This is a genomic window from Azospirillum sp. TSO22-1, assembly GCF_003116015.1.
Lineage (GTDB): Bacteria > Pseudomonadota > Alphaproteobacteria > Azospirillales > Azospirillaceae > Azospirillum.
Window position 1 is genome coordinate 54,593 of record NZ_LGQZ01000018.1, and the last position, 56,027, is coordinate 110,619.

The 56,027-nt window shown below is 71.7% G+C and carries 51 protein-coding genes (2 of these 51 running past the window's edge); 26 read left to right on the top strand and 25 right to left on the bottom strand.

All coding sequences use genetic code 11. The features are described 5' to 3' along the window. Both TSO221_RS06005 and ahcY read left to right on the top strand, forming a co-directional pair. Positions 1-254: the final stretch of a YbfB/YjiJ family MFS transporter gene (locus tag TSO221_RS06005; protein WP_109117573.1), read on the top strand. 946 nt of this gene lie to the left of the window's left edge; the window shows 254 of its 1,200 coding nt (coding positions 947-1,200); its start codon lies off the left edge, out of view; the stop codon is at positions 252-254. 115 nt (positions 255-369) lie between these two features. Next, positions 370-1,668 carry an adenosylhomocysteinase gene (gene ahcY / locus TSO221_RS06010; RefSeq protein ID WP_109117574.1) on the top strand — a complete coding sequence of 433 codons (1,299 nt, stop codon included), beginning with the start codon at positions 370-372 and terminating at the stop codon, positions 1,666-1,668. Positions 1,669-1,824: 156 nt separating this feature from the next. Here ahcY and TSO221_RS36300 read toward each other — a convergent pair whose 3' ends face one another. The 4 genes from TSO221_RS36300 to TSO221_RS06030 form a co-directional block, all read right to left on the bottom strand. Continuing rightward, entirely contained in the window at positions 1,825-3,639 is a 1,815-nt protein-coding gene (locus tag TSO221_RS36300) for a PAS domain-containing hybrid sensor histidine kinase/response regulator (protein WP_247877929.1), read from the bottom strand. Positions 3,640-3,751: 112 nt separating this feature from the next. Continuing rightward, a complete protein-coding gene (locus TSO221_RS06020; protein WP_109117575.1) occupies positions 3,752-5,362 on the bottom strand; it encodes an oligopeptide/dipeptide ABC transporter ATP-binding protein in 1,611 nt (536 codons plus the stop codon). Continuing rightward, a complete protein-coding gene (locus TSO221_RS06025) occupies positions 5,359-6,129 on the bottom strand; it encodes an ABC transporter permease subunit (protein WP_109117576.1) in 771 nt (256 codons plus the stop codon). Before TSO221_RS06025 ends, TSO221_RS06020 begins: the two co-directional genes overlap by 4 nt. Before the next feature lie 3 nt (positions 6,130-6,132). Beyond that, the gene (locus TSO221_RS06030; protein WP_109117577.1) at positions 6,133-6,828 is read right to left on the bottom strand and encodes an ABC transporter permease subunit; all 696 of its coding nucleotides are present in this window, start codon (positions 6,826-6,828) and stop codon (positions 6,133-6,135) included. Positions 6,829-7,013: 185 nt separating this feature from the next. Here TSO221_RS06030 and TSO221_RS06035 point away from each other — a divergent pair, with 185 nt between their 5' ends. Both TSO221_RS06035 and TSO221_RS06040 read left to right on the top strand, forming a co-directional pair. Continuing rightward, a complete protein-coding gene (locus tag TSO221_RS06035; protein ID WP_109117578.1) occupies positions 7,014-9,194 on the top strand; it encodes a VTT domain-containing protein in 2,181 nt (726 codons plus the stop codon). Further along, positions 9,191-10,003, top strand: coding sequence for an endonuclease/exonuclease/phosphatase family protein (locus tag TSO221_RS06040; protein WP_109117579.1), 813 nt, complete (start codon positions 9,191-9,193; stop codon positions 10,001-10,003). Before TSO221_RS06035 ends, TSO221_RS06040 begins: the two co-directional genes overlap by 4 nt. 172 nt (positions 10,004-10,175) lie before the next feature. On the opposite strand, the gene TSO221_RS06045 is transcribed toward TSO221_RS06040, so the two are convergent. Next, entirely contained in the window at positions 10,176-11,249 is a 1,074-nt protein-coding gene (locus tag TSO221_RS06045; RefSeq protein ID WP_247877930.1) for a COX15/CtaA family protein, read from the bottom strand. Between the two features lie 165 nt (positions 11,250-11,414). Between TSO221_RS06045 and TSO221_RS06050 the strand changes: the two genes are divergently transcribed. Both TSO221_RS06050 and TSO221_RS34865 read left to right on the top strand, forming a co-directional pair. Beyond that, positions 11,415-14,921: an FAD-dependent oxidoreductase gene (locus tag TSO221_RS06050; RefSeq protein WP_109117581.1), complete on the top strand. Its 3,507-nt coding sequence runs from the start codon at positions 11,415-11,417 to the stop codon at positions 14,919-14,921. A gap of 53 nt (positions 14,922-14,974) precedes the next feature. Further along, positions 14,975-15,343, top strand: a complete 369-nt coding sequence (locus tag TSO221_RS34865; protein WP_146208722.1) for a hypothetical protein — start codon at positions 14,975-14,977, stop codon at positions 15,341-15,343. 89 nt (positions 15,344-15,432) lie between these two features. Here the strand turns inward: TSO221_RS34865 and TSO221_RS06055 are convergent, their stop codons facing one another. The 3 genes from TSO221_RS06055 to TSO221_RS06060 all read right to left on the bottom strand — a co-directional run bounded on the left by TSO221_RS06055 (position 15,433) and on the right by TSO221_RS06060 (position 16,529). Continuing rightward, complete coding sequence (locus TSO221_RS06055) at positions 15,433-15,921, bottom strand: lysozyme (RefSeq protein WP_109117582.1); 489 nt, start codon at positions 15,919-15,921, stop codon at positions 15,433-15,435. A 93-nt stretch (positions 15,922-16,014) separates the two neighbouring features. Further along, positions 16,015-16,161, bottom strand: a complete 147-nt coding sequence (locus tag TSO221_RS35285) for a hypothetical protein (protein ID WP_158284005.1) — start codon at positions 16,159-16,161, stop codon at positions 16,015-16,017. 104 nt (positions 16,162-16,265) lie between these two features. Then, positions 16,266-16,529 (bottom strand): usg protein, encoded by a 264-nt coding sequence (locus TSO221_RS06060; protein ID WP_109117583.1) that lies wholly within the window; start codon positions 16,527-16,529, stop codon positions 16,266-16,268. 288 nt (positions 16,530-16,817) lie between these two features. On the opposite strand from TSO221_RS06060, the gene groES reads away from it, so the two are divergent. Next, positions 16,818-17,108 carry a co-chaperone GroES gene (gene groES, locus TSO221_RS06065; RefSeq protein WP_109117584.1) on the top strand — a complete coding sequence of 97 codons (291 nt, stop codon included), beginning with the start codon at positions 16,818-16,820 and terminating at the stop codon, positions 17,106-17,108. Positions 17,109-17,165: 57 nt separating this feature from the next. Then, positions 17,166-18,809 carry a chaperonin GroEL gene (gene groL / locus TSO221_RS06070; protein ID WP_109117585.1) on the top strand — a complete coding sequence of 548 codons (1,644 nt, stop codon included), beginning with the start codon at positions 17,166-17,168 and terminating at the stop codon, positions 18,807-18,809. Between the two features lie 364 nt (positions 18,810-19,173). On the opposite strand, the gene TSO221_RS06075 is transcribed toward groL, so the two are convergent. Next, positions 19,174-20,199 carry an NAD(P)/FAD-dependent oxidoreductase gene (locus TSO221_RS06075; RefSeq protein WP_109117586.1) on the bottom strand — a complete coding sequence of 342 codons (1,026 nt, stop codon included), beginning with the start codon at positions 20,197-20,199 and terminating at the stop codon, positions 19,174-19,176. Between the two features lie 243 nt (positions 20,200-20,442). Between TSO221_RS06075 and TSO221_RS06080 the strand changes: the two genes are divergently transcribed. Continuing rightward, the gene (locus TSO221_RS06080) at positions 20,443-20,841 is read left to right on the top strand and encodes a hypothetical protein (RefSeq protein WP_109117587.1); all 399 of its coding nucleotides are present in this window, start codon (positions 20,443-20,445) and stop codon (positions 20,839-20,841) included. 32 nt (positions 20,842-20,873) lie between these two features. Here the strand turns inward: TSO221_RS06080 and TSO221_RS06085 are convergent, their stop codons facing one another. After that, entirely contained in the window at positions 20,874-21,152 is a 279-nt protein-coding gene (locus tag TSO221_RS06085) for a hypothetical protein (protein WP_109117588.1), read from the bottom strand. Between the two features lie 231 nt (positions 21,153-21,383). On the opposite strand from TSO221_RS06085, the gene TSO221_RS06090 reads away from it, so the two are divergent. Beyond that, the gene (locus TSO221_RS06090; protein WP_109117589.1) at positions 21,384-21,773 is read left to right on the top strand and encodes a hypothetical protein; all 390 of its coding nucleotides are present in this window, start codon (positions 21,384-21,386) and stop codon (positions 21,771-21,773) included. 4 nt (positions 21,774-21,777) lie between these two features. Here TSO221_RS06090 and TSO221_RS06095 read toward each other — a convergent pair whose 3' ends face one another. Then, a complete protein-coding gene (locus tag TSO221_RS06095) occupies positions 21,778-22,617 on the bottom strand; it encodes a hypothetical protein (RefSeq protein WP_146208723.1) in 840 nt (279 codons plus the stop codon). 159 nt (positions 22,618-22,776) lie between these two features. Between TSO221_RS06095 and tsaE the strand changes: the two genes are divergently transcribed. The 9 genes from tsaE to TSO221_RS06140 all read left to right on the top strand — a co-directional run bounded on the left by tsaE (position 22,777) and on the right by TSO221_RS06140 (position 34,297). Next, complete coding sequence (gene tsaE / locus TSO221_RS06100) at positions 22,777-23,253, top strand: tRNA (adenosine(37)-N6)-threonylcarbamoyltransferase complex ATPase subunit type 1 TsaE (protein ID WP_109117591.1); 477 nt, start codon at positions 22,777-22,779, stop codon at positions 23,251-23,253. Next, the gene (locus TSO221_RS06105) at positions 23,250-24,251 is read left to right on the top strand and encodes a phosphotransferase (protein WP_109117592.1); all 1,002 of its coding nucleotides are present in this window, start codon (positions 23,250-23,252) and stop codon (positions 24,249-24,251) included. The genes tsaE and TSO221_RS06105 overlap by 4 nt, the downstream gene beginning before the upstream one ends. Next, positions 24,248-24,994 (top strand): nucleotidyltransferase family protein, encoded by a 747-nt coding sequence (locus tag TSO221_RS06110; protein WP_109117593.1) that lies wholly within the window; start codon positions 24,248-24,250, stop codon positions 24,992-24,994. The genes TSO221_RS06105 and TSO221_RS06110 overlap by 4 nt, the downstream gene beginning before the upstream one ends. Then, entirely contained in the window at positions 24,991-27,978 is a 2,988-nt protein-coding gene (gene addB, locus TSO221_RS06115) for a double-strand break repair protein AddB (protein ID WP_109117594.1), read from the top strand. Before TSO221_RS06110 ends, addB begins: the two co-directional genes overlap by 4 nt. After that, the gene (addA, locus tag TSO221_RS06120) at positions 27,975-31,460 is read left to right on the top strand and encodes a double-strand break repair helicase AddA (protein WP_247877931.1); all 3,486 of its coding nucleotides are present in this window, start codon (positions 27,975-27,977) and stop codon (positions 31,458-31,460) included. Before addB ends, addA begins: the two co-directional genes overlap by 4 nt. A 161-nt stretch (positions 31,461-31,621) precedes the next feature. Further along, positions 31,622-31,948, top strand: coding sequence for a thioredoxin TrxA (gene trxA, locus TSO221_RS06125; RefSeq protein WP_109117596.1), 327 nt, complete (start codon positions 31,622-31,624; stop codon positions 31,946-31,948). A gap of 103 nt (positions 31,949-32,051) precedes the next feature. Continuing rightward, a complete protein-coding gene (gcvA, locus tag TSO221_RS06130) occupies positions 32,052-32,939 on the top strand; it encodes a transcriptional regulator GcvA (RefSeq protein WP_109117597.1) in 888 nt (295 codons plus the stop codon). A 103-nt stretch (positions 32,940-33,042) separates the two neighbouring features. After that, complete coding sequence (locus TSO221_RS06135) at positions 33,043-33,231, top strand: DUF1127 domain-containing protein (protein WP_109117598.1); 189 nt, start codon at positions 33,043-33,045, stop codon at positions 33,229-33,231. Between the two features lie 253 nt (positions 33,232-33,484). Further along, positions 33,485-34,297, top strand: coding sequence for a Crp/Fnr family transcriptional regulator (locus TSO221_RS06140; protein ID WP_247877932.1), 813 nt, complete (start codon positions 33,485-33,487; stop codon positions 34,295-34,297). Here the strand turns inward: TSO221_RS06140 and TSO221_RS06145 are convergent. Together TSO221_RS06145 and TSO221_RS06150 are read right to left on the bottom strand one after the other, a co-directional pair. Then, the gene (locus tag TSO221_RS06145; protein ID WP_109117600.1) at positions 34,255-35,097 is read right to left on the bottom strand and encodes a fructosamine kinase family protein; all 843 of its coding nucleotides are present in this window, start codon (positions 35,095-35,097) and stop codon (positions 34,255-34,257) included. The two genes, TSO221_RS06140 and TSO221_RS06145, sit on opposite strands and share 43 nt — an antisense overlap. Next, entirely contained in the window at positions 35,094-35,567 is a 474-nt protein-coding gene (locus tag TSO221_RS06150) for a low molecular weight protein-tyrosine-phosphatase (RefSeq protein WP_109117601.1), read from the bottom strand. Before TSO221_RS06150 ends, TSO221_RS06145 begins: the two co-directional genes overlap by 4 nt. Positions 35,568-35,643: 76 nt before the next feature. On the opposite strand from TSO221_RS06150, the gene cobB reads away from it, so the two are divergent. Further along, positions 35,644-36,366, top strand: a complete 723-nt coding sequence (gene cobB / locus TSO221_RS06155; RefSeq protein ID WP_109117602.1) for a Sir2 family NAD+-dependent deacetylase — start codon at positions 35,644-35,646, stop codon at positions 36,364-36,366. Next, positions 36,363-36,950, top strand: coding sequence for a uracil-DNA glycosylase family protein (locus TSO221_RS06160; protein WP_109117603.1), 588 nt, complete (start codon positions 36,363-36,365; stop codon positions 36,948-36,950). The genes cobB and TSO221_RS06160 overlap by 4 nt, the downstream gene beginning before the upstream one ends. Before the next feature lie 122 nt (positions 36,951-37,072). On the opposite strand, the gene TSO221_RS06165 is transcribed toward TSO221_RS06160, so the two are convergent. Both TSO221_RS06165 and TSO221_RS06170 read right to left on the bottom strand, forming a co-directional pair. Continuing rightward, complete coding sequence (locus TSO221_RS06165) at positions 37,073-37,831, bottom strand: class I SAM-dependent methyltransferase (protein ID WP_109117604.1); 759 nt, start codon at positions 37,829-37,831, stop codon at positions 37,073-37,075. Next, positions 37,831-38,247, bottom strand: coding sequence for a metallopeptidase family protein (locus tag TSO221_RS06170; protein WP_247877933.1), 417 nt, complete (start codon positions 38,245-38,247; stop codon positions 37,831-37,833). The genes TSO221_RS06165 and TSO221_RS06170 overlap by 1 nt, the downstream gene beginning before the upstream one ends. 84 nt (positions 38,248-38,331) lie before the next feature. Between TSO221_RS06170 and TSO221_RS06175 the strand changes: the two genes are divergently transcribed. Continuing rightward, positions 38,332-38,634: a 4a-hydroxytetrahydrobiopterin dehydratase gene (locus TSO221_RS06175; protein WP_109117605.1), complete on the top strand. Its 303-nt coding sequence runs from the start codon at positions 38,332-38,334 to the stop codon at positions 38,632-38,634. Here TSO221_RS06175 and TSO221_RS06180 read toward each other — a convergent pair. From TSO221_RS06180 to TSO221_RS06210, 7 genes are all read right to left on the bottom strand, one after another. Continuing rightward, a complete protein-coding gene (locus TSO221_RS06180) occupies positions 38,631-39,908 on the bottom strand; it encodes a folylpolyglutamate synthase/dihydrofolate synthase family protein (RefSeq protein WP_109117606.1) in 1,278 nt (425 codons plus the stop codon). The two genes, TSO221_RS06175 and TSO221_RS06180, sit on opposite strands and share 4 nt — an antisense overlap. 191 nt (positions 39,909-40,099) lie before the next feature. Next, positions 40,100-41,077, bottom strand: a complete 978-nt coding sequence (accD, locus tag TSO221_RS06185; RefSeq protein ID WP_109117607.1) for an acetyl-CoA carboxylase, carboxyltransferase subunit beta — start codon at positions 41,075-41,077, stop codon at positions 40,100-40,102. Further along, positions 41,074-41,550, bottom strand: a complete 477-nt coding sequence (locus TSO221_RS06190; RefSeq protein WP_109117608.1) for a hypothetical protein — start codon at positions 41,548-41,550, stop codon at positions 41,074-41,076. Before TSO221_RS06190 ends, accD begins: the two co-directional genes overlap by 4 nt. Then, on the bottom strand, positions 41,547-42,005 hold the full coding sequence (locus TSO221_RS06195) for a hypothetical protein (RefSeq protein WP_109117609.1): 459 nt from the start codon (positions 42,003-42,005) through the stop codon (positions 41,547-41,549). The genes TSO221_RS06190 and TSO221_RS06195 overlap by 4 nt, the downstream gene beginning before the upstream one ends. Before the next feature lie 38 nt (positions 42,006-42,043). Continuing rightward, complete coding sequence (gene trpA / locus TSO221_RS06200) at positions 42,044-42,877, bottom strand: tryptophan synthase subunit alpha (RefSeq protein WP_109117610.1); 834 nt, start codon at positions 42,875-42,877, stop codon at positions 42,044-42,046. Continuing rightward, complete coding sequence (trpB, locus tag TSO221_RS06205; RefSeq protein WP_109117611.1) at positions 42,874-44,091, bottom strand: tryptophan synthase subunit beta; 1,218 nt, start codon at positions 44,089-44,091, stop codon at positions 42,874-42,876. Before trpB ends, trpA begins: the two co-directional genes overlap by 4 nt. Before the next feature lie 115 nt (positions 44,092-44,206). Then, positions 44,207-45,241 carry an amino acid ABC transporter substrate-binding protein gene (locus tag TSO221_RS06210; RefSeq protein WP_158284006.1) on the bottom strand — a complete coding sequence of 345 codons (1,035 nt, stop codon included), beginning with the start codon at positions 45,239-45,241 and terminating at the stop codon, positions 44,207-44,209. A 125-nt stretch (positions 45,242-45,366) separates the two neighbouring features. Between TSO221_RS06210 and TSO221_RS06215 the strand changes: the two genes are divergently transcribed. Next, positions 45,367-48,921 (top strand): response regulator, encoded by a 3,555-nt coding sequence (locus TSO221_RS06215; RefSeq protein WP_109117613.1) that lies wholly within the window; start codon positions 45,367-45,369, stop codon positions 48,919-48,921. A gap of 3 nt (positions 48,922-48,924) precedes the next feature. Here TSO221_RS06215 and TSO221_RS06220 read toward each other — a convergent pair whose 3' ends face one another. Further along, entirely contained in the window at positions 48,925-49,425 is a 501-nt protein-coding gene (locus tag TSO221_RS06220; protein WP_247877937.1) for a CinA family protein, read from the bottom strand. Between the two features lie 155 nt (positions 49,426-49,580). Here TSO221_RS06220 and TSO221_RS06225 point away from each other — a divergent pair, with 155 nt between their 5' ends. Next, positions 49,581-51,980 (top strand): PAS-domain containing protein, encoded by a 2,400-nt coding sequence (locus tag TSO221_RS06225; protein ID WP_109117615.1) that lies wholly within the window; start codon positions 49,581-49,583, stop codon positions 51,978-51,980. Between the two features lie 189 nt (positions 51,981-52,169). Here TSO221_RS06225 and TSO221_RS06230 read toward each other — a convergent pair whose 3' ends face one another. After that, entirely contained in the window at positions 52,170-52,685 is a 516-nt protein-coding gene (locus TSO221_RS06230; protein ID WP_158284008.1) for a Spy/CpxP family protein refolding chaperone, read from the bottom strand. A 188-nt stretch (positions 52,686-52,873) separates the two neighbouring features. Here TSO221_RS06230 and TSO221_RS06235 point away from each other — a divergent pair, with 188 nt between their 5' ends. Then, positions 52,874-53,590, top strand: coding sequence for a response regulator (locus TSO221_RS06235; protein WP_109117617.1), 717 nt, complete (start codon positions 52,874-52,876; stop codon positions 53,588-53,590). A gap of 7 nt (positions 53,591-53,597) precedes the next feature. Beyond that, positions 53,598-54,956 carry an ATP-binding protein gene (locus tag TSO221_RS06240; RefSeq protein ID WP_109117618.1) on the top strand — a complete coding sequence of 453 codons (1,359 nt, stop codon included), beginning with the start codon at positions 53,598-53,600 and terminating at the stop codon, positions 54,954-54,956. A 174-nt stretch (positions 54,957-55,130) separates the two neighbouring features. Here the strand turns inward: TSO221_RS06240 and TSO221_RS06245 are convergent, their stop codons facing one another. Continuing rightward, a protein-coding gene (locus TSO221_RS06245; RefSeq protein ID WP_109117619.1) for an AAA family ATPase crosses the window boundary here: on the bottom strand, positions 55,131-56,027 show its 3' portion. It continues 474 nt past the right edge of the window; only the last 897 of its 1,371 coding nucleotides appear in the window; the start codon falls outside the window, past its right edge; it ends in the stop codon at positions 55,131-55,133.

Below are 56,027 nucleotides of genomic sequence, written 5' to 3' on the forward strand. Positions count from 1 at the left end.
CCGGCGGCGCCTCGGCCAAGGTGGTGGGCGCGCTCACCGCCGCCTACGGCCTGGGCCAGATCCTCGGCCCCCTGCCCGCCGGCATCGCGGTGGAGCGCACCGGCAGCTTCGCCACCGCCCTGATCGGCGCGTCCGGCGTGGTGGCGCTGGGGGCGGCGTGCCTGCTGGCCGGCATGCTGCTGAACCGTCCGGCCCCCTCTCCGGGCGCGTCGCCCGCCCCCTCCGGACGGGCATCGGCCGAAAAGGCTGGCTGACAAACATAAAGATATCTTTATGCTTGCATGCGACGGGCGCGGCTGGTACACGAGCCGCCATGAGGGGAGGGTCCGTTCCGCCCCCGCCGAACGATTTTTGCAGGAGACAGCCGCGATGGCCGCCAGCTTCACGGACTACAAGGTCAAGGATATCGGCCTCGCCGAGTGGGGTCGCAAGGAGATCACGATCGCCGAGACCGAGATGCCCGGTCTGATGGCGCTGCGCGACGAGTACGGCGATTCCAAGCCGCTGAAGGGTGCCCGCATCGTCGGCTGCCTGCACATGACGATCCAGACCGCCGTGCTGATCGAGACGCTGACCGCGCTGGGCGCCACCGTGCGCTGGTCGTCGTGCAACATCTTCTCGACCCAGGACCACGCCGCGAGCGCCATCGCCGCCGCCGGCATCCCGGTCTTCGCCTGGAAGGGCGAGACGGAGGAGGAGTTCTGGTGGTGCATCGAGCAGACGCTGCGCGGTCCGGACGGCTGGACCCCGAACATGATCCTGGACGACGGCGGCGACGTCACGCAGATCATGCACGACAAGTATCCGGAGATGCTGAACGACGTGCGCGGCCTGTCGGAGGAGACCACCACCGGCGTGCACCGTCTGTATGAGATGATGAAGGCCGGCACGCTGCGCGTCCCCGCCATCAACGTCAACGACAGCGTCACCAAGTCGAAGTTCGACAACCTGTACGGCTGCCGCGAGTCGCTGGTGGACGGCATCAAGCGCGCCACCGACGTGATGGTGGCCGGCAAGGTCGCCGTGGTCGCCGGCTACGGCGACGTGGGCAAGGGCTCGGCCGCCTCGCTGCGCAGCCAGGGTGCCCGCGTGATGGTCACCGAGATCGACCCGATCAACGCCCTCCAGGCCGCCATGGAAGGCTATCAGGTCATCACCATGGACGAGGCGGCGCCGCTCGGCGACATCTTCGTCACGGCGACCGGCAACGTCGACGTCATCACGCTCGACCACATGCGCGCCATGAAGGACCGCGCCATCGTCTGCAACATCGGCCACTTCGACAGCGAGATCCAGATCGACTCGCTGAAGAACCTGGTGTGGGACGAGGTGAAGCCGCAGGTAGACGAGGTGGTGTTCCCCGACGGCAAGCGCCTGATCGTGCTGGCCAAGGGCCGCCTGGTGAACCTGGGCTGCGCCACCGGCCACCCGAGCTTCGTGATGAGCGCCTCCTTCACCAACCAGGTGCTGGCGCAGATCGAGCTGTGGAACAACGCCGCCAACTACGAGCGCAAGGTCTACGTGCTGCCGAAGCACCTGGACGAGAAGGTCGCCCGCCTGCACCTCGACAAGATCGGCGCCAAGCTGACCACGCTGACCGAGAAGCAGGCCAGCTACATCGGCGTCGCCGCCGAGGGCCCGTACAAGCCCGACCACTACCGCTACTGAGCGGTCGAACAGTCCCGCATGACTGGGCCCCTCCCGTTCTTCGGGAGGGGCTTTTTCTTTGGGTGCGTTTTGCCCCCACCCAACCCTCCCCCGCTGGGCGGGGGAGGGCTTTGACGGTTGACGGCGGAGTTCCCTCCCCCGCCCAGCGGGGGAGGGTCAGGGTGGGGGCAAAACTCTTCCCGCCGGAAACACCAGCCGCACCGTCGTCCCCACCCCCGGCGCGCTGTCGATCTCGAACCGCCCGCCGTGCAGCTCGATCAGCGCCCGCGTCAGCGGCAGCCCGAGCCCTGATCCCCGTTCCGCAGACACCGCACGCTCGTGCACCTGCCCGAAGGCGTCCAGCGCCCGCGGCAGTTGCCCGGCCGACATGCCGATGCCGGTGTCGGCGACGCTCAGCACCAGGACACCGTCCCGCAGCCGCTCCGCGCGCACCGCCACCCGGCCGCCCTTCTTCGAGAACTTCACGGCGTTGCCCACCAGGTTGGTCAGCATCTGGCGGACCATCGACAAATCGCCGCGCACCGGCGGCGTGTCCTCCGGCACCGCGCAGACCAGCGCCACGCCGCGCGCGCCGGCCGGCGCCTGCATCATGGCGAAGGTCATGTCGGTGATCAGGCCGAGGTCGCACGGCTCCTCGTGCAGTTCCATCCGCCCGGCCTCGATCTTGGCGAGATCGAGCAGGCGGGTGATCATGTCCAGCATGTACTCCCCCGCCGACGCGATCTGCCGGGCGTGGTCGCGGTAGCGCGGGTTGCCGAGCGGCCCCATCAGCTCGTCGCCGATCAGCTGCGCGAAGCCCATCACCGCGTTGAGCGGCGTGCGCAGCTCATGGCTCAGATGATGGACGTAGTCGGACTTGCGCCGGTTGGCGCGCTCCGCCTCGTCGCGGGCGGCGCACAGGTCGGCCTCCTGCTGCTTGAGATCGCTGACGTCGCTGCGCAGCCCCACCGTGCCGCCGTCGCGGGTGCGCCGCTCCTCGACGCGCAGCCAGCGGCCGTCGGCCATCCGCTGCTGGAACGGCGGGCCGGGCGCGCGGTGGCGGGCGATGCGCCCGGCCAGCCAGGCGTCCAGCTCGTCGGGCGGCACCGCGTACTGGCCGCGCCGCGCCCCTTCGACCAGGATGGTCTCGAAGCTGGTGCCGGGGCGGATCAGGTCCTCGCTCAACGCGTACAATTCGCGGTACTTGGCGTTGCACAGCACCAGCCGGTCGTCGGCGTCGTACAGCACGAAGCCGTCGGCGATGCTCTCGATGGCGTCCACCAGCAGCTCGTGCGCGCGCAGCGCCTGCCTTTCGGCCCGCGCCTTCCCGGTGACGTTGCGCACGCTGCACAGCACCCGCGCTCCGTCCATCAGCGCCACCAGCCGCGCCTCGAAGCAGCGCTCGCCGGCCAGGGATCCATCCGGCCCGGGCAGCGCGAAGTCCACCCCCGCCACCTCCTCGCCCTGGTTGAGGCGGTCGAGCGCGGCGGCGACCAGACCGCCGGCCGGCTCGGGCAGCACGTCCTGCACCCGGCTGTTGAGGAAGCGCTCGGCCGGCACGTTCAGCTCGGCCGGGCTGGCGGCGGCGAAGTCGAGGATGGCGCCGTCGCGCGTCAGCTCGAAGCGCATGTCGGGGTAGGCGTAGGACAGCGCCACCAGCTGCTCGGTCAGCCGCAGCACCTCCTGGCGCGCCGGCGTGTCGGGCAGCGCCTCGACCAGGACCAGCGGCGCCCCGCCCGCGGTGCCGGCGGGCGAGATCCGGGCGTCCACCTCCAGCGCGGCGGCGCCCCGGCGCAGCGTCACCCGCGCCTGCTCGGCCCCGGCCGGCAGCGCGACGCTCACCGGGTCGCCGCCGCCGATCAACTCCCGGGCCGCGCCGTTCAGCCAGACCGCCGCCCCGGCCGGGTCCACCAGGAGCAGGGGCGTCGCCAGCCCTTCGAGCAGACCGAGCCCTCCCGGGTCGGGGTCATCGAGCTGGAGACGATGGGTCATCGGCACGCGGTCTGGTTAAGGGGCATTTACCTGAATACCACACTACCGTACGCCGCCGAAACCTGGGTGCGCGCACGGCAGGCCCGCGGAGTGCGACCTATTGTCCGCCCGCTCAGCCGACCTCCGGCTCGTCCCAGCGGTGGCAGGCGACGCGGTGGCCGGGGCGGACAGTCTCCAGCACCGGGACGCTGTCGGCGCAGACGTCGGCGGCGCGCGGGCAGCGCAGCCGCAGCGGGCAGCCGCCGGGCAGCCGCAGCGCCGAGGGCGGGTCGCCGCGCAGCTCCGGCTTGCGCCCCTCGGCGACGGCGAGCAGCGCCTGCGTGTAAGGATGGCGGGCGTCGGCGCGGAGCGTGGCGGGGTCCGCCTCCTCGACCACGCGGCCGGCCAGCAGCACCAGCACGCGGTGCGCCGTGCGGAACGCCAGCGCCGCGTCCTCGGTGGCGAGCACCAGCGTGGTGCGCTGCTGGCCCTGCAGGTGCAGCAGGTGGCCGACCAGCGCCTCCCGGTCGGCGGCGTCGAGGCTCGCGGTGGGCTCGTCGCACACCAGCAGGCCGGGGTGCGTGACCAGCGCCCGCGCCAGCCCGACGCGCGCCGCCTCCCCCACGGTCAGCGCCGCCGGGTAGAGGTCGGCGGCGGCCAGCGGCAGGCCGGCGCGCGACAGCGCGTCGGTGACGCGCACCGGGCGCAGCGCAGCGTCCTCCTCCGGGACCAGCGCGGCGTGCGTCTCGGCGACGTGCTCGCCGACGCTGCGCAGCGGGTCGAGCGCGGCGCGCGGGTCGGGGAACAGCGCCTGCACGTCGCGCCGCTCGTGCCGCATCGCCGGCTCGTCGAGGGTGAGCAGGTCGCGCCCGTGCCACGCCACCCGTCCGCCCGCCGCCGGCATCAGCCGCAGAACGGCGCGCGCCACCATCGCCTTGCCGCTGCCGGTCTCACCGAGCAGCGCCGCCGTCTCGCCCTCCGCCAGCTCGAAGCCGACGCCCTCCACCACGTTCAGCCAGCGCGTGCCGCCCAGCCACGTCCGCCCGACCGGGAAGGCGACGCGCAGGTCGCGCACCGACAGCACCGGCGCCCCGCCGGCCGACGGCGCGGCCTCCGGAGATTCGCCCGGCTCCGGCGGCTGCCCCAGCCGTCCCAGGTCCAGATGCAGCACGCGGTCGGCCGGCGCCGCGGCGTCGCGCCCGGCGATCACCAGCCCAACCCGGCGCTCGCGCGCCCACGCCGCCAGCAGCCACAACAGCCGCGCCCGCACCGTCGGGTCCAGCCCGGCGCCCGGCGCGTCGGCCAGCAGCACCTGTGGGTCGGACGCCAGCGCCAGCGCCAGCGCGGCGCGCACCCGCAGTCCCTCCGGCAGCTCGTGCGGATAAAAGGACAGCCGGCGCGCCGCCATCGGCACCTCCAGCCGCTCCAGCGCCAGCACGGCGCGAGCCTGCGTGTCGCCGCCCAGCACCTCGGCAAACTGGGCGCCCAGCGTGCGATGCGGGGTCAGCCGCGCGCCCTGCGGCACCAACGCTAATCGTTCCGGATACGAAACGTGACCGTCAGCGACGGTGCCCGGCGGCAGCAGGCCGGCGGCGGCGCGCAGCAGCAGGCTCTTGCCGGCGCCGGCCGGCCCACTGATCGCCAGCACCGCGCCGGGCTCCACCGCGAAGTCGGCGTTCAGCACGATCACCGTGCCGCCGCAGCGCACGGTCAGCCCATCGGCCAACAGCAGCGGCGCACTCATGGACGCTCCACCGCGAAGGCGGCCTCGATGCCGTGGCCGATGGCGTGCAGCGCCGCCAGCGTCGCCGCCAGCAGCAGCGCCGGCGGCAGCAGCGCCGCCAAGGTCTTGGCCGCACCGATCTGCGCGCCCCAGGTGCCGGCCCCGCCCACGCCGAGGAAGGCGCCCAGGCTCAGCACCAGCACCGCACGCGGCAGCGCCGGCCACAGCGCCACCAGCAGCGGCCCCAAAACGTTCGGCAGCGTGTGCCGCCGCCAGACCTCGTACCGCCCCAGGCCGGCGGCCTGCGCCGCCGCCACGAAGCCGTGCCGCCCGGCCTCCACCGCAATGCCGTGCGTCGCCAGCGCCGCGCCGGGCACCAGCGCCAGGAGCACCGCCGCGTCGAATGGCAGCGGCCCGCCCCCGCCCAGCCCGGCTGCCACCACCGGCAGCAGCGCCAGCGGCAGCGCCGCCAGCCCGGCCGCCGCCCGCATCAGCGCCCGCCCGATCGGCCCGCCGAACAGAGCCGCCAGCCAACCCCACACCCCGCCGAGCAGCACCCCGCCCAGCGCCGCCGCGACGGCGAAGGCCAGTGTCGCGTGACCGGCCTGCAGGGCGTCGGCAACCGACTCGTCGCCGACGATGCCACGCAGCGGCGGCACCAGCGCGTCCCCCAGCACCACCGCCATCAGCAGCGCCAGCCCCTGCATGGCGCCGCGGTGATGCGCGAAGCGGTGGCGCGCGATCCGCCAGGGCGATTCCGTTGCCATGTCGAAACGGGTCCGCTCCATGGCTCACTCCAGCCGCGCGCGCGGGTCGAGACCGCCGCGCAGCACGGCACCCAGCGCGCGCAGCAGCAGGACCAGCCCGGCGAGCAGCGCCGCCGCCGCCGCGGTCCCGGCCGCATCCCCGGCGCGCGCCGCCTGCACCAGCATGGATCCGGTGCCCGGCAGCCCGAACAGCGCCTCGGCCGCCGCCCCGCTGGCCACCGTCGCGGCGGCGAGCGATCCCAGCGCGCCGGCCAGCGGCGCCAGCGCCGCCGGCAGCGTGTGGCGCAGGAACGCCTCCCGCACCGGCACGCCGCGCCCGCGCGCGGCCAGCGTGAAACCCTGCCGATCCACCGCCGCGACGCCCGCGCGCCCGATCCGCGCCGCCTCGCCCAGCACCGGCACCGCGAGCGCCAGGGCCGCCAGCGCCGGAACCCGGGTGCCCAGCGCCACGGCCACCAGCGCCGCCGCCAGGAACCCCGGCACCGCCGCCCCCACGGTGGCCGCTCCTTCGCCCAGCCACCCCGCCGCCAAACCAAGCGGCGCGCCGAGCGTCAATCCAAGCGCCAGCGCCCCGCCGACCAGCGCCAGCGTCACCGGCAGCCCGGCCGCGGCGCGGCCCAGCGCCGCCGTTCCCTCGGGCACGCCGAAGGCCGCCGCAGCCACGAGCAGCAGCACCGCCGTCAAGGCGGCGGCGAAACGGCGCAGCGCAAAGCTCAGCATGGACGCAGATCGGGGCGGGCAGTTGGCAACGGCATCGGGCGCGGTAACTCGTCCGGCGGACGGCAAGGTCCGACCGTAGCGGCGAAGCGCGGCGACGGGCAACGGGAATCGCGCCCCGGCCGGAGCGGAACGCTCCGGTCAGGTGTTCGTTGTCTACCGGCCCTCCTGCCACGAGCCACCCGCGCATGCCGCTTCCGTCGCCCCACGCCACCACCCTGCCCGTCCCCCTCGCGGCCGAACCCAGCCTGTTCGCACCGGGCCGCACCTGCTGGCGGGTCGAACAGGCCCGGCGTATCGGCATCGCCATCGACGCGGAGAACTACTTCACCGCCGCCAAGGAGGCGATGCGGCGCGCGCGGCGCTCGATCCTGCTGACCGCCTGGGACCTCGACCCGCGCGTGCGCCTGAGCCCGCATGAGCGCCCGCCGCGCCGTCCAGACCGGCTCGGCCACTTCCTCAACTGGCTGGCGACCAAGCGCCCGCACCTGGAGATCCGGGTGCTCAAATGGGACTACGCGGAATTGTTCGACATCGGGCGGGGCCAGCACCCGCTGTCGATCCGCCGGCTGTTCACCCACCCCCGGCTGGACTACCGCCTCGACAGCGACCATCCCACCGGCGCCTGCCACCATCAGAAGCTGCTCATCGTCGACGACGCGCTGGCCTTCTGCGGCGGCCTCGACCTCACCGCCAACCGCTGGGACACCCGCGCCCACCGCCGCGACGAGCCCAACCGCCGGCAGCCCGACGGGCAGTGCTACGAGCCGTTCCACGACGTCATGATGGCGGTGGACGGCGACGCCGCCCGCGCGCTCGGCGACCTGTTCCGCGAGCGCTGGCTGCGCGCCACCGGCCAGCCGCTGACGCCGACGCCGCCCGGCTACGACCCCTGGCCGGCGGCTCTGCTGCCGGTTCTGCTGCGCGAACATCCGGTGGCGGTGGCGCGCACCGACCCGCACTGGGGCGGCCGGCCCGAGGTGCGCGAGGTGGAGGCGCTCCATCTCGACGCCATTGCGGCTGCGAAACGAACCATCTACCTGGAGAGCCAGTACTTCGCCGCCCAGGCCGTCGCCGAGGCGCTGCGCAAGCGTCTGGCCGAGCCGGACGGGCCGGAGGTCGTGGTGGTCAACCCGGTGCGCGCCAACAGCTGGCTGGAGAACCAGGTGATGGTCTCCGCCCGCAACCGGCTGGCCCGCCAGTTGAAGGAATGCGACCCGCACGGCCGCTTCCGCCTGTACGCGCCGGTCACCGACCAGACGCACATCACCGTGCACGCCAAGGTGATGGTGATCGACGACCGGCTGCTGCGCATCGGCTCGGCCAACCTCAACAACCGCTCCATGGGCCTGGACACCGAGTGCGACCTCGCCATCGAGGCGCGGACCGGCGACGCGTCCGAGGCCGAGGTGCGCGCCGCCGTCACCGCAGTGCGCGACGATCTGCTGGGCGAGCACCTGGGCGTCGCGCCGGAGGCGCTGGGCCATGCGGTGCGGCGCAGCGGCTCGCTGATCGGCGCCATCGAATCGCTGCGCCGCCCCGGCGGCATGGGCCGCACGCTGGAGGTGCTGGAAACGCCCGATCCCGGCGTCATCGGCGCCACCATGGCCGACACCGGCGTCCTCGACCCCGAGCGGCCGGTTCCGGCGACCGAACTGGTCAACCGCGTGCTGCCCTCGCTGATCCCGCGCCAGCACACGGTGCTGGCAGGGCTGGCGATCCTGCTGGTGCTGGGCGGGCTGTACGCGCTGTGGAGCGTCACCGACCTCAAGGTGCTGGCGACACTGGACGCCGTGATGGCCGGGCTGGAATCGCTGCGCGGCACGCCGCTCGGCCCGGTGTGGCTGGTGGCGCTCTACGTGCTGGCCGGGCTGGTGGTGTTCCCCATCACCGTGCTGATCGCCGCCACCGCCATCGTGCTCGGCCCACTGGAAGGTTTCGTGATCGCAATGACTGGGGCGCTGGCGTCGTCGGTGGTGCTGTTCTGGATCGGGCGCACGCTGGGGCGGCGGCACATCGAGCGCTTCGGCGGGCCGGCGGTGGCGCGGGCCAGCGCGCGGCTGGCGCGCAGCGGAATTCTCGCGGTGGCGACGATCCGGGTTGTCCCGGTGGCCCCGTTCACCGTAATCAATCTGGTGGCCGGGGCGTCGCGCATCCGCTTCCGCGACTTCGTCGTCGGCACCCTGGCCGGCATCGCGCCGGGAGCACTGGCGTTCAGCCTGCTGGGCAACCAGTTGGAGAGGACGCTGCGCAACCCGACAGGGGCCGACGTGGCGCTGCTGGTCGGGCTCGCCGCCGTGGCGGTCGGGCTGGGCTGGGCGGCGAACCGGGTGTTGGACAGGACAGGCTGGGGAGGCAGGGACTCGTGATCCGGTTCACCGACGAGCGGGTTCGGCGCATCGCGTCGGCCCTGCGGGCCGCCCGCGCCCGCCGCCACCTGCGCCCGCCGGACAGCCGGTCGAGCCCGGTGCCGGAGGGCATGACGACGCTGCGCATCGCCACCTGGAACATCCACAGCTGCGTCGGCCTCGACGCCCGCTTCGCCCCCGACCGCATCGCCGAGGTGATCCGCGGCCTCGACGTCGACCTGATCGGGTTGCAGGAGGTCGGCTGGCACCACCGCGGCGAGGTCGGGCTGGACCAGTTCGACTACCTCGCCAAGGCCACCGGCCTGACGGCGCACGCGGCACCCACCAAGCACAACGCCCGCGCCCACTACGGCAACTGCGTCCTGACGCGGCTGCCGGTGCGCTCGGTGACGCCGATCGACCTGTGCGTCCGCCACCGCGAGCCGCGCGGCGGCGTCGACGTGGTGGTGGAGGTGGAGGGCCGCCCGGTGCGGGTGATCGCCGCCCACCTCGGCCTCGACCCGTGGGAGCGCGCCAGCCAGATCGCCCGGATCATCGGCCTGCTCGACCAGCAGCCGGAGCTGCCGTCGCTGTTCATGGGCGACCTCAACGAATGGACGCCGACCTCGCCGCGCCTGCGCCGCCTGGCCGAATCCTTCGAGGACTGGGCCAGCCCGCGCAGCTTCCACGCCAAGATGCCGACGCTGCGGCTGGACCGCCTGTACGTCCGCGGCGGCCTGAAGATCCCGGCCTTCGAGGTGATCCGCACGCCGGTGACCCGGCGGGCATCCGATCACCTGCCGGTACGGGCTGTGGTTGCGGTGCCGTAACCGTTGCCGGCCCCTCCCCCGCCTCCGGCGGGGGAGGGTTGGGTGGGGGCAGCGACGTATCCGAGAATCAACGCCTGCCACGGTGGCCGTCACCCCCACCTTCCCACGCCTGCGGCGCGGGCCCCTTCCTCCCCCAGCGGGGCTGGGGGAGGGGGTCACATGGCCCCCGGGGTCACCGCACCGGCTTCAACTCGTAGATCAGCCACACCAGCAGCCCGACCACGACCAGCGCCCCGCCCTGGTGCGCCGCCGCCAGCGGGATCGCCACCACGCTGAGCAGCGTCGCCACCCCCAGCGCGATCTGCACCACCACCATGGCGCCGAGCAGCAGCGCCACCCGCCCCGCACGCCCCGGCAGCCCCGCCGCCCACACCCACGCCGCCAGCACCAGCGCCACCGCGCCGGTGGTCAGCGCCAGCGCGCGGTGCAGGAACTGCACGGCCGCGGTGTTCTCGAAAGCGTTGAGCCACCAGGGCGACAGGTTCCACACCTCGGGCGGCACGACGTGCCCGGCCATCAGCGGGAAGGTGTTGTAGGCAAGGCCGGCGCGGAGGCCGGCGACGAACGCGCCCCAGACGATAGTCACCGCCGCCAGCCCCAGCGCCCAGCGGGCGAACCGGCGCAGCCCCGCCGCCTCCGGCCGCCAGCCGGCCAGTGGGGCCGGGTCGAGGATGCCCAGCGCCACCCGGATCAGCGCCGCGTAGATCAGGATCGCCGTGCCCAGGTGCAGCGCCAGCCGGTAGTGGCTGACGTGCGGCGCGTCGGCCAGCCCGCTCTTCACCATGAACCAGCCGATGACGCCCTGCAGCCCGCCCAGCAGGAACAGTCCGGCCAGCTGCGGCGCCAGCGCCCTCGGCACCCGCCCGCGCGCCAGGAACCACAGGAACGGCAGCAGGAAGACGAAGCCGATCAGCTGTCCCCACAGCCGGTGGAACCACTCCCAGAAGAAGATCTGCTTGAAGCCGGCGAGGTCCATCCAGGCGTTGTAGACGCGGAACTCCGGCGTCTGGCGGTAGAGGTCGAAGACACGGGTCCACTCCGCCTCCGACAGCGGCGGCAGGATGCCGATCAGCGGCTTCCACTCCACCATCGACAGGCCGGATTCGGTCAGCCGGGTGATCGCCCCGATCACCGCCATGGCGAACACCATGCCGGCGCAGGCCAACAGCCACACGGCGAGCGGCCGCGTCGCCGGTTTGGCACGGGGCGCGGCGCGGGAAACGCAGGTGTCGGTCAAGCTCGTCACGGGCGGGTCCATTGGGGGTAGCGGCCGGGAGAATGTGGGGGCGGGGTGGGGCTGCGTCAAATGGGCTGCGCCCGCCAGCCCGATTTGGCTGTACGCCGGTCCCCGGAATGTTACAAATTCGATAGGGAGACCAACCATTTGGGGCGGAAGCCCCGGCAGGCGGCGATGACGGACCTCACGCTGAGCTACGGCCTCGAGTTCGCGGATCTGTACGAACGGGAGGGGCTGCTGCGGATCGACCGCGCGTTCCTCGACCACCTCGCCGGCGCCGATGCCGGGCTGGCGGCCCGGCTGGAGGCGGCGCGCAGTGCGCCCGACGCGCTGGAGCGCAAGGCGGAGAGCGATCTTCTGATCGCCGTCGCCCCGCACCTGGAGGATTTCCTCGGCCAACTCTTCGGCATCCGCGCCGAATTGGACGAACTGCGCGCCCGCCACCACGAACTGGCGCCGCTCTACGCCGCCAAGCGCCTGTTCGTGCAGCGCCGCGCCGCCAAGGCGGTGGCGCCCGACGCGATCCCCAGCCTGGACGGCGCCGAACTGGCGGCGCGGCTGGAGGACTGGCTGGCCGGCCCGCTGACCGAGATCGCCTTCGCCCGCCAGGTGCTCGCCTGGATGGACGCCGAGGCCGAGCACGCCGGCAAGCTCGACACCGCCGCGCAGTACGCCGCCTGGGCGGTGTTCGCCGAGGCCGGCCGGGCGAAGCACGGCAAGGGCGTGCTGTTCCAGGTGCCGCACCGGACCGACCCGCTGCACCTCGTGCCGCTGGCCGTGGAGGAGCGGCACGGCGCCCCCATGGCCAAGGCGCCGGAGGAGCGCTGCCGCCCACGCCAGGGCTTCCACCTCACCGACCCGGGCACCGACCTGAAGGGCGCGCTCGACCAGGCCAACTACTGCATCTGGTGCCACAACCAGGGCAAGGACAGCTGCTCGCACGGGCTCCCGGATAAGAAGAATACGGACCGCAAGGCCGGCGGCTACGCCAGGAGCGCCTTCGGCGTGACGCTGCACGGCTGCCCGCTCGACGAGAAGATCTCGGAGATGCACGCCCTCAAGGCCGAGGGAGCGCCGGTCGGCGCGCTGGCCGCGGTCGTCATCGACAACCCGATGTGCGCGGCCACCGGCCACCGCATCTGCAACGACTGCATGAAGGCCTGCATCTACCAGAAGCAGGAGCCGGTCGACATCCCGCAGGCCGAGACCCGCACCCTGAAGGACGTGCTGGAGCTGCCCTGGGGCTTCGAGATCTACAGCCTGCTGACGCGCTGGAACCCGCTCGACCTGCGGCGCCCGGTGATGAAGGCGGCGAGCGGCTACAAGGTTCTGGTGGTCGGGCTGGGGCCGGCCGGCTTCACGCTGGCGCACCACCTGATGAACGACGGCCACACCGTGGTCGGCATCGACGGCCTGAAGATCGAGCCGCTGCCGGCCGACCTCTCCGGCGTCCTGCCCAGCGGCACGCGCGTCGGCTTCCGGCCGATCCGCGACGTGCACGACCTCTACGACCGGCTGGACGAGCGCGTCATGGCCGGCTTCGGCGGCGTGGCCGAGTACGGCATCACCGTGCGCTGGAACAAGAACTTCCTGAAGGTCGTCCGCCTGCTGTTGGAGCGGCGCAGCCGGATGAGCATCATCGGCGGCGTGCGCTTCGGCGGCACGCTGACCATCGACGACGCGCTCGAGTTGGGCTTCGACCACATCGCGCTGTGCATGGGCGCCGGCAAGCCGACCGTGGTGCCGATGAAGAACGGGCTGGCGCGCGGCGTGCGGCAGGCCTCGGACTTCCTGATGGCCCTGCAGCTGACCGGGGCGGCGAAGACCGAGTCCATCGCCAACCTGCAGGTCCGCCTGCCCATCGTGGTGATCGGCGGCGGCCTGACCGCCATCGACACCGCCACCGAGTCGCTGGCCTACTACCCCGTCCAGGTCGAGAAGTTCCTGTCCCGCTACGAGACCCTCGCCGCCGAGCGCGGCGAGGCCGCGGTGCGCGGGCGCTGGACGCCGGAGGAAACGGTGCTGGCCGACGAGTTCCTCGGCCACGCCCGCGCCATCCGCGCCGAGCGCGCCGCCGCCGCGGAGGAGGCCCGGTCGCCCCGCATCGCTGCGCTGCTGGACTCCTGGGGCGGCGCCACCATCGCCTACCGCCGCCGGCTGATCGACGCGCCGAGCTACACGCTGAACCACGAGGAGGTGATGCACGGCCTCGCCGAGGGCATCCGCTTCCTGGAATCCGTCACCCCGCGCGCCGTGGAGATGGACGAGCACGGCGCCGCCAGGGCGCTGCACCTTGCCCACAACCCGGTCGGGCCGGACGGCGTCGTCGCTCCGGCCGCGGTGGACGTCACCCTGCCCGCCCGCACCATCCTGGTCGCCGCCGGCACCCAGCCCAACACCGTGCTGGCCCGCGAGGAGCCGGAATGGGTGGAACTGGACGGCCGCACCTTCCGCGCCCTGGACGAGGACGGCAACCCGGTGAAGCCGGAACCGATGCCGAAGCCGGCCGAAACGCACGTGCTGATGGCGAAGGCGCCTGATGGACGCTTCCTGTCCTTCTTCGGCGACCTGCACCCGTCCTTCTCCGGCAACGTGGTGAAGGCGATGGGCGGGGCGAAGCGCGGTTACCCGGTGGTCAGCCGGGTGCTGGAGAGGCGCTCCCCCACCGCGGTGGCGCCGGAGCGGCTGGTGCAGACGCTGAACCACGACCTGCGCCCCAGCGTGCACGCGGTGCACCGGCTGACGCCGACCATCGTCGAGGTGGTGGTGAAGGCCCCCGCCGCCGCCCGCCGCTTCGAGCCCGGCCAGTTCTACCGCCTGCAGAACTTCGAGACGCTGGCCTACCGGGTGGGGCACACCACGCTGGCCATGGAGGGGCTGGCACTGACCGGCGCCTGGGTGGACAAGCAGCGCGGCCTTCTGTCGATGATCGTGCTGGAGATGGGCGGCTCGTCCGACCTGTGCGCGACGCTGAAGACCGGCGACCCGGTCATCGTCATGGGCCCGACCGGCGCGCCGACCGAGGTGCCGGAGGGCGAGACGATCGGACTGGTCGGCGGCGGCCTCGGCAACGCGGTGCTGTTCTCCATCGGACAGGCGGCGCGCGCGCGGGGCTGCCGCGTCGTCTACTTCGCCGGCTACAAGAAGCTGATCGACCGCTACAAGGTGGACCAGATCGAGGCCGCCGCCGACCGCGTCATCTGGTGCAGCGACGAGGCGCCGGGCTTCGAGCCCTCGCGCCCGGGCGACAAGACCTTCGTCGGCAACATCGTCGAGGCGATGCGCGCCTACGCCTCCGGCGAGCTGGGCCGGGCCGACATCCCGCTGTCGGACGTGGACCGCATCGTCGCCATCGGCTCCGACCGCATGATGGCGGCGGTGGGGGCGGCCCGGCACGGCGTGCTGAAGCCCTTCCTGAAGCCGGGGCACGTCGGCATCGGTTCGATCAACTCCCCCATGCAGTGCATGATGAAGGAGATCTGCGCCCAGTGCCTGCAGCGCCACCGCGACCCGGAGACGGGCGAGGAGAGCGTGGTGTTCTCCTGCTTCAACCAGGACCAGAACCTGGACCGCGTGGACTTCGCCAACCTCAACGACCGCCTGAAGCAGAACGCCGTGCAGGAGAAGCTGACCGCGCAGTGGATCGACCGGTGTTTGCGGGCGATGGGGGCGCGGAGGTAGTCGGAGACGAAGAAATTCGGCGAGACCTCCGCCCGCCATGAGGGAAACACAAGATGCTTAAGCCGAGTGCACGCTTCTCCGATGTGGTCATCAGAGCGCTCCGATATTGGCCTAATAAAGTGAGCACATCAGATCGCATAATAACTATAGTTGGCAACGAGGTTAGAATAAGATTTCCAACTCTATCGCAGGCAGAGGATCAGGCAGATCCACAACTCCTATCAGAAAATGACGAGTTTGGACATTTACTGAACTGGACCCTGTACACAATTCTTCATAAAATCGCACAAATGCAAGAAGCCGTCTTTCCGCAGATGGTTTACCACGGCTATCTGCGGCATGCGTTTGAAGAAAGCCTGAAAGACGACATGTATCAAACAATCGCCAAAGAATATTGGGAAAGCAACTCCAGGCACCCGTAAAACATCCCTGCCCAGTACAGGGAAGAGCTTCCAAAAGCGTGCATCTGGATAGGTCGGGCCGACCAGTGGGCGATCCGACGATCGAATCCCTACGCCGTCGCCGCCGGCGTCGGCTCTGCGTTCAGGAAGTCCGCCTCGCCCTGAAACAGCGCGGCCTCGGCGGCGCGCCGCTTGACGAGGCCCTGCAGGATCACCTTGCGGCCGTCCACCGTGCTGTACACCCACTTGCCGAACTCGCCGGCCGCGCCGGCGAAATCTTCGGCGTTGACCTTCTTCAGCAGGGTGGACTCTTCGAGATTCCCAATCCCCAAGTTGAAAGCGAAGGACGCCAACGCGCCGCGCTGCTGCGGATTGATCGTCACCTTCACCAGCCGGTCCACGCCGGCCGCCGCGCCGGTCAGGTCCTCGGCCAGATAGGCGTTCGCCTGATCCTCGGTGATCGTGTCGCCCAGTTTCACGCCCTCCGTGTGCCCGTAGCCGATGGTCGGCACGCCGGCCGGGCACAGGTAGGCCTTCAGGTACAGACCTTCGAAATGCTTCACTAGGTCGACGGCGTCCTGGCACACCGGCTCTGTCATCGCACACCCCTTCGCGAGAATGAGCGAAAACCATAACCGATCATGCATTGTAAGTAAAATTTGATCCGCATCCGAAGCGTTATCCACTTCGAACTATAACACCGACAGATCCTCCAGCGCGTGCAGCAGGAAGAACAGGCCGAAGAAGATGGCGAACAGCCCGGCGATGGTGGCGAACTCCAGGACCGCCTCGGTCAGCCAGGCGTCGGACTCGTCGTGGTCGACGTGCAGCATGGTCATTCATCCCTCCGCGTGCGCCCGATGGCGCGTTCATTTGCATAAAATTTTAGGCAAGCGGCGCAAGGAGGCAGTGACGGCCGTCACACCGGCCACAGGGGATCCGTTCAGTGCAGCCGCAGTTCGGCGGCGACCAGCCGCACCTCGGCCGGAGCGATCAGCCCCTGGGTCGCCAGCTTCACCGAGTGGAGCTTGCCGTCCAGGTTGCGCTGCCAGTAGTCGAGGAAGCGCGTCAGCACCGGATAGTGCGGCGCCATGTCCAGGTCCTGCCAGATGAAGCTCTGCAGCAGGGCGGGATGGTCGGGCATGTGGTAAAGGATTTCCGCCGTGGTCAGGCGGTAGTCGCGAAGCTGCCGGGCAAGGTCGGTCATGCGCTCACCTCCACAGTGGTTGGCATGGTGGTTGGTTCCGCGGCGATCCCCCGTTGCATTTTGATGAAGCCTGCCGCACGAACAATCAACGCGCAAGACGGAAGATTGTTCCATTTCAATATCTTAGCAGCCAACACGCACGACTGCTGCCAGCTTTTCGCACAAATGCGCCAACGACCCTCTTGAATCGCATCGGCCGTTCGATTAGCTGTCTGGCACTCACCGGGCGAGAGTGCTAACAACCGCCCGAAACCCAAATTCCTTTGAGCCTTTGCAGGAGGCACGCACATGAAGTTCCGTCCGCTGCACGACCGCGTCGTCGTCAAGCGTATCGAGTCCGACACCAAGACCAAGGGCGGCATCATCATCCCCGATACGGCGAAGGAGAAGCCGCAGGAGGGTCTGGTGATCGCGGTGGGCCCGGGCGCTCGTGACGAGGCCGGCAAGGTCGTGGCGCTCGACGTGAAGGCCAACGACCGCGTCCTGTTCGGCAAGTGGTCGGGCACCGAGGTGAAGATCGACGGCGAGGATTTCCTGATCATGAAGGAATCCGACATCATGGGCGTCATCGAGGCCTAAGTCCTCCGCCCGTTTCCGTCGCCACCAACATTATCTGAATTCAGAGGAATCCGAGCTATGGCTGCCAAGGAAGTCAAGTTCTCCGCCTCCGCCCGCGAGAAGATGCTGCGCGGCGTGGACATTCTGGCGGACGCCGTCAAGGTCACGCTGGGTCCGAAGGGCCGCAACGTCGTCATCGAGAAGTCGTTCGGCGCTCCCCGCATCACCAAGGACGGCGTCACCGTCGCCAAGGAGATCGAGCTCGCCGACAAGTTCGAGAACATGGGCGCGCAGATGGTGCGTGAGGTCGCGTCGAAGACGAACGACCTGGCCGGTGACGGCACCACCACCGCGACCGTTCTGGCCCAGGCGATCGTCCGCGAGGGCGTGAAGTCGGTGGCCGCCGGCCTGAACCCGATGGACCTGAAGCGCGGCATCGACCTGGCGGTCGAGACCGTCGTGGCCGACATCAAGAGCCGCGCCAAGAAGGTGACGACCAACGAGGAGATCGCCCAGGTCGGCACCATCTCCGCCAACGGCGAGACCGAGATCGGTCAGAAGATCGCCGAAGCCATGGGCAAGGTCGGCAACGAGGGCGTCATCACGGTCGAGGAGTCGAAGAGCCTCGACACCGAGCTGGACGTCGTCGAGGGCATGCAGTTCGACCGCGGCTACCTGTCGCCGTACTTCATCACCAACGCCGACAAGATGACCTGCGAGCTGGACAGCCCGTACATCCTGCTGCACGAGAAGAAGCTGTCGGGCCTGCAGGCCCTGCTGCCGGTTCTCGAGTCGGTGGTGCAGTCGTCGCGCCCGCTGCTGATCATCGCCGAGGACGTCGAGGGCGAGGCCCTGGCGACCCTGGTGGTGAACAAGCTGCGTGGCGGCCTGAAGGTCGCCGCCGTGAAGGCGCCGGGCTTCGGTGACCGCCGCAAGGCCATGCTGGAGGACATCGCCATCCTGACCGGCGGTCAGGTGATCTCCGAGGATCTCGGCATCAAGCTCGAGAATGTGACGATCGACATGCTCGGCACCGCCAAGCGCGTCCAGATCACCAAGGAGAACACCACGATCGTCGACGGCGCCGGCGAGAAGGCCGACATCGAGGGCCGCACCGCCCAGATCCGCGCCCAGATCGAGGAGACCACCTCCGACTACGACCGCGAGAAGCTCCAGGAGCGTCTGGCGAAGCTGGCCGGCGGCGTCGCCGTCCTGCGCGTCGGCGGTGCGACCGAGGTCGAGGTGAAGGAGCGCAAGGACCGCGTTGACGACGCCATGCACGCCACCCGCGCCGCGGTGGAAGAGGGCATCGTCGCCGGCGGCGGCACCGCCCTGCTGTACGCCACCCGCGCCCTGGACGCCCTGAAGCCGGCCAACGACGAGCAGCGCGTCGGCATCGAGATCGTCCGCCGCGCCCTGCAGGCCCCGGTCCGTCAGATCGCCTACAACGCGGGCACCGACGGCTCGATCGTGGTCGGCAAGCTGCTGGACCAGAAGGACAGCAACTTCGGCTACGACGCCCAGAAGGGCGAGTTCACCGATCTGGTGAAGGCCGGCATCATCGACCCGGTGAAGGTGGTCCGCACCGCCCTGCAGGACGCGGCCTCGGTCGCCGGCCTGCTGATCACCACCGAGGCGATGGTCGCCGAGAAGCCCGAGAAGAAGGCCCCGCCGGCCGGCATGCCGGGCGGCATGGGCGGCATGGACGACATGGGCTTCTAAGCCCAAGTCTCCGGCACGTTACAGGAAAGGGCGCCTCCGTCGGGGGCGCCCTTTTTCTTTGCTCACAACCCGGTGGACACGGATTACACGGATTTCCTTAAAGCGGTGTCCGAACGTGCCTGAGCGAACCAATGCTGTCATGCCCGGGCTTGTCCCGGGCATCCACGCACCTGAACCTTTGGAAAAGCAGTGGCCGTGGATGGCCGGGTCAAGCCCGGCCATGACGGCTAAATAAAAGCTCTTCGGATCGTCTTGCTTGCGGCGCCATGGCGGTTCCGCAAGCCGTGGAGCAGGCACGAATAAAAATCCGTGCCTGAAATCCGCGAAATCCGTGTGTCCCCTGTTGCCCCCAAGGAACAGGAAATCACTCCGCCCCCGGCACGCCCTTGCTGGTGGAATACTCGAAGTGCAGCGCCTCGCCCGGATGGACCAGCGGGTGGATGGCGTGCGCGGCCTGCGCCGCCTCGGCGAAGCCGCAGAGGATCAGCTTCAGTTTGCCCGGATAGGTCGCGATGTCGCCGATGGCGAACACGCCCTCGGCGCTGGTGATGCAGGAGGGCTGCGTCACCGTGATGTGGCTGCGCTCCAGGTTCAGGCCCCACTCGGCGATCGGCCCCAGGTTCATCGACAGCCCGAAGAAGGCCAGCAGCGCGTCGGCCGGCAGCGCCTTCTCCTCGCCATCCAGCGTGGCGACGCGCACCGCGGTGAGCTGGCCGCCCGTCCCGTCCAGGCCGGAGAGCTGGTAGGGCACCACCAGTTCGATGCGGCCGTCGCGCGCCAGCGCCTCCATGCGGGCCACGCTCTCCGGCGCGCCGCGGAACTTCGGCCGGCGGTGCACGACGTAGACCTTCTCGGCGACGTCGGCCAGTGACAGCGTCCAGTCGATGGCGGAATCGCCACCGCCGGCGATCACCACCTTCTTGCCCGCAAAGTCCTGCTTGCGGCGGACCATGTAGTGCACCGACTTGCCCTCGTACGCCTCCAGGCCGTCCAGCGGCGGACGGTTCGGGCCGAAGGCGCCGACGCCGGCGGCGATGATCACCGCCTGCGCGTCGATCCGCGTGCCGATGGTGGTCTCGACCAGCCAGCGCCCCTCGGCGGTGCGGGTCAGCGTCGAGACCTGCTGGCCCAGATGGTAGGTCGGCGCAAAGGGCGCGGCCTGCTCGGCCAGCTTGTCGATCAGGTCGGCGGCGTCGATGGCCGGGTGGCCGGGGATGTCGTAGATCGGCTTTTCCGGATACAGCGCCGTGCACTGGCCGCCCACCATGTCGAGCGCGTCGATGACGTGGCAGTTCATCTTCAGCATGCCGCACTCGAAGATGGCGAAGAGGCCGACGGGGCCGGCGCCGATGATGGCGACGTCGGTGCGGTGGGCGGTGGAAGCCGACATGGGAACTCCGGGATCAGGAACGGTCTTCGACGGGAAAACGGTCCCTTCATGCACCCGATCCGCCACCCCGATCAACCCCCGCGGCGGTGCGGCGCAGGGCAGCCCCGCCCGCGGCGCAGCCACATGTCACAAATTTGCGCAAAATTTTCGTTGAGTGCGAGTTATGTCGAAGGGATTATGAATCATGGATGGCGCACCGGTTCGCGCCGCACGCGAACGGCCCGGCGGGGCCGGAGGTCCCCGATGAAAGAGCTGCGCTGCCTCGTCTTCACCGAGCAGGAAGTGGTCAAGGCCGTCCTCGATCGCCGCCGCAAGGTGCGCGACGCGATGCCGATCGGCACCGTCCAGGGTGTGGTCTACACGATGAGCTACGACACCGTCACCACCACCATCCGCATCATCGACGACCACGGCGGCGACCAGTCGCTGATGCTCGGCCCGACCGAGGTGGCGGCGGCGCTGGTCGGCTACTGCATGGGGCGCAGGGTGCCGCTGCCGGTGGACGCCGACAAGTGCCTGCACCTGATCAACGGCGCGCTGACGCTGATGATCACCATGAACTTCAAGAAGGCGCCGCGCATGGTGGCGGAGACGCACACCGCCACCCACGCGGCCGAGCAGCCGACCCGTCTCGCCAGTTGACGGGGCGACCGCCCGGCCGCGGGCGGTGAGCGCTACTGCCCGATCCGGTCCAACTGGTTGTTGGCGATGCCGCCCGGCGGGCCGTCGCCGACGCCGTACGACGAGCCGCTGCCGGCCACCGCCCCTTCCCGCGCACCGAGCCACTGACCGTTGTCCATGCCCCCGACGCCGACGGCGCGCGGCGGCGCGCTGGAGCCGGAGGGTAAGGCCGCGTAGGTCCCCGACGATCCGGACGTCCCCGCCATGCGGGAGTCGCTGCACGCGGCAAGCGACACGCTGAACGCGCAGGCGATGAGGAATCGGATGAGCATGAGTTGCCTCCTTGCAGCGATGCGGGTCTCGTCAGCGAACTGGCCCCATGCTGCGACGCAGCAACCGCTGCCTATCGACAGTGCCCGCCAGTGATAGGGCGGGGTGGTCGGATGACACCTTGCTGCCCCCTATGGGCGGGTCCCCCTACCACCCTTGTCGAAAGACACATTGAAGCCGGCCCGGCGGCCACCAATACTCGCTGACCGATCGGGTTGGATCGGGGTGTCCCGATGAAGGAACTGCGCTGCCTCGTCTTCACCGACCAGGAGGTGATCAAGGCGACCATCGAGCACCGCCGCAAGCTGCGCGAGGCGCTGCCGGCCGGCACCATCCGCGCCGTCGCCTACGCCGTGCACGACGGGGCGATCACCACCGCCATCCGGATCGTCGATGACCACGGCGAGGACCAGTCGATGACCCTTGGCCAAGCCGAGGTGGCGGCGGCACTGGTCGGCTATTGCATGGAGCGCGGCATCCCCCTGCCGGTGCATTCCGACAAGTGCCTGTACCTGATCAACGGCGCGTTGACGCTGATGATCACCATGAACTTCAACAAGACGCCGCGCTTCACCTCCAAGGCGCAGCCGGCCACCGAATCCGCGGCGCCCATGGCGGAGTGACGACTCAGACCAGCATGTCCAGCCCTTCCATCGGGCTTTCCCCGGTGTTGCCGCCCGGAAGGCTGCGCACCACCCGCTCGGTCTCGCGCAGCGTGTCGAGCGCCTCCTTGGCGTCCTTCTCAGCCTGCCGGGCGTCCCGCCCCGCCTCGCTCCGCAACCGTTCCGCCTGCTGGGCGAGGAAGATCTTCAGCTTCTTGGCCAGCGCGCGCGCCTGCTGGGCGAAGCCGTCCGATCCCGGCGCCTCCTTGCCCCCGTCCGCCTTGGCGTCCGCGGCCTTGCCGGTCGCGGCCTCGGCGGCCTTTGCCTCGGCCGCCTTGGCGTCACCGGCAGCCTCGGTGGCGGCGGCATCCGCGCGCCCCTCGGTCGCGGCGTCTCCCTCGGCGTTCGCCGCGCTCCCGGCTTCGGTCCCGGCGGCCTCGACCTCGCCGGAGGCGGCGGAGGCGCCGTCGTCCGAACCAGCCTTGCCCTCGGCCTTGGCGCCCTCCTTGGTCGCGGCCCCACCACTGACCGGAGCGCCGGCGGATACGCCGCTGCCGCCGGCGTCGGTGTACTCCTTGACCGCCTTGGCGAGTTCCCGGGCCAGCCGGGCGGCTTCGCGCGCCGCCGTCTTCGGGTCGCCACCGAACATCTTCAGCGTGCGCAGCGCCTCGTTGATCATGTCCAGCCGCTGCTTGGCGGCCTGCTTGCGCTGCGCCTTGATGTCGACCTTGGAGGTTTCCAGGGTCTTCGCCGCCTGTTCCGCAGCCGCGCGCGTCTCCTGGAGACGCTTGGCGGTGGCGTCGTCCGGCTTCGTTCCATCCGGCTTCGCCATGGTGGCGAGCCGCTGCGCAAATGTGCGAACCACGAACTGTGCCGCGTTTTGCGGCGGTAGGGTGATGCCGGCCATGACCAACCCCATCACGCGATTTTCCTCAACTTGAACAAGAATACGCTGAAACAACCTCGAAGGCCATCGCCACGGGGCTTGCCGAGCGAGGGTCCGGTCGACCAAGATCCGCCCGCCATGCCGCAGCCCGCAGCCCTCCGCACCGTTCCCCTGCCTGACGAGGCCGCCACCGCGGCGCTCGCCCGCCGGCTGGCGCCCGCGCTGCGGCCGGGCGACGCGCTGGCGCTGCGCGGCGACCTCGGCGCCGGCAAGACCGCCTTCGCCCGCGCGCTGGTCCGCGCCCTGCTGGGCGATGAAGAGGCCGAGGTGCCCTCGCCCACCTTCACGCTGGTGCAGACCTACGACGCCCCGTCCGCCGCGATCTGGCACTTCGACCTCTACCGCCTGTCCGGCCCCGACGAGGTGCAGGAGCTGGGCTGGGACGAGGTGGCCGACGGCATCGCCCTGGTGGAGTGGCCCGACCGCCTCGGCCCCCTGCTGCCCCGTGACCGCCTGGAGTTGACCATGGCCTTCGATGGTCCGGACTCCCGCCGCGCCGGGCTGGCCGGGTTCGGCACCTGGGGACCGCGCCTCGACGCGCTGGAGCTGCCGTGAGCGACCGGATCGCCGCCTTCCTCGCCCGCCACGGCCTCGCCGGAGCCGAGCGCCGCCCGCTCACCGGCGATGCCTCGGCGCGCCGCTACGAGCGGCTGCGGGCACCCGACGGCCGTGCGCTGATCCTGGCCGACACGCCGGCCCCCAAGGACGACCTGATCCCCTTCATCGCCATCGGCGACGCGCTGGCCGACCTCGGCCTCTCGGTGCCCGCGGTGGTCGCCGCCGACGTGGATGCCGGATTGGCTCTGCTGGAGGATTTCGGGGACGCAACGTTCTCCCGCCTGCTGGAGTCCGGCGGGGATCCGGACAGCCTCTACGCGCTCGCCACCGACGTGCTGGCCGGGCTGCACCGCCGTTTCCGCCCGGGCGGGCTGGACCTGCCGGTCTACGACGCCGCCCTGTTCACCGAGCAGGTGATGCTGTTCGCCGACGTCTACGTCCCCCTCGCCACCGGCCGCCCGCTGCCTGCGGCCGACCATGCGGAGCTGGAGTCCGCGTGGGCCGGGGTGATCGCCGACGCCTGCGCCGGCCCGGTGTCGCTGCTGCTGCGCGACTATCACGTCGACAACCTGATGCGCCTCGACCGGCCGGGCGTCGCGGCGGCCGGCCTGCTGGACTTCCAGAACGCCGGGATCGGGCCGGTCGCCTACGACCTCGTGTCGCTGCTGGAGGACGCGCGGCGCGACGTGCCCTTGGCCCTTGCCGCGCGCATGGTGGAGCGGTATGTCAGCGCCTTCCCGGACCTCGACCGGGCGGCGTTCCGCCGCTCCTACGCGGTCCTGGGGGCGGTGCGCCACGCGCGCATCGTCGCCGTCTTCACCCGCTTGGCGCTGCGCGACCGAAAGCGCGGCTACCTCGTCCACCTGCCGCGCGTCTGGCGCCTTCTGGAAAGCCAGCTCGCCAAACCCGACCTCGCCCCGGTGGCCGCGTGGTTCGACCGCCACCTGCCGCCGGGCCTTCGTGCCGACTTTGTCATTCCGGAGACGGAATCATGAGCAAGCCTTCCTGGATGCCCCGCAAGGCGATGGTGCTGGCCGCCGGCCTCGGCCTGCGCATGCGCCCGCTGACGCTGGAGCGCCCGAAGCCCCTGATCAACGTCGGCGGCAAGCCGATGCTCGACCACGCGCTCGACCGCCTGGCCGAGGCCGGGGTCGAGACCGCGGTGGTCAACGCCCACTGGCAGGCCGACATGATCGCCGCCCACCTGAAGGGCCGCAAGAAGCCGAAGATCGTCGTCTCGCACGAGGACACGCTGCTGGAGACCGGCGGCGGGGTGAAGAAGGCGCTGCCGCACCTGGGCAAGGACCCGATCCTGGTGGTCAACGCCGACATCCTGTGGCTGGACGGCCCGACGCAGGCGCTCGGCCGCTGCGCCGCGCACTGGAACCCGGAGACCATGGACGCGCTGCTGCTGCTGATGTCCACCACCCGGGCGGTGGGCTACGACGGGCGCGGCGACTTCCACATGGACCCGCTGGGCCGCCTGAACCGGCGCGCCGAGGGCGAGATCGCCCCCTTCGTCTTCGCCGGCGTGCAGATCATCAAGCCCGAGCTGTTCGCCCAGGACACGCCGGACGGCGCCTTCTCCACCAATCTGGTGTGGGACCGCCTGCAGGAGTCCGGGCGGCTGTACGGTCTGGCGCACGACGGGCCGTGGTTCCACGTCGGCACGCCGGCGGCGCTGCTGGAGTCCGAGGAGCTGCTGGCGACCGGCGGCATCCGCTGGTTCTGGCCGTGAGGCGCACGGCGGATAACGTCCACACCATCCCGGCCGGCGCGCCGTTCGTCGATACGCTGGCCGCCGGCATCCTGGCACGCGTCGGCAACGACCCGCTGGAGCTGGCGGCCTGCACCGTCCTGCTGCCCACCCCACGCGCCTGCCGGTCCCTGCGCGAGGCGTTCCTGCGCCTTTCCGGCGGCCGGCCGCTGCTGCTGCCGCGGCTCAGCCCGCTCGGCAGCGTCGATGCCGACGCGCTGGCGCTGACCTCCGAATCGCTGCCCAGCCTGCACGACGCGCTGGACCTGCCCGAGGCCGTGTCGCCCCTGAAGCGCCAGCTGCTGCTGGCCAAGGCGGTGCTCGCCGCCCCCGACCTCGCCGTCACCCTGCCGCAGGCGGCGCGGCTGGCCGCCGACCTCGGCCGCTTCGTCGACGAGGTGCACACCGAACGCCTGCGCTTCGACGGCCTGCACGCCGTGGTGCCGGAGGACTACGCCGCGCACTGGCAGGAAACCCTGAAGTTCCTGACCATCATCACCGAGCACTGGCCGCTGATCCTGCAGCAGGAGGCCGGCGGCATCGACCCCGCCGCGCGGCGCAACACGGTTCTGGAGACGCTGGCCGCGCTGTGGGCCGCCGCGCCGCCGCCCGGCCCGGTGATCGCGGCGGGCGACACCGGCTCGATCCCCGCCACCGCCGACCTGCTGGCGGTGATCGCCGGCCTGCCGAACGGCACGCTGGTGCTGCCCGGCATCGACCAGGACAGCGACGACGCGACCTGGGACGCCGTCCGCGCCGACGAGGCGCACCCGCAGCACGCCCTCGCCCGCCTGCTCGACACGCTCAGGCTCGACCGCCGCGCCGTCCGCCCCTGGAACGGCACCGCCGAGCCGCGCCCGGCACGCGCCCGCCTGCTCGCCGAGGCGATGCGCCCGGCCGCCACCACCGAGGGCTGGCGGTCGCTGGAGGCGCTCGGCCCCGAGGCGCTGGACGGCCTGACCCGCATCGACGCCGCCAACCCGGAGGAGGAGGCGGCGGTCATCGCGCTGCTGATGCGCCAGGCGCTGGAGACGCCGGAGCGCCGGGCCGCCCTGGTCACCCGCGACCGCGGGCTGGCGCGCCGCGTCGCCATGGCGCTGAAGCGCTGGAACATCGTCGTCGACGACTCCTCGGGCCGGCCGCTCGCCGACACCGCGGTCGGCACCTACCTGCGCCTCGCCGCGCAACTGGTCGCCACGCGCGCCCACCCGCTGGCGCTGCTGGCGCTGACCAAGCACCCGCTGTCGGCCGCCGGGCAGGACGCGCACGACTTCCGCGCCTCCGCCCGCGCGCTGGAGCGCACCGTGCTGCGCGGCCCCCGCCCGGCCGAGGGCTTCGACGGCCTGCTCGCCGCCCTCAAGACCGCCGAGTGGTTCGAGTTCGACGGCCAGCAGCCGTTCCTGATCGATTGGGTCGAGCGGCTGCGCGCCCTCGCCGCCCCCTTCGCCGCGGCGATGCAGGGTAAGGCGCCGCTGAAGGACCTCGTGGACGCCCACATCGCCTTCGCCGAGGATCTCGCCCGCAGCGCCGACGAGTCGGGCGCCGAGCGCCTGTGGCGCCACGACGACGGCGAGGAGGCGGCGCGCTTCATCCACGACCTGCGGCAGGCCGCGGACGGTTTCAGCGACGTTCCGGGCCCGGAATATCCAGCGCTGTTCGAGGCACTGATGGCCGGCCGCGAGGTGCGCGTGCGCTTCGGCCTGCACCCGCGCCTCGCCATCTTCGGCCCGATGGAGGCCCGGCTCCAGCACCATGACCTGATGATCCTCGGCGGGCTGAACGAGGGCACCTGGCCGGCGGACCCGACCGCCGATCCCTGGATGTCGCGCCCCATGCGCAAGGCCTTCGGCCTGCCCAGCCCGGAGTTCAAGATCGGCCTCACCGCGCACGACTTCGTGCAGGCCTGCGGCGCCGAAGCGGTCGTGCTGACCCGCGCCGAGCGCGTCGATGGCACCCCCACCGTGCCATCCCGCTGGCTGCTGCGCCTGGAGACCGTGCTGAAGGCGGTGAACCTCGACGGCCGCCTGGACGAGCAGGGAGAGCTGTGGCTCGCCTGGGCGCGCCAGCTCGACGAGCCGGACCGCGTGCAGCCGGTCTCTCCGCCCGAGCCGCGCCCGCCGGTGGAGGCGCGCCCGCGCAAGCTCTCGGTCACCAAGGTCGAGACCTGGATGCGCGACCCCTACGCCATCTACGCCCAGTACGTGCTGAAGCTGAACGTCCTCGACCCCATCGCCGCCGACCCCGGCGCGGCGGACCGCGGGCAGTTCATCCATCAGGCGCTCGACGACTTCGTGCGCGCCCACCCCGGCGTTCTGCCGCCCGACCCGCTGGACGAGCTGCTGCGCCTGGGTCGCGCCGCCTTCGGCCCGCTGCTGGAGACGCACCCGGACGTCTGGGCCTTCTGGTGGCCGCGCTTCCAGCGCATCGCCGCGTGGTTCATCGCCGTCGAGCGCGAGCGCCGCGCCACCGTCAAGCCGCTCGCCACCGAGGTGAAGGGGCAGTTGGAGCTGTCCGGCCCCGGCGGCCCGTTCCTGCTGACCTGCAAGGCCGACCGCATCGACCGTGACGGGCGCGCGCAAGGACTCGTGCTGATCGACTACAAGACCGGCACGCCGCCCTCGGCCCGGGAGATCGAACTGGGCTTCGCGCCGCAGCTTCCCCTGGAGGCGGCCATTGCCGAAGCCGGTGGTTTCGAAGGCGTTCCGGCCGGTGCGGTGGCGGAGATCGCCTTCTGGCGGCTGTCCGGCGGCGACCCGGCCGGCGAGGAGCGCCCGGTGAAGGGCGACGTCGCCACGCTGTCCGCCGACGCCCGCGCCGGCCTGGAGGCGCTGATCCGCGCCTTCGACGACGAGCGCACGCCCTACCGCTCCTGCCCGCGCCCGAGCATGGCGCCGCGCTACACCGACTACGCGCACCTCGCCCGGGTGCAGGAATGGTCCGCCGGCGGCGGTGGAGGTGGGGAGTGAGCCTCTTCGAACTGACGGGGGCGGACCGCCCCCCCGACCCCAACGTCCTGCAGCGCCGCGCCTCCGACCCGCTGGCCTCGGTGTGGGTCGGCGCCTCGGCTGGTTCCGGCAAGACCAAGGTGCTGACCGACCGCGTGCTGCGCCTGATGCTGGCCGGCACGCCGCCGTCGCGCATCCTCTGCCTGACCTTCACCAAGGCGGCGGCGGCGGAGATGTCGATCCGCATCAACCGCACGCTCGGCACCTGGGCGACGGCGTCCGAGGATTCGCTGACCGACCGGCTGTACGACCTGTGCGGCGGGATGCCCTCGCCCGAGACGCGCACCGAGGCGCGCCGGCTGTTCGCCCGCGTGGTGGACTGCCCCGGCGGCATGAAGATCCAGACGATCCACGCCTTCTGCCAGTCGCTGCTGCGCCGCTTCCCCATCGAGGCCGGGCTGGCCCCGCACTTCGAGGTGATGGACGACCGCACGGCTACCGCCCTGCTGACCGAGTCGCGCGACGCGGTGCTGCACGCCGGCCGCGCCGACCGCGACTCCGACCTGGGCCGCGCGCTCGGCCGCCTGACCGCCGACCTCAACGCCGAGGAGTTCGCCGGCCTGATGGCGGAACTGGCCGCCGAGCGTGGCCGCATCCGCCGCATCTTCGACCGCCACGGCGGCCGCGAGGCCACCGTCGGTGAGGTCTTCCGCACCCTGGACGTCCCGCCCGGCACCACCGAGGCCGACATCCTCACGGAAGCCTGCGGCGACACCGCGCTCGACGTGCCCACCCTGCGCGAGGCCTGCCGCGCCCTGTCGCTGGGCAGCGCCAGCGACCAGGAGCGCGGCATCGGCATCCAGCAGTGGCTGGATGCGGCGGAGACCCGCGTCGCCGCCTTCCAGGCCTACGCGCGGCTCTACCTCACCGCCGAGGGCACGCCGCGCAAGACGCTGATGACCAAGAAGCCGGCCACCTCCCACCCCCACGCGCTGCGCGCGCTGGAGGAGGAAGCGGAAAGGCTCGTTTCGCTGATGGAACGGATCAAGGCGGCGGGTGTCGCGGCCTCCACGGCGGCGCTGCTGACGCTGGCCGAGGCGCTGCTCGGCACCTACGAGACCGCCAAGCGCCGCCGCTCCTTGCTCGACTACGACGACCTGATCCTGTTCGCGCACGCGCTGCTGACCGGCGGCGGGCGGGTGCCGTGGGTGCTCTACAAGCTCGACGGCGGCCTCGATCACATCCTGATCGACGAGGCGCAGGACACCAACCCCGAGCAGTGGCAGGTGGTGTCCGCCATCGCCGAGGAGTTCTTCGCCGGTCTCGGCCGCCGCGAGGAGCAGGGGATGGTGCGCACCGTCTTCGCGGTGGGCGACGAGAAGCAGTCGATCTTCAGCTTCCAGCGCGCCGACCCCGCCGAGTTCGCCCGCATGCGCCGCCACTTCCAGGACCGCGCGTTCGCCGCCGAACGCACCTGGGCGCAGGTCGACCTGGACATCTCCTTCCGCTCCACCGCGGCGGTGCTGCAAGCCGTCGACGCCGTGTTCGCCGACGGCACCGCGCGCGACGGCGTCGCCTCCGAAACGAGCCCGACGATCCGCCACCGCGCCTTCCGCCGCGGCCACGCCGGACTGGTCGAGCTGTGGCCGCCGGTGAAGCCGCAGGACGCCGCCGACCCGGAAGCCTGGGCGCCGCCGGTGGAGCGCGAGGCGGCGGATTCGCCGTCGGCCCGCCTCGCCTCGGTGATCGCCGACACGGTGGCCGACTGGATCCGCCGCGGCGAGCCGCTGGAGGCGCGTGACCGGGCCATCCAGCCCGGCGACGTCATGGTGCTGGTGCGCCGCCGCACCGGCTTCGTGGCCGAGCTGGTGCGCGCGCTGAAGGACCGCGGCGTGCCGGTGGCTGGTGTTGACCGCATGGTGCTGACCCAGCAGCTCGCCGTCATGGACCTGATGGCGGCGGCCGACTTCCTGCTGCTGCCCGAGGACGACCTGACGCTCGCCACCCTGCTGAAGGGCCCGCTGATCGGGTTGACCGAGGACGAGCTGTTCACGCTCGCCCACGGGCGCCGGGGCACGCTGTGGCAGGCGCTGCTCGGCCGCGGCGCGGTGGATCCGACCTTCGGCCCGGCGCGCGGCTACCTGCTCACCCTGCTCGGCCGCACCGACTTCGTCCGCCCGTACGAGCTGTTCGCCGGCATCCTCAGCGCCCCCTGCCCGGCCGACACCGTGTCGGGCCGGCGCGCGATCCTGCGCCGCCTCGGCCCCGACGCGCACGACCCGCTGGACGAGTTCCTGGCCACCGCGCTGAACTTCGAACGCACCGAGGCCCCGTCGCTGCAGGGCTTCCTCGCCTGGCTCGCCGCCAGCGAGGTGGAGATCAAGCGCGAGCTGGAGCAAGGCGGCGGGCGCGTGCGCATCATGACGGTGCACGGCTCCAAGGGGTTGCAGGCGCCCATCGTCTTCCTGCCCGACACCATGGCGACGCCGACGCAGAGCCCGCCGATCCTCTGGCCCGACGAGGGAGCCACGATCCCCCTCTTCGCCCCGCGCCGCAGCCACGAGGACGCGCTGTGCGCCCAGGCCCGCGCGCGCGCCAACCGCAAGCGCGACCAGGAGTACCGCCGCCTGCTCTACGTGGCGCTGACCCGCGCCGAGGACCGGCTGTACGTCTGCGGCTGGCAGGGCAAGCGCGACCCGGCCGAGGGCTGCTGGTACCGCCTCGTCGAGGAGGCGATGCGCGAGATCGCCGTGGCGGCGGAGTACGACTTCACCCGGCTGTGCCCCGCGGATGGCTGGAGCGGCCCCGGCTGGCGACTCGCCGACCGCCAGACCGTTCCCGCCCACCCGGACAACGCCGACTGGGTGCCGGCGGACGCCAAGCCCGCCCTGCCGCCCTGGTGGAACACCCGCCCGGCGCCGGAGCCGGAACCGTCGCGCCCCCTCACCCCGTCGAAGCCCGAGGGGGAGGAGCCGGCGGTGCGCTCGCCGCTCGGCGCTGACGACGGGGAGCGCTTCCAGCGCGGCATCCTCGTGCACCGCCTGCTGCAGACGCTGCCCGACCTGGACCCGACTCTGCGCGAGTCCGCCTGCCGGCGCTTCCTGGCCCGCTCCGCACACCGGTTAACCGCCGGACAGCAGGACGAAATCGCCTCCGAAACGATGGCCGTGCTGACCGCGCCGGAGTTCCGCGACCTGTTCGCCCCCGGCTCGCGCGCCGAGGTGCCGGTGGTCGGCGTGGTGCAGGGGCGCGCGCTGTCCGGCCAGATCGACCGGCTGGCGATCACCGAGGAGGCGGTGTGGGTGGTGGACTACAAGACCAACCGCCCACCGCCGCGCCGGGTGGAGGATGTGCCGCCGGTCTACGTGCAGCAGTTGGCCGCCTACCGCGCCGCGGTGGCGGCGATCTACCCCGACCGGACGGTCCGCTGCGTGCTCTTGTGGACGGACGGGCCGTTCCTGATGGAGTTGCCGGCGGATCTCCTTGGGGGATCAACGGGTTGATGCGTGCAAAGCAGGGCCGACATACCACACCTTGACCGAAGCGCCGGGAACGACCTACATTTTGCCCCGTTTCCCCTGTCAGGGATGATCCCGCCCCGAACGCCGGGCCGGGTCCGCCGCGCGGGCAGCGGCGGCCGCCCTGAACCGATGCAAGAGGTCCCATGAGCAGCACCGTTAAGGTCACCGACGCCAGCTTCGAGCAGGATGTCCTCAAGGCGCCCGGGCCCGTCCTGGTCGATTTCTGGGCGGAGTGGTGTGGCCCCTGCAAGATGATCGCCCCCGCGCTGGACGACCTCGCGGCGGAGTTCGGGGGCAAGCTGACGATCGCCAAGATCAACATCGACGAGAACCCGCAGACGCCGAACAAGTACGGCGTGCGCGGCATCCCGACGCTGATGATCTTCCGGGACGGCAACGTCGCCGCCACCAAGATCGGCGCCATGCAGAAGAGCGCCCTGAAGAGCTGGATCGAAAGCTCCATCGCCTGATCTGGCGCCAGATCCGCCGCCGCACCGCGGCGCGCCGAACCCCGCCGGCCCTCCGGCGGGGTTTTCGTTTGCGCGCCGCCCGCGCGATCCGCACACTCGCGGCATGGCCTACCGTCTGCCGCCCCTCACCACGCTCCGCCTGTTCGAGGCCGCCGGCCGCCATCTCTCCTTCAAGCGCGCCGCGGAGGAGCTGAACCTCACCCCCTCCGCCGTCAGCCACGGCATCCAGACGCTGGAGGACTGGCTGGGCGTGCCGCTGTTCGTGCGCGGCAACCGCACGCTGGCGCTGACCGAGGCGGGAACCGCCTACCTGCAGCCGGTGGGATCGGCGCTGGAGGCGCTGGCCCGCGCCACCGACGCGGTGCCCGGCCGCCGCCCCGCCGGCCGGCTGCACGTCAGTTCGGCGCCCAGCTTCGCGCTGTGCTGGCTGATCCCCCGCCTGCCCGCCTTCCAGGAGCGTCACCCGGACATCTCGGTGTCGCTGGACACCGTGCACCGCGTCCTCGCCTTCCCGCGCGACGGCGTCGACCTGGGCATCCGCCTCGGCCGCGCGCCCTGGCCGGACCTCGTCTCGGTCAAGCTGCTGGACGAGGTGCTGGTCCCGGTCTGCGCGCCCGCGCTGGCGGCGCGCATCCGCAGCGTCGCGGATCTCGCACGCGTGCCGCTGCTGCACGTCGCCACCGTCAGCGAGGACTGGGAGGCATGGCTGGCCGCGGCCGGCCACACCGGAACCCTCGACGTGTCGCGCGGGCTGCGCTTCGACGCCCTGCGCTTCGCCGCCGACGCCGCGGCGCAGGGGCTTGGCGTCGCCATCGGCCGGCGGCCGACGCTGGATGCGATGATCGCGTCCGGCGCGCTGGTCCCGGTGCTCGACGCGGTGCCGGCGCAGACCGCGTGGTGGCTGGTGGAGGCCCCCGAATCGGCCGGCCGCGCCGACGTCGCCGCCTTCCGCACATGGCTGCTGGCGGAGATGGCGACGGTCACCGGGTGAATGTTGCTCACCTGAAGTGCAGGGCTTCGCGTTTGCCGGATGCCACGGCGCGGGCGAAGCTGATGGGCATGGACCATTTATTCCGATCCCGAAAGGAACGGCTATGCACATCACCTTATCCCGCCTTCACTGGCCTTTCCCGACGCGCGCCGCGGCCCTCCTCCGTCGCTGGTGGCAGTGGCGGGCCGAGCGCTGGGAGCTGCTCGCCATGAGCGAGCGCGAGCTGCGCGACATCGGCTTGACGCGCACCGACGCCCGCACCATCGCCGGCCGGTCGCCCTGGCGGCGGTGAGGTCAGGGGGAACGGTCCGGCCGCATCGTCGTTCACAGCCATGTCCGCCCCGTCCTGCAGCACCACCCCGACGGGCCTATAAGCATCCGCCACGCCGGCCCATCCCGTCCGGCCGAAGAAAAATTGCGGAACATTAACCTATGTTATGGCCCCCGGACGAAGAAGATCTAAACGTTCGCCAGCGCCCAGCCGAGGCGCCGCTGCGCTTCTTCTGGCGTGGCGACGACGGAATACTGAAGGCTGGGAAACAACGATGGTCCGCGCACCGGCAGGAAAAGCGCCGGGAAGCCCCCTCTGGCTGAAGCTCAGCAGCTACGTCACGCTGACCCGCGACGAAACCGCGTTCCTTCTGGAACTGGAGCGCTGCGTCGCGCGCCAGCCGGCCCGCGCCGACCTGCTGCGCCAGGGCGACCGCTACGGCGAGGCCAGCGTGCTGCGCGACGGCTGGGCGATCCGCCACAAGGCGCTGCCGGACGGGCGGCGGCAGGTGGTCAACTTCGTGCTGCCCGGCGACATCATCGGCATCTATTCCAACCTGTTCGAGTGCGCCGACCATTCCGTCACCACGCTGACCCCGGTGGAGGTCGCCAGCTTCCCGCCCGAGCGCATCGTCGCGCTGTTCCGCGGCTTCCCCCGCCTCGCCGCCGCGCTGGCGTGGTCCGGCGCCCGGGAGGAGGCGATGGTGGCCGAGCGCCTGCTCAGCCTCGGCCGCCGCACCGCGCTGGAGCGCGTCGCCCACCTGATCGTCGAGCTGCTGCGCCGGCTCAGCGTGGTCAACATGGCGCAGGACGGCCACTTCACGCTGCCGGTGACGCAGGAGATCATGGCCGACGCGCTGGGCCTCAGCATCGTGCACGTCAACCGCACGCTGCGCCGCCTGCGCGACAGCGGCCTGGTCGAGGTCAGCGGCCAGCGCCTCACCGTCAAGGACGTGTCCCAGCTCGCCGTCGTCGGCCAGTTCGACGAGCTGTACCTGCACCTGATCCGGGCGCCTGACCAGCTGGAGCGCGCCTTCTCCGATCATCAGGCGAAGCGCCGGACGATCCTCTCCACCGACCCGACGTAGGATCCGCCGAACAGCCGCACGTGCACCAGCAGCGGGTAGAGGTTGTAGAGGTCGCGCCGCACCTCGAAGAAGCCGGGACGCAGCGGCCGCATCTCGCCGTAGCGGCGGAAGAACGCCGCGCCGAAGGTGCCGAACAGCGTGGTGAAGGCCAGTTCGACCTCGGGGTCGGCGTGATGGATGGCCGGGTCGATGAACGCCGTCACCCGCCCGCCGCGCACCAGCACGTTGCCGGTCCACAGGTCGCCGTGCACCAGCACCGGCGGCGCCGGCGTGCCGATCAGCTCCGGCAGGCGCCCGGCCAGCGCCTCGATGCGGTGCATCAGCGCGGCATCGATCCGGCCTTCCTCCAGCGCCGCCCGCGCCATGGCCAGCAGCCGGCGGTCGCGGAAGAAGGCGATCCAGTCGTCGGACTCCGCGTTGTCCTGCGGCAGCGGCCCGATCGGGGTGGAGCGTGGGAAGCCGTAGCGCGGCGCCGCGATGCCGTGCAAGTCGGCGACCAGCTCCGCTGCGTGCTCCTCGGCCTGCGGCGTGATGGCGTCGCCGCCCTCGACGAAGTCCATCAGCAGCAGCCGGTCGTCGCCGTGGTGCACGGCCGGCACCGGCAACCGGCTGTGCGACGCGAGGTGGCGCAGCATGAAGCCCTCCGGCTCCAGCCCGTACCCCACCTTGGCGATCAGCTTGCGCCCGTCGGCCAGCGCGACGGTGAACAGCGCCGCGTTGTGCCCGCCGGCGAGCGGACGGACGGAGGCGACCGCACTGCCGGTCGCGGCTTCGATGAGGGGGTGGAGATCGGGGGTCACACCCCCGCCCGCCGGATGTGCTCCAGCAGCCCTTTGGCTCCAACCTCCACAAGGTCCAGCACCTCATGGAAGTGGCTGCCCTCGCCGTAGTAGGGATCCGGCACCTCACGCTTCGTCGCCCCAGGGGCGTAGTCCATGAACAGGCGGACCTCCGCCGTGCCGTCCGGCGGCGCCAGGCGGCGCAGCTGGCTCAGGTGCCCCGCGTCCATGGCGAGCACGTAGTCGAAGCGGCGGAAGTCCGCCACCGTGACCTGCCGGGCGCGCAGATCGGCGATGTCCACCCCGCGCGCCTTGGCGGCCTGCTGGCTGCGGTGGTCCGGCGGTTCGCCGGTGTGGTAGTCACTGGTGCCGGCCGAGTCCGTGCCGATCGCGCCCTCCAGCCCGGCCTCGCGCACGAAGTGGCGGAACACCCCCTCGGCGGTGGGCGAGCGGCAGATGTTCCCGGTGCACACGAACAGGACCCTGACCATACGCTCTCCCCCCTTGGCATTCCCGGCGCTTATGGCCAACTTAGCCGATCCGGACCATCAGCCGCCAGAGTTGCCCATGCCGCTCCACCCCTCCGCCCCCATCGTTGTGCTGACCGGGGCCGGCATCTCGCGCGAATCCGGCCTGCACACCTTCCGCGACGCCGACGGCATCTGGGCGCAGGTCCGGATCGAGGACGTCGCCACGCCCGAGGCTTTCGCCCGCAACCCGCGCCGCGTTCAGGACTTCTACAACGCGCGGCGCCGCGGCCTGCTGTCCCCGGAGATCCGCCCCAACCCGGCGCACGCCGCACTGGCCGAACTGGAGCGGCGCTGGGCCGGCGAGGTGCTGGTGGTCACCCAGAACATCGACGATCTGCACGAGCGCGCCAGCAGCAAGACCCTCATCCACATGCACGGCGAACTGCTGAAGGTGTTCTGCGCCCACTGCCGCTTCACCCAGGAGATCCGCACCGACCTGTCGGTGGAGGACGTCTGCCCGAACTGCGGCCGCAAGGGCGGCCTGCGCCCGGACGTCGTCTGGTTCGGCGAGATGCCCTACCACATGGAGCGGATCTACGAGGCGCTGACCGGCTGCGACCTGTTCGTCTCCATCGGCACGTCGGGCAACGTCTACCCCGCCGCCGGCTTCGTCGCCGAGGCCGGCGCGGCGGGTGCCCTCACCGTGGAACTGAACCTGGAGCCCTCGGCCGGCGCCACGCTGTTCGACCGGAGCATCCAGGGCCCGGCCACCGAGGTGGTGCCGGCCTTCGTCCGCGACCTGCTGGCCGGGGCGGTGTGAGCGACCTCGACGCCCTGCTGGAGCGCGTGCGCGCCTGCACGCTGTGCGCGGCGCACCTGCCGCACGGCGTACGCCCGGTGCTGCGCGCCAGCCGCACGGCGCGGCTGCTGATCGTCGGGCAGGCGCCGGGGGCGCGGGTGCACGCCACCGGCATCCCGTGGAACGACCCGTCCGGCGACCGGCTGCGCCAGTGGCTGGCGATGGACCGCGCCGCCTTCTACGACGGGAGCCGCATCGCCATCGTGCCGATGGGCTTCTGCTATCCCGGCACCGCGCCCAAGGGCGGCGACTACCCGCCCCGCCCGGAGTGCGCGCCGCGCTGGCACGCCGAGGTGATGGCGGCGCTGCCCGCGGTGGAGCTGACGCTGCTGGTCGGCAGCTACGCGCAGGCGCACTACCTCGGCGACCGGAGGAGGCCCACCATGACCGACACGGTGGCGGCGTGGCGGGAGTACGGCCCGCGCTTCATTCCGCTTCCGCATCCAAGCTGGCGCAACACCGCTTGGATCAAGCGGAACCCGTGGTTCGAGGAGGATCTGGTGCCGGCGCTGCGGGAGCGGGTGCGGGTGGTGCTGGGCGGGTAGGTGTCCGCGCGTGTTGCCCCCACCCTAACCCTCCCCCGCTATCGCAGGGGAGGGAACTCCGCCGCTCTGCCCCCTCCCCTGCGAAGCGGGGGAGGGTTGGGGTGGGGGCCAAACGCGCAGCCTCACCCCATCCGCCGCAGCAGATAGAACACGTACCCGTAGCTCGCCCCGAACCGCCGGTACAGGTCGATCTCCGCCGCCGCGGCGTCCAGCACGGCCGTCCAGCGCTCGTCGAGCGGATGCCGCTCGCGGAAGTCGGCGATGCGCTCCTCCAGTGGCCGGTAGTACTCGTCCCACCACGCCGAGGCCGGCAGCGCAAAGGTCTCAAGCACCCGCCAGCCGGCGCGCTCGGCCGCCGCGCGGTTCTCCGCCTCGGTGGCCATCGCCGGGTAGGCCTCGGCCCAAAAGGCGCGGGCGTCGGCCGGCGGGGTTCCGCTCAGCCAGGTCAGCTCGCTGACCGCCGCCAGCGCCCCCGGCCGCATCAGCCGGCGCCAGCGCTCCAGCCCGCGGCCGAAGCCGATCACGTAGATGGCGCCCTCGGCCCACAGCAGGTCGAAGCTCTCCGGCGGGTACGCGCCGTCCAGCTCCAGCATGGAGCGCCGCTCGACCCGCAGCCGGCGCCCCAGCCCGGCGTCGTCAATCCTCCGCTGCGTCTCGCCGAGGAACGGTTCGTGGATGTCGATGGCGGTCACTTGCGCGCCGGTGTGCCGCCCCAGCAGCAGCGTCGCCCGCCCGGTGCCGCAGCCGACCTCGAGCGCCGCCGGCTCATCCGGCAGCCCGTGCCGGCGCAGCCGGTTCAGCGCATCGAGCGTCGCGGCGTCGGAGCCCGGCGCCTGCCGCGGCAGAGCGCCGTGCAGTTGAAGGAAGCGTTGCTCGTCCATCAGTCGAAATCGCTGTTCTCGATGCGGTCCATGTCGTCGTCGGAGAAGCCGAAATGGTGGCCGATCTCGTGGATCAGCACGTGGCGGACGATTCCATACAGGTCCTCCCCGGTCTCGCACCAGTAGTCGAGGATCGGCCGGCGGTAGAGGAAGATGGCGTCGATCTCGGTGCGCACGTGCGACACGCTCTGCCGCGTCAGGTCGACGCCGCGGTAGAGGCCCAGCAGGTCGAACGGGCTCTCCAACTCCATCTCCTGCTCGGTCTCCTCGTCGGGGAAGTCCTCGACGCGGATCAGCACGTTCTGGACGTGACGGCGCAGCGGCTCGGGGATGGTGGCGAGGGCCTCGTCGGCCATGCGCTCCAGGTCGGCCAGCGCGGGCGGGGCGGTGAAGGCGTGTGGGCGGTTCACGGTCATGGTGGCCTGAGCCTAGCGGAGCTTGACCCCCGCGCCAAGCGGCGCTAAGCCGGGACCCCATAACGCGTTAGGGGGAGGAAACCCATGTCGGAGAAGCTGGTCGGCGCCAAGCGCCAGGGCGCGCTGCGCGAACTGCACGGCTGGTCGGAAGTGCTGGAGCGCGACGCCGTCCGCAAGACCTACCACTTCGCCGATTTCCCCACCGCCTGGGGCTTCATGACCCAGGTGGCGCTGCTGGCGGTCAAGCACGACCATTGTCCGGAATGGTTCAACGACCTGGGCCGCGTCGAGATCATCCTGTACACCCGCGCCGCCGACGGCGTGACCGCCAAGGACATCGAGTTCGCCCACCGCCTGGACGCCATCGCGCCGGCGCACGACCGTTAGTCGTTCTCCGCCAGCACGGTCCCGGCGAGGTACAGCGAACCGCAGATCAGCGCGCGGCCCCGGTCCGCCTGCGTGATGGAGGCGAGCGCCGCGGCGGTGTCTACGGCCGGTTCAGCGTCGGCGATGCCCGCCGCGCGCGCCGCCGCCGCCGCGGCTTCGGCCGGCAGCGACGCGTCCTCGCCGGGGATGGCGACGGCGCGCAGGCGGCGGACGTGCGGCGCCAGCGGGCGCAGGAACTCCGCCGGCTCCTTGCTGCCCAGCATGCCGAACACCAGGTCGAGCGGCCGGCCGTCCTGCGCCGCCCAGACGGCGGCCTGCACGGCCAGAACCTCGCCGGCGGAATCGTTGTGGCCGCCGTCCAGCCACAGCTCCCAGCCCGGCGGCAGGCGGTCCACCAGCGGGCCGCGGGTCAGCCGCTGCAGGCGCGCCGGCCAACTGGCCCCCGCCACCCCGCGCGCCGCCGCCGCGTCGTCCACCCGAACCGGCAGATGCTCCAGGCAGGCCAGCGCCAGCCCGGCGTTGAGGATCTGGTGCGCGCCGGCCAGCCCCGGCGGCGGCAGGTCGAGGCGGCGGGCGGCGCTCTCGAAACAGAAGCCCCCCGGCGACGGCTCGGCCCGCCAGAAAGACACCGGGGCGCCCACCGCGGCGGCGCGCTCGGCCAGCACGCGGGCGACCTCCGCGTCCGGCTGCGGGGCGAACACCGCCGGCACGCCGGGTTTCAGGATGCCGGCCTTCTCGCCGGCGATGGCGGCCAGGCTGTCGCCGAGGAACTGGCGGTGGTCGTGCGAGACGCGGGTGATCGCGGTGACCGCCGGGCGCTCGATCACGTTGGTGGCGTCCAGTCGCCCGCCCAGCCCGGTCTCCAGCAGCACCACGTCGGCCGGCGTGCGGGAAAAGGCCAGGAAGCCGGCGGCGGTGGTCACCTCGAAGAAGGTGATCGGCGCGCCGCGGTTGGCGGCCTCGCACTCCTCCAGCAGGGCGGTGAGGTGGTCGTCGGTGATCAGGGTGCCGGCCAGCCGGATGCGCTCGTGGAAGCGCACGAGGTGCGGCGAGGTGTAGACGTGCACGCGCAGCCCCGCCGCCTCCAGCATGGCGCGCAAGAAGGCGACGGTGGAGCCCTTGCCGTTGGTGCCGGCGACGTGGACCACCGGCGGCAGCCCCTCGTGCGGGTCGCCCAGCGCGGCCAGCAGCCGGTGGATGCGGTCGAGCGACAGGTCGATGACCTTGGGGTGCAGCGCCGTCAGCCGCTGGAGCACGGGGTCGGAGAGGGCCATGGAAGGTCCGAAAAAAAGCTATTGCCCCCCCTGACCCTCCCCCGCTCTCGGCGGAACCTTCGGTTCCGCCTGCCGCGTCAGGCGGATCGAAGATCCGCTGGGAGCTGTCGCAGGGGAGGGAACTCTGCCGCTCTGCCCCCTCCCCTGCGAAGCGGGGGAGGGATGGGGTGGGGGCAATGCGGCGAGGAGACTTACCGCGCCTCTTCCCGCACCGCCTCGGCCTGCGCGGGGGTATGGTCGGCGGCGTCGGCCTGGACGACGTCGCCGTCCTCCTCGCCGTCGGCGCCGACGGTGTCCAGCTCCAGCGGCGCCTTCACCGCCTTCGGACGCGTCAGCAGGTCGAGCACCCGGATCAGCGTCGCCCGCAGGTCCTTACGGTGCACCACCATGTCCACCATGCCGTGGTCGAGCAGATACTCGGAGCGCTGGAAGCCCTCCGGCAGCGTCTCGCGGATGGTGCTCTCGATGACGCGCGCGCCGGCGAAGCCGATCTGCGCGCCCTTCTCGGCGATGTGGATGTCGCCCAGCATGGCGAAGGAGGCGGTGACGCCGCCGGTGGTCGGGTCGGTCAGCACCACCACGTAGGGCAGGCCGGCCTCCTTGACCATCTCCACCGCGATGGTGGTGCGCGGCATCTGCATGAGCGACAGGATGCCCTCCTGCATGCGCGCCCCGCCCGAGGCCGGGACGACCACCAGCGGCGCGCGGCGCGCCACGGCCTGGCGGGCGGCGGCCAGCAGCCCCTCGCCCACCGCGATGCCCATGGAGCCGCCCATGAAGCCGAAGTCGAAGGCCGCCACCACGGCCGGCAGGCCACCCATGGTGCCGTGCCCGACGACGATGGCGTCGTTGCGGCCGGTCTTGCCCTGGGCTTCCTTCAGGCGGTCGGTGTAGCGCTTCTGGTCGCGGAACTTCAGCGGGTCGACCGGCGTCTTCGGCACCTCGACAGCGTGGAACTCGCCGCCGTCGAACAGCATGCCCAGCCGCTTCAGCGGCTCGAGCCGCATGTGGAAGCCGCAGTGCTGGCAGACCGAGAGGTTCTCCTCCAGGTCGCGGTGGAACAGCATGGCCTCGCAGCTCGGGCACTTGTGCCAGAGGTTGTCGGGCACGTCCTTGCGGGCGACCAGCGCACGGATCTTCGGACGGACGTAGTTGGTGAGCCAGTTCATGGTGTCGCTTTCAGTTCCTTGATGAGCGCCTCGAGTTCCGCGGCGATTTCCGCCGTGTCGAGACCACTCTGCAGGATTTCGCCGTGTGCGATCCTGCTTCGCAGCCGATAGAGTTCAGAGAGCCGGTTGTAGACCCGCCCACCCTTCTTGCACAGCAGGGCGATACGGTCCATGAGGTCGCGCGGGCCGCGCAGCTTGCGCCCGGTCGGGCCATGCTCGCCGATGAGGTCCCAGGCGCGTTGCGAGTCCCAGTCTGAATCGTTGCGCTTGCGCTGAATCAGCTCATCGCACAGCTGATTGATCTCGACCTCAGCCTGCGACCACAGCAGAACAAAATAGGCGTTCGCGTTGAACTGCCGCAGATTGGCCCAGGTGTTGGCCCACTCCGCGTCACCGGGTTCTTCGTCTGCAAACTCCCTAAAATGCCCGTCCGTGACGGCATGGGCGTTCCAGATCGCGCGGAAATGGATCACCGCGGCTCTCCCAAAAGGGATTGCAGCGCGGCAGCATCGAAGGGAATGCCGCCGATCGGTCCCCACATGGTGTAGAGTCGCCAATGCACATCGCCGGGCGCGGCTCCCTTGTCGAGCAGCCGTGCCGGCCATTTCATCCCCTGGATCATGATCCGTCCGCGCGTGAAGTACACCCAGCGGGCATCAGGAACGAATCGCAGAAGGCCGACTCCGGCACGGCGAATTCCGAGGCTGGGCAGGCGGTACGCCGGAAGACCATGGGACCACGTCATGCGCTCGTCCATGAGCACGGTTCTCGACAGGTCGACCTCATAGCCCTCGTCGGCCGGCAGCCAGCTGCGGATGGTCTCGAACAGGTCGTTGATGCGGCGTGTCCAGTCCTCGGTCTCGGCGCGCACCTCGTCGGCGGACGGAATCCGTTCCGGCTCGCCGTCGTCGATGTTTGCAATGGTCATGGCCGCCGCCTCTTCGCACTAGCTTCCCAGCTTATAATCTAGGTACGCGCGCCACGCACCCCAGCCGCCAGCTGCCGGACGAAGCCCAGAACGTCGGGCACCAGCCTCGGCTTCGGCACGCCGTCCTCGCCGAGGTTCGCGGCCACCCTGCTGACGATGGCGGACCCCACCACCGCCGCGTCGGCGACGCGGGCGACCGCGGCCGCCTGCTCCGGCGACTTGATGCCGAAGCCGACCGCCACCGGCAGGTCGGTGTGGCGCTTCAGCCGGGCCACCGCCTCGGCCACCGCGGCGTCGCTGGCGGACGCGGCGCCGGTGATGCCGGCCACCGAGACGTAGTAGACGAAGCCCGAGGTGTTCTTCAGCACCGCCGGCAGCCGCGCGTCGTCGCTGGTCGGCGTGGCGAGGCGGACGAAGTTCACCCCGGCCTTGAGGGCGGGGATGCACAGTTCCTCGTCCTCTTCCGGCGGCAGGTCGACGACGATCAGGCCGTCCACGCCGGCGGCCTTGGCGTCGGCCAGGAAGCGCTCCACGCCGTAGCTGTAGATGGGGTTGTAATAGCCCATCAGGATCACCGGCGTGTCCTGGTCCTTGGCGCGGAAATCGGCAACCAGCTCCAGCACCCGCTTCGTCTTCGCCCCGGCCTTCAGCGCGCGCAGGCCGGCGGCCTGGATCGCCGGGCCGTCGGCCATCGGATCGGTGAAGGGCATGCCCAGCTCGATCAGGTCGGCGCCGGCCTCGGGCAGGCCCTCCAGCACGGCGCGGCACGTCTCGTGGTCGGGGTCGCCGGCGGTGATGAAGGTGACGAGGCCGGCGCGGCCTTCAGCCTTCAGCGCCGCGAAGCGCCTGGCGATGCGTCCGGTCTCGCTCACAGCTTCACTCCGAGTTCGTTGGCGACGGTGAAGATGTCCTTGTCGCCGCGGCCGGACAGGCACATCACCATCAGATGATCCTTGGGCAGGGTCGGCGCGCGCTTGACCACCTCGGCCAGCGCGTGCGCCGATTCCAGCGCCGGGATGATGCCCTCGGTGCGGGCGCAGAGCTGGAAGGCGTCCAGCGCCTCCTGGTCGGTGGCGCTGGCGTACTCAACGCGGCCGATGTCGTTGAGCCAAGCGTGCTCCGGCCCGATGCCCGGATAATCCAGGCCGGCGGAGATCGAGTGGCCTTCGAGGATCTGCCCGTCCTCGTCCTGCAGGAGGTAGGTGCGGTTGCCGTGCAGCACGCCCGGCCGGCCGCCGGCGATGGAGGCCGCGTGGTCGTCCGGCCCCTTGTCGAGGCCGCGCCCGGCCGCCTCGACGCCGACGATCTTGACGCCCTGGTCGTCCAGGAACGGGTGGAACAGCCCCATGGCGTTGGAGCCGCCGCCGACGCAGGCGACCAGCGAATCGGGCAGGCGGCCTTCCAGCTCCTGCATCTGCCAGCGCACCTCGTCACCGATCACCGACTGGAAGTCGCGGACCATCGTCGGGTACGGGTGCGGGCCGGCCACCGTGCCGATCAGGTAATAGGTGTCGGCGACGTTCGTCACCCAGTCGCGCAGCGCCTCGTTCATGGCGTCCTTCAGCGTCCGCGCGCCCGAGGTGACGGAGACCACCTCCGCGCCCAGCAGCTTCATGCGGAAGACGTTCGGCTGCTGCCGGGCGATGTCCACCTCGCCCATGTAGATGACGCAGGGCATGTCGAACAGCGCGCACACCGTGGCGGTGGCCACGCCGTGCTGGCCGGCGCCGGTCTCGGCGATGATGCGGGTCTTGCCCATGCGCCGGGCCAGCAGGATCTGCCCGATGCAGTTGTTGATCTTGTGCGCGCCGGTGTGGTTCAGCTCCTCGCGCTTGAAGTACACCTTGGCGCCGCCGAGCCGTTCGGTCAGCCGCTCCGCGAAGTACAGCGGGTTCGGGCGGCCGACGTACTGCTTCAGCCGCTCCGTCATCTCCGCCTGGAAGTCCGGGTCGGCCTTCGCGGCGTTGTAGGCCTTCTCGACCTCCAGGATGAGCGGCATCAGCGTCTCGGCGACGAAGCGGCCACCGTAGATGCCGAAATGGCCGTGCTCGTCCGGCCCGGCGCGGAAGGTGTTGGGAATGGTCATCGCGGGATCGGGGACTCGAGTGCTGGAACGGGCGGTCTCACCCGGGAAGGCGCCACCATAGCGGCGCGCGCCCGACTTTTGAAGGGCGATGGGACCGGAATCGCTTCGAGATCTGCTATCCCCCCAGCGGCGGCGCGTACAGCAGCCCGCCCTTGGTCCACAGCGCGTTCGGCCCGCGGTCGATGTTGAGGCGCGAGCCGGCGCCCAGGTGGCGCTCGAACAGTTCGCCGTAGTTGCCGACCTGGGCGATGGCGCGCCGCGCCCACAGATCGTCGAGGCCGAGGCCCTCCCCCAGCCCCGGCGTCAGGCCCAGCAGCCGGCGCGCCTCCGGATCCGCCCCATCGCCCAACGCCGGGAAGGCCGCCTGGGTGGCGGTGATCCCCTTCTCCTCGGCCAGCACCAGCGCGTGCAGCACCCAGGCGACCACCTGTTCCCACACCCGGTCGCCGGCCTTGACGGTGGGGCTGACCGGCTCCTTCGAGATCACCTCGGGAAAGACCACGTAGTCGGCGGGGTTTGGGGCGTTCTGCAGGCGTTGGGCGAACAGGCTGATGCGGTCGTTGGTGAGCAGGTCGCAGTGATGGTTGAAGAAGGCGCTGAGCGCCCCCTCCGTCGTGTTGAGCGTGCGCACCGTCAGCCTGGCGCCGGTGGCGGCGATCCATCCCACCAGGTTCCGGTGCGTCGTGGTCTCCTCGATGACGCAGACGCTGGCCGCGCCGACGTCCGCCAGCCGGCGCGCGCCCAGCGACCGGTGCGCCATGAAGCCCTGGCCGTCGAACATGTAGACCGCCGGGAAGGCGATCCCCTGGGTGGCGAGCCTGTGCAGCGTCACCGTCGAGCCGTCGGCCACCAGGTCGACCTTGCCGTCGCGCAGCGCCTGGAAACGGTCGGCGGTGCTGGTCTCCAGGAAATCCACGTTGTCGGCGCTGCCGGTCACGGCCGCCGCCACGGCGCGGCAGAAATCGACGAAGAAGCCCTGCCAGCGCCCCTGCGCGTCGAGGACGGCCAGCCCGGCGCCGCTGGTCGTCACCCCGCAGCGCACGAGCCCGGCGGCGCGCACCCGCTCCACCGTGCCCCCGTCAGAGCCGGCGGCCGGGCCGGCCAGCAGCCCGGCGCACGCCGCCAGGACGAGGAGGGTCTTCCGCCGCATGGCGCGCTCCGCCCGAAAGGAACGGCCCAGCATCCCTCCGGCGATGCGCGACGGTCAAGCATGCCGCAAGCGGCACCGGGTGTGGCGAATTGCGCCCTTCCGCGGCGCCATGTTAGGTTTTCCATATGCTGTTCCCCCGGCTCGGCGTCGCCTTCCGCATCCTCGCTGGTCTGACCGTGATCGGCGGCCTCACCGCCGCCACCAGCGTCGTCGCCGTGTCGCTGTTCTCGCAGTTCCACGAAGGCTTCGCGCAGGTCGCCACGGCCAAGGTGCCGGGGCTGGTCAGCGCCTCGCAGCTGGCGCAGCAGAGCGGCACCATCGCCGCGAACGCGCCCGCATTGGTTGCGGTGCAGAGCCAGTCGGTGCGCGAGGCGGTGATGGCGCGCATCGGCGACCAGATCGACCTGCTGGAAGACCTGATGAGCCGGCTGCGCGGCCGCAGCGGCGGCGACGCCGACCTGGCCGAGCTGGAGCGCCGCAAGACCGAGCTGCTGGAGAACCTGCGCACCCTCAACGCCCAGGTCGAGCGCCAGCTCGCCGTGACCGCCGAGACCGGCGCGCTGGTCGGCCGCGTGCTGGACCTGGACCAGCGCATCCGCCGCGTCTCGCAGGAACTGGCGGCGGGCGACACCATCGCCCGCTTTCTCCCCGACGCCGCGTCGGCCGCCGAGGCGGAGGCGGTGCGCCGGATGGAGCGCGACGTGCAGCGCTGGGCCGACCACGCCGGCCACGCCATGACGCTGATGCTGGCCAGCACCCGCGCCGACCACGAGGCGAAGGTGGAGCGCCTGCGCCAGGAGTATCTGACGGCGCTGGACGAGGCGGCGGTGCCGCTGTCCCGCCTGCCGCCCGCCCCGAGGACGACGCTGGAGCCGCTGCACCGCGAGCTGACCTCGCTGGGCCTGGGCGAGCGCAACCTGTTCACCGGCCGGCTGACCGAGATCACGCTGCAACGCGCGGTCAAGGGCGCGGTGACGCGCAACCAGAACGTCTCCGACCGGCTGGTCGCCTCGGTGTCCGATTATTTCCTCGGCATCGAGCAGGACATCGCCGCCCGCTCCGCCGAGTTCGAGCGGGTGATCCGCGAGGGCGAGCGGGCGATCGTCGGCATGGCGCTGGTCTCCATCCTCGGCGCGCTGGCGATCTTCCTGTACATCCACCGCAACGTGGTGCGGCGGCTCCGCCTGCTGCAGGCCGCCATGTCCGCGCACGAGGCCGGGCAGCCGGTGGCGATCCCCACGCGCGGCGCCGACGAGATCGGCGACATGGCGCGCGCCTTCCAGTTCTTCGTCGCCACCATCAAGGCGCGCGAGCGCGACCTCCTGGACAGCGAACGCCGCCTGCGCGCCATCCTGGAGCAGAGCCCGGTCGGCGTCTCCATCGGCCGCGCCGACGGCACCGTGGCCTTCGCCAACGCCCGCGCCGCCGAGCTGGCCGGCGTGCCGCTCGCCCGCTTCGTCGGCCGCCGCCACGCGCTGGCCCCGCCGATGCAGCCTTCCGCGACCGGCCGCGCCCTGCTGCCCTCCGGCGAGGCCGGCGTTATGGCGCGCGACGTCGAGCTGGCGGTGGACCGCCCCGACGGCAGCCGGGTGTGGGCCTTGCAGACCCTCCAGCGCACCGAGTTCGAGGGCCGGCCCGCCGTGCTGGCCTGGAGCTACGACATCACCGAGCGCAAGCAGGCCGAGGAGGCGCTGCGCCACGCCAAGGACGCCGCCGAGGTCGCCGCGCGGTCGAAGTCGGAGTTCCTGGCGACCATGAGCCACGAGATCCGCACGCCGATGAACGGCGTGCTGGGCATGCTGGAGCTGATCGCGCTGACGCCGCTCACCGGCGAGCAGCAGGCGCTGCTGACCACCGTGCGCGACAGCGCCACGGCGCTGCTGCGCATCATCGACGACATCCTCGACCTGTCGAAGATCGAGGCCGGCAAGCTCGACCTGGAGGAACTCGACCTCTCACCGGTCGAACTGGTGGAGGGCGTCGCCGACCTGCTGGCGCCGCAGGCGCACCACCGGCAGCTGGCGCTGGTCTGCCAGATCGACCTCTCGGTGCCGCCGTCGGTGCGCGGCGACCCCGGCCGGCTGCGGCAGATCCTGTTCAACCTCGCCGGCAACGCCATCAAGTTCACCGAGGTCGGCCGCGTCGTCCTGCGCACCACCGTCGCCGGCACCCCGGCGCCGGGCATGGTCACCCTGCGCTTCGAGGTGGAGGACACCGGCATCGGCATCAGCGAGGAGGGGCAGGCCCGCCTGTTCCAGCCCTTCAGCCAGGCCGACAGCTCGACCACCCGCCGCTTCGGCGGCACCGGGCTGGGGCTGGCGATCTGCACGCGCCTCGTCGAGATGATGGGCGGCGCCATCGGCGTCGCCTCGGCGCCGGGCCACGGCTCGACCTTCTGGTTCACCGTCGACCTGCCGCTGGGCGACGCCGACCGGGCCGCGGACGCGCCGGACCTCGCCGACCTCACCATCGTCGTCGCCGAGGGCGAGCCGGCGCAGCGCACGGCGCTGGTGCGCTACCTCCAGGCCAAGCACGCCGCCGTCGCCGACGCCGCCAGCGCCGAGGAGACGGTGGAACTGACCGAGCTGGCGGTGCCCGACGTGCTGGTGCTGGCCAGCCGCCTGCCCGACGCCTCGGCGGCGGAGGTGCTGGAACGCCTCGCCGCGCTGGGCGCGCCGCCGCCGCCGACGCTGCTGCTGACCGACGGCCGCGAGGCGGGGGAAGCGCTGCCGCTGCCCGACGGCGTGCCGCAGGACGCGCTGCCCCGGCCGCTGCACCGCGACCCGCTGTTCCGCAAGATCGCCGTGCTGGCCGGCCGCGCCGCCCCGCCGCCCGCCGCCCGCGCGGACGCCGCGGCGAACGGCGCCGACACCCCGCTGCCCGGTGCCCGGCGCGAGCCGCACGCCGAGGAAGCCGCGGTGCTGGTCGCCGAGGACCACCCGACCAACCAGCAGGTGATCCTGCGCCAGCTGCGCCAGCTGGGCTTCGCCGCAGACATCGCCGCCGACGGCATCGACGCGCTGGCGGCGTTGCGCGGCAAGCGCTACCGGCTGCTGATCACCGACTGCCACATGCCGCGCATGGACGGCTACGAGCTGTCGCGCCAGATCCGCGCCGCCGAGCAGGAGGCCGGCACCGGCCGCCGCCTGCCGATCATCGCCATGACCGCCAACGCGCTGGCCGGCGAGATGGAGCGCTGCACCGCCGCCGGCATGGACGACTACATCGCCAAGCCGGTGACGCTGCGGCAGCTGGCGGACGTGCTGAACCGCTGGAGCGGCGCCACCGCCGCGCCGCTGCCGCCGGAGGAACCGCCGCCCGCCGCCGCCGCGCCGCCGGTGCTCGACCTCGACCACGTGCGCACCATGTTCGGCGCCCTGGACGCCGAAGCGGTGACGATGCTGGAGTACTTCATCGAGACCACCGCCCCGCTGCTGGACGAGGCCGGTGCGGCGCTGGCGCGCGGCGACTTCGAGGCGCTGCGCCACGCCGCGCACGCCGCGGCAGGGGCGTCGCGCACGGCCGGCGCCAAGGTGCTCGCCCAGGCCTGCTCGGCGCTGGAGGTGGCGGCGGCGCGCGGCGACCACGACGGCGCCGAGACCGGCCGCGCCGCCATGGCCGACGCCTTCCCCGCGGTGGCCGAGGCGATCCGGGCGTTGCGGGAAGAGGCGCCGGCGTAGCGGCTACCCCGTCCGCCCCAGCCCCATCCGCAGCGCCGTGCGGACCGCCTGCGCCAGCACTTCCTTGGGCGAGCCGGGGAAGCGGTGCTCCTCCACCCGCGGCTCCTCGCCGCGCTTGACCACCGCGACGTACACCAGCCCCTGCGGCTTGCCGCAGTCCGGCCCCGGCCCGCCGACACCGGTCACCGCCAGCGCCACCGTGGCGTGCTGCGCCCGTTCCAGCGCGCCCAGCGCCATGCGCCGCGCCACCTCCGGATGGTAGGGGGTCTGCTCCTCGATCAGGTCGGCGGATACGCCCAGCGCGTCGGTCTTCATGGCCGCGCGATAGGTGACGAAAGACCCGAGGAACACCTCGGAACTGCGCGGCACCGAAGCGAGGCAGACACCGATCAGCCCGGCCGTGCAGGACTCCGCCGTCACCACGCGGTCACCGGAGTCGGCCGACGCTTCGACCAGCCGTCTGGCCAGATGCTCCAGGTCGGGCGGCAACTCGAACACCGTCATCGGCACGTCCCTCTTCCGGTAGGATCCCGCTCCCAACAACGCACGAGCCATCACTCCGTCTCGCGGGCTACGACCTTGGTGCAAAGGAGGGGCGCCGCTTGCCCCGCCCGGTGTCCGGCTTGCCGGGCCGCCGGGGCTGGGCTAGTTTGTGCGCCGTGAGCGTGTTTACCAAAACCTACGCGCCAGCCCTGGCCGCCCTCGGGCTGGCCGTGGGCATCGGGCTGACCGGACAGGCCGAGTCGCCGACCGGCTGGGGCGTGCTGTGCGCGCTGTGCATCGGCGCGGTGGGGGCGCTTGGCTGGTGCCTGCAGTCCGAGCGCCGCCGGGCCGACGGCGCGGCGGCCGAGACCGCCCGGCTGGAAGCCCTGCTCGCCGCGGCGCCGCAGCCCTGGTTCGGCTGGGACGGCGCCGGCGGCCACCGCGCCGCGCCGGAGTTCACCGCGCTCCTGCACGGTGCGTCGCCGGGATCGGGGGAAGACATCGCCGCCCTGCTCGCCCCCGCCGACGCCGGGGCCTTCGCCGACGCCCTCCAGGGGCTGCGCGGGAATGGCCGTCCCTTTCGCCTGGACGTCACCGCCACCGACGGCCGCCGCCTGCGGCTGACCGGACGGCGCGGCCACGCCGCCGACGGCGGCGCGCCGCACGACGTGCTGTGGCTGGAGGACGTCAGCGACGCCTGCCGGTCCGCCGAGCAGGACAAGACCGACCGCGCCGTGGCAGAAACCGCGGCGGCCGAGCTGCGCACCGCGCTCGACGCGCTGCCGCTGCCGGTCTGGCTGCGCCGCGCCGACCTGGACCTGGCGTGGTGCAACGGCGCCTACGCCCGCGCCGTGGACGCCGCCCCCGACCGCGCCGTCGCCGAGGGACGCGAGCTGGTCCCCGGCGGCGCCGTGCGCGAGCTGGCCAGCCGCGCGCGGACCGGCGGTTTCGCCCAGTCGGAGAAGCTGCCGGTCGTGGTCGGCACCCAGCGCCGCCTGCTGGAGGTGACCGAGGCCCCGCTGCCCGGTCCCGGTGGCGGCACGCTGATGCTTGGCTACGCGCTCGACGTGACGCCGCTGGAGGATCTGCGGACCGAGCTGGACCGCCACCTCGCCGCCCACGCCGAGGTGCTGGAGCGCCTGGGCTCGGCCATCGCCGTGTTCGGGCCGGACCAGCGGCTGAAGTTCTTCAACCAGGCCTACGTCCGCCTGTGGGACCTGGACGAGGCGTTCCTGCGCAGCGAGCCGACGCACGGCGAGCTGATGGAGGAGCTGCGCTCCCGCCGCAAGCTGCCGGAATACGCCGACTTCCAGAGCTACAAGCGCGAGCGGCTGACCCGCTACACGCACCTGATGGAGGCGACGGAGGAGCTGATGCACCTCCCCGACGGCACCACGCTGCGTTCGCTGGCCGCGCCGCATCCGCTGGGCGGCATCATCACCATCATGGAGGACGTCACCAACACGCTGGCGCTGGAGTCCTCCTACAACACGCTGATCGCCGTCCAGCAGGAGACGCTGGACAACCTCGCCGAGGGCATCGCGGTGTTCGGCGGCGACGGCCGGCTGAAGCTGTCCAACCCCGCCTTCGCCCGCATCTGGGAGCTGCGCGACGAGGATCTCCAGGGCGAACCGCACATCACCGAGGTGTTCGACCGCATGCACCCGTTCTTCGCCGACGGCGGCGACTGGGACGGGCTGAAGGAGGAGATGGTCGGCTCGACGCTGGAGCGCTCGGTCCGCTCCGGCCGGCTGGAGCGCACCGACGGTTCGGTGATCGAGTTCTCCACGGTGCCGCTGCCGGACGGCGCGGTGCTCAACAGCTACCTCGACGTCACCGACAGCGCCCGGCTGGAGCAGGCGCTGCGCGCCTCCAACGCCGCGCTGGAGGCCGCCGACCAGCTGAAGGGCGAGTTCATCGCCAACGTCTCGCACCACCTGCGCACGCCGCTGAACGGCATCATCGGCTTCGCCGAGGTGCTGGCGAACGAGTATTTCGGCACGCTGGCGCCGCGCCAGCTGGAGTACGTCAAGGGCATCCTGTCGGGCGGCGAGCGGCTGCTGGCGCTGATCGACGACGTGGTCGACCTGACCAGCATCGGCGCCGGCGTCACCACGCTGGACCACGCGCCGGTGGACGTCGCCGATCTCCTGGACTCGGTGGCCGGCCTGACCCGCGAGTGGGCGCGCCGCGAGGGCCTGCGGCTGGAGGTGTCGGCCGACCCGGTGCTCGGCGTCCTGGAGGGCGACGAGAAGCGGCTGAAGCAGGCGCTGTTCAACCTGGTGGTGACGGCGATCCGCACGCCGCCGGCGAACGGGCGGATCGTGCTGTCCGGCCGGCGCACCGACGACGCGCTGGTGCTGGCCATCGGCGACGGCGCCCCGGCGCCGGTGGAGGATCTCCGCGCCCCGGCCCGCTTCGACCGCCTGGACCGCGCCGCGCCGGTGCTCGGCCTCGCCCTGGTGAAGAACGTCATCGAGCTGCACGGCGGCCGGATGGAGGTGGACGACACCCCCGGCCCCGGCCTGCGCGTGCGCTGCGTGCTGCCGGCCAAGCGGCAGGTGGCGGCGGCTTAGATCGGATTGCCATCCGATCTGGACCGCGACTGCGGTCCCGGGCGCGCGTGCGCCCGAAGCCCGGCCGGCGTGTGAGGCCATTTGAATCTAAAGCGGATCACAATCCGCTTTAGAAAGCCCCCCTCCCGTGACGGGAGAGGGGCTTCGAAGGGACGCGCCCCTTGGAGGGGCTTCGAAAGGGCGCGACCCTTACCCGCGCGGTCCGCCCATCATGTGATCGCCGTGCCGCTGACCGTGCATGCCGCCGCGGCCCGGGCCGCGGTTCAGCATCTCGTCGGCGACCTTCTGCTGCTCCGGCGTCAGCTGGCCGTACATCTCCTTGATGGCCGGCACCATCTGGTGCATCTGCTGCTGGCGCGCGGTCATCATGGTGTCCATGCGCTCCAGCCGCTCGATGGCGTTGGCCGGCTGCGGCTTGTCCTTGAGCCCGGTGCAGGCCGCCTGCAGCGGCGCCCCGCTGGCGCGGGCTTGGTCGGCGAACTTGGTCCAGGCCGCCTTCTGGGCGTCGGTGATCTTCAGCTTCTTCTCGGCGAAGGCCAGCATGCCGGCCAGCCGCGCCTCGTGGTTGTCGCACATGCGGGTGAAACCTTGGCCGGTGCCCGGGCCGCCGCCCGGACCCATGCCCCCACCCTGCTGGGCGAAGGCCGGGATCGCCACGGCGAGGCTGCCGGCGACCGCGAGCGTGGTGAGCAGAGCGCGTTTCATGGAACTGAACTCCCTGGGTTGGAAGCGGAACGTTTGTCCCGATGAGCCCAAGACTGCCCCACGACCGTTGCCGCTTGATGTCCGCCGGGGGCCTGTTTGGTAACGCTGTGTAACAGCCGCGGCCCCCGTAACCATCCGTAACACTTTTCCACTTAACCCCCGGCCCGGCCCGGCGGACAATGCGCTCTATGGACCGCATGCCCCACCTTCTGGTCGTCGACGACGACCGCGACATCCGCAGCCTCGTCGCCCAGTTCCTGACGAAGCACGGCTACCGCGTGACCGCCGCGCGCGACGGGGCGGAGATGATGAAGGCACTGGAGGCGTCGCGCGTCGACCTCATCGTCCTCGACCTCATGCTGCCGGGCGAGGACGGGTTGAGCCTGTGCCGCCGCCTGCGCGCCACCTCGGCCACGCCGATCATCATGCTGACCGCCATGGGCGAGGAGACCGACCGCATCGTCGGGCTGGAGATGGGCGCCGACGATTACCTCGCCAAGCCGTTCAGCCCGCGCGAGCTGCTGGCCCGCATCAAGGCGGTGCTGCGCCGGGCCGGCGCGCCGCAGACGGTCGGCGAGGGCGCCACCGCGCTGCGCTTCGAGGGCTGGAGCCTTGACCTCACCAAGCGCGAGCTGCGCTCCGCCGACGGCGTGCTGGTGCAGCTCTCCGCCGGCGAATACGACCTGCTCGTCGCCTTCGTCGAGCACCCGCAGCGCGTGCTGACCCGCGACCAGCTGCTCGACTTGGCGCGCGGGCGCGCCGCGGTGCCCTTCGACCGCTCCATCGACGTGCAGGTCAGCCGCCTGCGCCGCAAGATCGAGCCCGACCCGGCCGAGCCGACGCTGATCAAGACCGTGCGCGGCGGCGGCTACCTGTTCACCGCCACGGTCACGACCGGCGGCTGAGGACCCCATGCGCCGCTTCCTGCCCGACAGCATCGCCGCCCGCACGGCGCTGACCATCGTCGTCGCGCTGATCCTGACCCAGCTGGTCAGCGCGCTGCTCTACCTGCTCGACCGGCCGGAGGGGCCGCCGGTGCACAGCCCGCGCGTGCTGGTCGAGCGCGTCACCGCCATCGTCCAGCTGGTGGACGCCACCCCCGCCCAGGACCGGCCGCGGGTGGTGCGCGCCATCGACGATCCGGTCCTGCGCGTCACCTGGCAGACGGAGCGCCCCGCCCTGCAGCCGGCCCGCGAGGGCGCGCCGCGCACCCTGCTGCAGCGCCGCCTGCGCAGCGAGCTGGGCGACCCGAAGCGCGAGGTGCTGCTGGAGATCCGCCGCCACGGCCCGCACCCCGGCCCGCCGCTGCCCATGGGGCCGCCGGACGAGCCGCGCTGGACGCACGACATGCGCCTCTACGTCGCGCTGGCCGATGGCTCCTGGCTGGCCTTCGCCTCGGGCGAGCCGATGGAGGGCGCGTTCCGGCTGCTGCGCTTCGGCCTGTGGATGGCCGGCATCGTCGGCGTCATCGCGCTGCTGTCGGTGTGGGCGGCGCGCCGGGTGACGGCGCCGCTCGCCCGCTTCGCCGGCGCCGCCGAGCGCCTGGGCGTGGACGGCGAGGCCGAGCCGCTGCCCGAGGCCGGCCCGCGCGAGCTGCGCGCCGCCACCCGCGCCTTCAACCGCATGCAGGAGCGGCTGCGCCGCTTCGTCGCCGACCGCACGCAGATGCTGGCCGCCATCAGCCACGACCTGCGCACGCCGCTGACCCGCCTGCGCCTGCGTGCCGAACTGGTCGACGACCCGGAGATGCAGCGCAAGATGCTGGCCGACCTGAACGAGATGGAGGCGATGATCACCGCCACCCTCGCCTTCGCCCGCGACGACGCCCAGCGCGAGCCGCGCGGCCCCCTCGACCTCGCCGACCTGCTGCAGAGCCTGTGCGAGGACCGCGGTGACGCCGGCCAGTCGGCCGCTTACCAGGGGCCGGTGCACAGCGTGGTGGACGCCCGCTCGGTGGCGCTGCGCCGCGCCTTCGCCAATCTGATGGACAACGCCATCGCCTACGGCGGCGGCTGCCGCGTGCGGCTGGCGGAGGAGGAGGGGCAGGTGCGCGTCGAGATCGACGACGACGGCCCCGGCATCCCGGAGAACCAGCGCGAGAAGGTGTTCGCGCCCTTCTACCGGCTCGACCCCTCGCGCAACAAGGACACCGGCGGCGTCGGCCTCGGTCTCTCCACCGCCCGCACCATCGTCCGCGGCCACGGCGGCGACGTCACCCTGGCGAACCGGAAGGAAGGCGGCCTGCGGGCGACGGTGACGCTGCCGCGGTAGACGCTGCGTTCTCCGGGGCAAGAGCGCACGCTTCCCCATCCCGTCATCCCCGCGAAAGCGGGGATCCATGCTCGCGTCCGCGAGCCGCATAACTCATGTCGCCCCTATCGGGGCTCACTCCTGGATCCCCGCCTGCGCGGGGATGACGGCGAAATTTAGATTATTGGCTTAATCCTAATTTTTCAGCGCATCCTCCACCGCCCGACGCCCCACCTCGTAGCAGTATTGGCTCGCCGGCCGGTGCCAAACCTCGACCCCGTCGTGCGCCTTCAGCGACGCCACCGTCCGCGTCGTGGAACCCACCCAGCGCAGCGGCGCGTTGCGCTTCGCAAATTGGATCATTCCATTGATCGTAGCTTCGTCGCTCCCGGACAGCACGCAAACCCAGGCCGGGCGGTCGGTGACGGCGTCGAGCGCCACCAGATCCACCGGCCCCTCCGGCAGGCGGGCGTAGGCCAGCCGGGTGCGCTCGGCCGAAGCCAGCCATTGCCCGACGATGGCGCTCTCGGTCAGCGCCGCGAAGGCCGGATCGTCCGGCGCCACCGGGCCGAACAACGCGGCATAGAGGCACGGCGCGGCGAGGTGGACCTTAAAGGTGCGCATGCGCTGGAAACGGTCGCCCGCCGGGTGGACGCGCCCCATGCGCAGGATCAGGTAACTGGCCTCCAGGTAGTCGAGGTGCCGGCGCACCGTGTTCTTGGCCAGCCCGGCGCGCTCGGCCAGGACTTCGATGGACACCTCGCGGCCGGTGTTGCGGGCCAGCAGGGTGAACAGCGCGTTCAACTCCGCCGTGCCGGCGATGCCGGCCAGCCCCGGCAGGTCCTGGTGCAGCAGCGCCCCCAGCACCTCGCCGCGCAGCAGCCGGGCGGAGTCGCGGCCGGGCCGCAGCAGCACCGCCTCCGGAAAGCCTCCGCCGTTGATGTAGTGGCCGAAGCGCTCGTTCAGCGCAGCCATGTCGCGCACCACGTACATCGGCGGCCCCTTGCCGAACACCATCGGCTCGACGAGGTCGCGCTCGGCGCCGGTCAGGCGCAGGTACTCGGCGAAGGTCAGCGGCGGCAGCACGAAGGC

Bases quoted from the DNA above. Each gene is read 5' to 3' on its own strand.
- ahcY (WP_109117574.1), top strand. From the start codon at position 370: ATGGCCGCCAGCTTCACGGACTACAAGGTCAAGGATATCGGCCTCGCC.
- TSO221_RS36300 (WP_247877929.1), bottom strand. From the start codon at position 3,639: ATGACCCATCGTCTCCAGCTCGATGACCCCGACCCGGGAGGGCTCGGT.
- TSO221_RS06020 (WP_109117575.1), bottom strand. From the start codon at position 5,362: ATGAGTGCGCCGCTGCTGTTGGCCGATGGGCTGACCGTGCGCTGCGGC.
- TSO221_RS06025 (WP_109117576.1), bottom strand. From the start codon at position 6,129: ATGGAGCGGACCCGTTTCGACATGGCAACGGAATCGCCCTGGCGGATC.
- TSO221_RS06030 (WP_109117577.1), bottom strand. From the start codon at position 6,828: ATGCTGAGCTTTGCGCTGCGCCGTTTCGCCGCCGCCTTGACGGCGGTG.
- TSO221_RS06035 (WP_109117578.1), top strand. From the start codon at position 7,014: ATGCCGCTTCCGTCGCCCCACGCCACCACCCTGCCCGTCCCCCTCGCG.
- TSO221_RS06050 (WP_109117581.1), top strand. From the start codon at position 11,415: ATGACGGACCTCACGCTGAGCTACGGCCTCGAGTTCGCGGATCTGTAC.
- TSO221_RS34865 (WP_146208722.1), top strand. From the start codon at position 14,975: ATGCTTAAGCCGAGTGCACGCTTCTCCGATGTGGTCATCAGAGCGCTC.
- TSO221_RS06055 (WP_109117582.1), bottom strand. From the start codon at position 15,921: ATGACAGAGCCGGTGTGCCAGGACGCCGTCGACCTAGTGAAGCATTTC.
- TSO221_RS35285 (WP_158284005.1), bottom strand. From the start codon at position 16,161: ATGACCATGCTGCACGTCGACCACGACGAGTCCGACGCCTGGCTGACC.
- TSO221_RS06060 (WP_109117583.1), bottom strand. From the start codon at position 16,529: ATGACCGACCTTGCCCGGCAGCTTCGCGACTACCGCCTGACCACGGCG.
- groES (WP_109117584.1), top strand. From the start codon at position 16,818: ATGAAGTTCCGTCCGCTGCACGACCGCGTCGTCGTCAAGCGTATCGAG.
- groL (WP_109117585.1), top strand. From the start codon at position 17,166: ATGGCTGCCAAGGAAGTCAAGTTCTCCGCCTCCGCCCGCGAGAAGATG.
- TSO221_RS06075 (WP_109117586.1), bottom strand. From the start codon at position 20,199: ATGTCGGCTTCCACCGCCCACCGCACCGACGTCGCCATCATCGGCGCC.
- TSO221_RS06080 (WP_109117587.1), top strand. From the start codon at position 20,443: ATGAAAGAGCTGCGCTGCCTCGTCTTCACCGAGCAGGAAGTGGTCAAG.
- TSO221_RS06085 (WP_109117588.1), bottom strand. From the start codon at position 21,152: ATGCTCATCCGATTCCTCATCGCCTGCGCGTTCAGCGTGTCGCTTGCC.
- TSO221_RS06090 (WP_109117589.1), top strand. From the start codon at position 21,384: ATGAAGGAACTGCGCTGCCTCGTCTTCACCGACCAGGAGGTGATCAAG.
- tsaE (WP_109117591.1), top strand. From the start codon at position 22,777: ATGCCGCAGCCCGCAGCCCTCCGCACCGTTCCCCTGCCTGACGAGGCC.
- TSO221_RS06110 (WP_109117593.1), top strand. From the start codon at position 24,248: ATGAGCAAGCCTTCCTGGATGCCCCGCAAGGCGATGGTGCTGGCCGCC.
- trxA (WP_109117596.1), top strand. From the start codon at position 31,622: ATGAGCAGCACCGTTAAGGTCACCGACGCCAGCTTCGAGCAGGATGTC.
- gcvA (WP_109117597.1), top strand. From the start codon at position 32,052: ATGGCCTACCGTCTGCCGCCCCTCACCACGCTCCGCCTGTTCGAGGCC.
- TSO221_RS06135 (WP_109117598.1), top strand. From the start codon at position 33,043: ATGCACATCACCTTATCCCGCCTTCACTGGCCTTTCCCGACGCGCGCC.
- TSO221_RS06140 (WP_247877932.1), top strand. From the start codon at position 33,485: ATGGTCCGCGCACCGGCAGGAAAAGCGCCGGGAAGCCCCCTCTGGCTG.
- TSO221_RS06150 (WP_109117601.1), bottom strand. From the start codon at position 35,567: ATGGTCAGGGTCCTGTTCGTGTGCACCGGGAACATCTGCCGCTCGCCC.
- cobB (WP_109117602.1), top strand. From the start codon at position 35,644: ATGCCGCTCCACCCCTCCGCCCCCATCGTTGTGCTGACCGGGGCCGGC.
- TSO221_RS06165 (WP_109117604.1), bottom strand. From the start codon at position 37,831: ATGGACGAGCAACGCTTCCTTCAACTGCACGGCGCTCTGCCGCGGCAG.
- TSO221_RS06170 (WP_247877933.1), bottom strand. From the start codon at position 38,247: ATGACCGTGAACCGCCCACACGCCTTCACCGCCCCGCCCGCGCTGGCC.
- TSO221_RS06175 (WP_109117605.1), top strand. From the start codon at position 38,332: ATGTCGGAGAAGCTGGTCGGCGCCAAGCGCCAGGGCGCGCTGCGCGAA.
- TSO221_RS06180 (WP_109117606.1), bottom strand. From the start codon at position 39,908: ATGGCCCTCTCCGACCCCGTGCTCCAGCGGCTGACGGCGCTGCACCCC.
- accD (WP_109117607.1), bottom strand. From the start codon at position 41,077: ATGAACTGGCTCACCAACTACGTCCGTCCGAAGATCCGTGCGCTGGTC.
- TSO221_RS06195 (WP_109117609.1), bottom strand. From the start codon at position 42,005: ATGACCATTGCAAACATCGACGACGGCGAGCCGGAACGGATTCCGTCC.
- trpB (WP_109117611.1), bottom strand. From the start codon at position 44,091: ATGACCATTCCCAACACCTTCCGCGCCGGGCCGGACGAGCACGGCCAT.
- TSO221_RS06210 (WP_158284006.1), bottom strand. From the start codon at position 45,241: ATGCGGCGGAAGACCCTCCTCGTCCTGGCGGCGTGCGCCGGGCTGCTG.
- TSO221_RS06215 (WP_109117613.1), top strand. From the start codon at position 45,367: ATGCTGTTCCCCCGGCTCGGCGTCGCCTTCCGCATCCTCGCTGGTCTG.
- TSO221_RS06220 (WP_247877937.1), bottom strand. From the start codon at position 49,425: ATGACGGTGTTCGAGTTGCCGCCCGACCTGGAGCATCTGGCCAGACGG.
- TSO221_RS06230 (WP_158284008.1), bottom strand. From the start codon at position 52,685: ATGAAACGCGCTCTGCTCACCACGCTCGCGGTCGCCGGCAGCCTCGCC.
- TSO221_RS06235 (WP_109117617.1), top strand. From the start codon at position 52,874: ATGGACCGCATGCCCCACCTTCTGGTCGTCGACGACGACCGCGACATC.
- TSO221_RS06240 (WP_109117618.1), top strand. From the start codon at position 53,598: ATGCGCCGCTTCCTGCCCGACAGCATCGCCGCCCGCACGGCGCTGACC.